Consider the following 57,281-nt stretch of genomic DNA (forward strand, 5'->3'; position numbering starts at 1 on the left):
GCGCCGCAGCAGATATCGCGATCGGTGACGATCCCCACTGGCTCTCCCATATCATTGACAACCGGTACGGACCCAACCGATTTCTCTGCCATGATTTGCGCTGCATCCCGAATGGTATCGGCGCGGCCGCAGCAGGCTGGGCTGCGGCTCATGATTTCTTGAACTTGCATCGCTGTTCTCCTTAGGTTTGGACACCAAACGTCTGATTTTTCGGCTGGTTCCGAAGACGGGGAGGGTCAGGAATTCTGCGATAAGATCAAAGACTAAATCTTTATCGATTATCGGCACGGGCAAGACCCTTGGGCTAAAAGTCGTGGCCGAAGGCGTCGAGACCAAGGCGCATGCCGATCTGCTGCGCCGGTTGGGTCGCGATTATCTCCAGGGTTATGCGTTTGCCAGGCCCATGTCGGCAGAGAGCCTGCAATCCTGGTTGCGGGAGAGAGACTGTCAGGGCAACCAAGACAAATTCTACAAGAAGACTTGAGAAAGTGGAGCACACTTCATGCAGATCATCAAACTGACGAGCGCTGTGGCATCGGCTCGCCCTACCGTCTACGTCAATGTCGACCATATCATCTCGTTTTCGGACCAGGCTGGCGGCTGTCAGCTTCGGGTCACGGGCGGCAACAACGTTGTCGCGGTCAAGGAAACCGCCGAGACCGTGGCCCGCCTAATCGAACACGCTGCGCGTAGCCAAACCGAATGATGAAGGGGTGTTTTGCGCTCCCAGCACATGGACATAGCTGGTTGCGATTGGAGAGCTTGCAGATCTCCTTATGCGCCGCCCCATCGCATTCGCCCGTGTTGCGGCGCGTTGCCGATCGGCAGGTTATTGAAGCCCCCTGCCCCTTCCCGCCAGGCTCGCAGGTGACCTTTGAGGGGCCGGTTGCGGTTAGTCTGGATTTGGAGAGCGGAGCCTAGATAGCCGACTGCTGGTTAGGATCATGCTGGAGAGTAGCGTCCGCCGGCGCAACTATCATCAGGTTGTCAGCGAGCGAATCGTAGGCCAGCGGCAAGTTGCTACAGCCGCCGATATAGGCGCATTTAAGCGCACGCCGATCCATGTAGACCACCTCGAACACTGACACCGCTCCCCGCGGTGCCGATGAAGAGCGCAATGGGAATCGAGCGCCATATGCCCCCGAACACGGTTGAACGGGCGCTATAGTTGAACGCGCAAAACGCTGGCGAGCCAATCGAGTGCTTTTTCAGAGATTGGCCGGTCCTCCCATTGCTCAAGCGAAACGGGGGTCGATTTCGCGAGATCTTGTTCGAATATCTGGATTTGCTCACGTGCGAAGTCAGCACCGAACAAATTTAGGTTCGCCTCGTCATTGAGGCGAAACGATCTCTCGTCAAAATTGGCAGAACCAACCGTTGTCCATCGGTCATCCACTATCATCATCTTCGCATGGTACATGGTTGGATCGAACTCGTAGATATTCACTCCAGCCCGCAGCAGATCCCCCCAGAAGTGCCGCGACGCGGACCGAACCACGTCTTTGTTTGTGTGTTTGCCGGGGACCATTATGTCTACCCTCACGCCTCTCTCCCGCGCAGCGAGGAGCTGTCTCAGTGCGATTTCATCTGGCACAAAGTATGCCGTGCCTATGCGGATGTTGTTCTGGGCGGCGGAAATCGCAGTCATGAGCATGAGATGCATAACGTTGCGTGCACCCGTCGTCGAATACACCAACTGGGCTAGTTGCCCATCGTCGCTGGTATCAAGTTCCGGGAAATAGGCCGGCCCCTGCAAAGTGTGTCCAGAAGCCTCCACCCAGTTAAAGACAAACGCCCCTTGCATAGCGGCAACTATCGGACCCTCGACGCGGTAGTGGAGCTCGCGAAACTCGTCCGGGTTTCGAGCATCTCCCAGCCATTTGTCGGCGATGCCGACACCGCCGATGAAGCCTATCCGGCCATCCACAACAAGCAGCTTTCGGTGGGTACGGGAATTCAGCCGATCTATGGTGTACCAGTGAACAGGCCGGAAGCGCTCGACGACAACACCTGCTGCCGTCATGAGCTCGATAAGCTCGGGACGCATCGGCACACTACCCTGCCAATCCAATAGGACATTGACCTCTACGCCCGCCGCCGCGCGCTCGGCCAGTGCCTCCGCGAAACGAGCACCGATGGCCCCGCTCCAATAGACGTAGGTTTCTAGATTGATTGACGCTTCCGCGTTGGCGATCGCGTCCAACATCGCTGGGAAGATCTCGGCGCCGTTCTGCAAGGTGAGGACCTCGTTGCCTGCAGAGTATTGACCCGAGTGAATGCCGAGCATGGAGCGCACAAAATCGGCGTTGCTCGTCGTGCTGAGCGTGGCGGGAACCGGCCCTGTCAGTTCATGGGGCTCGGGGGTTAAGATGACGACAAGAAGCGTTCCTATGGCCCCGATTACCGCGGCCAAGGTGATGGCGAAAGTGCGTTTGGAGAAGAGTGTCACACGGCCTCCGGTCGGTTTGCGCTGGCAAAGGGTCAGCGGCCGCAATGTGTCGTACCTAATTCGTCACGGCGCCCCGGAACCACACTAGACGGCCAGAGCTTACGGCAACCTTACACAACGTGTGATCTAAATATCATCGCGGAATCAGTTAGTTACAAGAAACCTCTCGTAGGGTCGCGCGTTCGTTGTCACGACAATGATTGGAGAGCGAACATGCCCATAGAACGAGAAACAATAGTGGAACGTCCTGCGAGGACCGACACGGTAGTCGTCGGTGGCGGGAGTCCGTTTGGCATAATCGGCGGCATAATCGCCGCCATCCTCGCAGTATTTTTGATCATCTGGCTGGTAAATGGCGGAATTTCCGGCAACGGCGGCTCCGTCAATGTCGATCTGCCTGAAGTCACAGTGACCGAATAGCCCTTCAACCCCGAATTACGAGCTGGTCTCCTGAGGGCTCAGCAAAGGAGATTATCATGAACAAGCTTTTTACCCAGACAACTGCCGCTGTACTGGTCACAACTGCCATGATGGGCGCGGCACTTGCGCAGACCGCGGCGGCAACCGCGACGACAGAGCTCAACATCCGCTCTGGTCCGGGACCGCAGTTCGAAGCGGTCGGCTTTATCGCCTCGGGGGATAGTGTGACGGTTGAAGGGTGCCTGGACGCCAGTAAATGGTGCCGTGTTTCGTATAACGGTGTTACCGGTTGGTCCTACTCAGACTATTTGACAGCTGACCGCTCCGGCGCCGTCGTAGTGATGACGGATAGCTATGCCGACGTCGGCATCGAGACCGTTACCTATACCGACAGCGGATCTGCAGCGGGCGGCGCTGTCACTGGGGCCGGGAGTGGCGCGATTGTGGGCGCTCTGGTCGGCGGCCCCATAGGCGCAGCCGTTGGCGCCACTGTGGGCGCCGCAACAGGCGCGACTGCAGGGGCTATCATTGATCCCCCCGAAACCGTCCGCACCTATGTTGCATCCAATCCTGTGGACACCGTCTATCTGGAAGGCGAAGTGGTTGTCGGCGCAACCGTCCCAGAGAGTGTGACCCTCAGCGTAGTGCCAGACTACGACTACCGATACGTGTACATTAACGGCCAGCGTGCACTGGTAGACCCGGGCACCCGGCAGATCGTATACGTCATCCGCTGAGAAGACTGTGGCCTGGCACTAGCTAAGTGGTGCCCTCGATATAGCCATGGTATGGCGGCGCCACCTTGACCTCAGTGGCGTCGCCCATCCGTAATTGGCGCATGTTCAGCTGCCCGTTTAGCCCCGGCCGTCTTAAAGTTTTAAGATCAGAGATATCAGCGCGGTTCGTAAGCTGAATGTCAGCTGAGATAGGATATGCTGGCTCCATGTTTGTGCGCGCCAACTTCCTCTTTTATGCGGTACTGGCATCGATCGTACCGAGTTTTGGCCAAGGACTGAGCGTGGACATTCCGCTCAAGCTCCAGGCGACCGAGGATGCGGTTGGGGCCGCTCCAACAAGCCCGGCCGTCCCCTTAAACCCTTCTCACGCGCCTTCGTCCGCCAGCGATCACGTCCCAAGTACTGGCAGGTCGCAGACAAAGGAAGAGCCTCACCCTGACGCAGCACCACAATCACGGCGCATTTTGTCGGCCGATGACGTGCTTGAGGCCCTTCGAAATCACAATGCTTTGCCGCTTGTAAGTTTTGCCCGGCGTGTCGAACAGCAGCAAGCCGGCCAGATCATCGATGCTGCTCTCCTCAAGATTGGCTCCGCTTTCGTGTATGAATTAAAGGTAATCGATGGCAATGGACAGGTGAACGTGTACCATTACAATGCCCGGACCGGCGCCTATATCGGGAGGCGATAATTGCGCATTCTCCTGGCTGAAGACGACGACCATGTCGCAGCGGCTCTCATAGCGACCTTGGAAAAATCAGGGTTCTACGTCGAGCATGAAAGCGATGGTGAGGCGGTTCTTTATCGTGGAGAGACAGAGGCCTTTGACGCGGTCCTGCTCGACCTAGGACTTCCGCAAATGGACGGACTTTCGGTATTGCGGCGTTGGAGACGGTCGGGACGCACAATGCCTGTGCTCATCCTGACGGCGCGCGGACAGTGGGAAGAACGGGTCGAAGGTATCGAAGCGGGCGCTGACGACTACGTGGTCAAGCCGTTCCACATCATGGAAGTCGTGGCGCGGCTCCGGGCACTCATTCGAAGAGCAGGCGGGCTGGCCTCATCTCGCACCAAACTGGGGCCGTACGAAGTAGATTTACGTTCACAGCAGATCTCTAAAGACGGTGTGCCATTGGATCTCACGCCACAGGAATATCGGCTCATCTCTTACCTGCTGCACAATCGCGGGCGCGTCTTATCTCAGCTTGAAATTACCGAGCATCTTTACCGTCAGGATTATGAACTGGGATCAAACGCTGTCGAAGTACTGGTCGCCAGGGTGCGCAAGCGGCTTGGACAGGACGTCATCACAACCCGGCGAGGCTTTGGCTACACATTAGGCGACGGGTTTTGAATTCCCGGTCCATTCGACTTCGGCTGCTGGGCCTGGCCACACTGTGGGTGGGCGTCTCACTGGCCGCCACGGCTGTTATACTCCACACCATATTCGTCGCGAGTGTTGAACGGGATATTGTAGAAGACCTTTCGGCAAATCTGAATCGCCTCATCGCCTTGATGGACGTGGAGCCGCCCGACATCAACTTCGCTGCCTCGCTGCCTGATCCTCGCTACGAAACGCCTTTAGGAGGGCGGTATTGGCAAGTTCAGGGAAATTGGCCGAATGGCTTGGCCCGTTCGCGATCCCTGTGGGACATGATCATACCGTTGGAAGGTCTCAATGATGGTCTGCATCATTTGGATGGTAGTTCAGAAGAGCACTTCATCTTTCTCGTCCGGACTATCTGGGTGAAAGATCAATCCATTCGAGTTGCCGTGGGAGAAGATCACACTGCGGTGCACTCAACGGGCGCTCAGTTTTCCGGCGGCGTGACGATCCTGCTTGCCTTGCTGGGCGCACTGATGCTCGCCTTCGGTTGGTTGTTGATACATTTTGGCCTCTTACCTCTTGATCGTCTTCGCAGCGCTATCGACGACATTCGGCAAGGTAGACGTAGCCGTCTCGAGCCACATCTGGCAGTTGAGGTCCAGCCCCTGGTCAACGAGATAAATGCGCTCCTGGGTGAGAGAGAAGAGACACTGGAGAAGGCACGGCAGCGGGCTTCCGATCTCGCGCACGGACTGAAAACGCCCTTGGCTGCTCTTCAGGGGGTCACCCATCAACTGCGAGAACAAGGCCAGAGCGCGGAGGCAGATGCAATTGACGATGTGGTTATGGAGGCTTCAAAGCACATCGACTATCATCTAAGGCTCTCGGTCCTTCGAGCCCGGCGGGGTAGTCAGCGCGAGAGTGTCTCCATCACGAACGCCGTGGTCAGAACAATAGCCGTTCTGAAAAAGACAGGAAGAGGAGAACACCTCTTCTGGATGGCCGAGCTTGTTGAGAATGTGCAGGTCAATGTCCACCGTCAGGATCTCCTGGAGCTTATTGGTGTAATCCTCGAAAACGCTGCAAAATGGGCAAAGGAGCGGGTTGTCGTCCGTGCCAGCTGTCAATCGGAATACGCGCATTTGCAGATTGCAGATGACGGTCCAGGGATAGACGACAGCTTGCTTGCTGAAATCGGACAGCGGGGGCGCCGTTTGGACGAAAGCAAGCCAGGTAGTGGGCTGGGACTCGCCATTGCCTCTGAAATCGTGGCCCAGAATGGGGGCCGGCTATCATTTGCTCGGGCGTCTGAAGGCGGGTTGGAGGTGCTGATTATCTTGCCTCTGGCACGCTAGACATATCCTGCCGGGCCCGCCTTGTATCTGACGATTGACCAGACTGCGGGAACAGCAGCAAGCAGCTTGCCGCGCTGCCGAAAACGAAAAAAAATCCAAAAAGCAGAAGCGATGTCATTTGCCGGACCCCATAAAGCCGAAATCATGCCTGCTCAGTCAATGGGTGCCCAGACAAGCAGTTCCTTTAAGTGGTTGAAAATTTGATTATTTTTTCTTGTCAGGGCACGTCAGCGTTTTGTCAGGTGTTGGGTCCTACAAGGATGCTCCTGAGAGATTCAATTCGATGAACTATCCCGACAGTCAAGGAGAACCCGTGGACCACCTAAAGTCACTGTTTGACCGTGCGCTCGATGCGGTGGTGGGCATGGATAGCTCTGGCGCTGTCATTGCCTGGAATACCGCGGCCCAAGAGATGTTTGGTTGGTCTGAGCGGGAAGCCTTAGGCGCCTTGATGGCGGACCTCATTGTCCCAAATCAGCATAGGCAAGCCCACGCGCAGGGTCTGGAGCACTACAATCGGACGGGCCACGGTCCGGTGCTGGAACAGAAAATTAGGATCACTGCGACCAGGCGCACCGGCGCCGAGTTTCCTGTCGAACTCTCAATTTTTGCGGTTCACGACCAAGGTCAACCCGCGGTCTTCTATGCCTTTATTCGCAGTCTGGAACTGGAGGCGGCATTCCATCGAAGTCAGGACCTACGGGCATCAGAGGCGACCTTGCTTCTGAACCTTGGGCTCAAACTCATCGATGATACCCCGTTCGATGATTTCGCCCGCTATGCGCTCGAACAGGTTTGCAAGTTGGCCGGGTTGGATGCCGCACACGTCTTCTTGAAACGCGCCGACATTAGCGCTGAGTCACTTGCATCTGCAGGCATATGGTACCTGCAAAACGAAAGGTATCGTCCTGTCGTGGACGTGACCTCAAGGATGACCTTCGGGCGCGGCGAGGGCTTGCCTGGTCTGGCCTGGCAATCGGGAGAGCTTCAGGTTCTCAGCGACATCGTTCGAAATCCCAAATTTCTACGCAGGCAGGTCTTTTCCGAGGTTGGGCTGACACGCGCGGTGTCATTGCCGGTCATTGAGGGCGGCGAGCTGCGCGCCGTTTTGGAGTTTTTCGGCACCAGTGCCTCGCGCCTCGACGACGAAATATTGCAAGTTCTCAAAACAGTGGGAAGCCAGGTCGGCGCGGCAATTCAGAAGAAGAGAGCAGCTGAAACCCGCCAGCTTCTGCATCGGGAAATGGTGCACCGCCTTGGTAACAGCCTGACCGTTCTATCTTCGATCTATCAGATATGCTCGCGACGGGCGGCCTCCAAGGATGAATTGGATCAATCGTTTCTCAGCCGCATTGCCGCGATGGGGCAGGCCAATCGCATGTCCATCCTCGAGGCAGAACAGGGCGTATTGCTTGATCGCGTCATTGTTGGAGCGCTTGGGGTGTTACCCGCGCAAGACGATATCCTGCTCGACGTTCCGCCGATGATGATCAGAAGCGAAGCCGTCATGCCATTGTCACTGGTGTTCAATGAACTCGCTACGAATGCACTGAAATACGGCAAGGCCGAGCTGGGCGTGCGGGTGTCGATCCAAGGGCGCGTTGTCCAAGACGAGTCCGAGCTTGAGATCGAATGGATCGAGCCGGACAATCGAGTGGTAGAGCCAAAGCCATTCAACGAAGGCTTCGGTAGCCGCCTGTTGCGGACGATGATTGCCGGCCGGTTGGGAGGACGTTACGAGAGATTTCTAGACGCGAACGGATTTCGTTTCGTCATGGTTTTGCCTCTCACGCAGGTCGCCGCGATGCATTGGGAGTCGCTGTAGTTAAGCTAGGGCCACCGACCGGCTGAACACTCCAGGGGTCTAGGCAACGTGTGCCCGATGAACTTTCCCGGCACTCTGACCGTTTTGATGCCAGCAGCACCTTGAGACCCCTTCATGCCCAAGCGCCCACCGAAGCTTTCTATTGTAGTTCCAGCTCCCGAAGCGCCTGCCCCCGTGAATGAATCTGCTGCGGACACTACTGGCCAGCCCTTTGAGACCACCGATCCAGCGAACCAAACTCCTCCGAGTACGAGCCAGGCAGCCGTGGTGCTTTTCCGCGCTGCGCTCCGGGACCTGCGACAGCTCTGGGTGAGCTTACAACCGCATTTCATAAGCGCGGATACAGCCGCGCGCAACGCGGTGACCTCCCTGATCGACAAGGACCATTCAATCCGGAGCGGCAAGGCGCCCGTGACGGCTGAAGGTCAAAATTCCGAACCGGATTCGGAACAGGATAATCCGGACGCCGTGGCCCGCTCCCGCTTGAGCCGGAAAAAGCTGGCGATCGGTGCTGCGGGGCTGTTGGTCACCTTCTTTGTCACCGTTGTTGGGATCATGATCTGGGCCTTGCACGATGTGCCGCTGGACCGGATTGCGGCGGGCCAAATGGGGAGCCAAGTTATTGTTCTTACAACGGTCGACGGCTCACCCCTCATCCAGCAAGGACCGTATCAGGAAATACCGGCTGGCTTGGATGAGTACCCTGATCATGTCGTGGAGGCGGTGATCGCGATCGAGGACCGGCGATTTTACGATCATTGGGGCGTAGACGTGTGGGGCATCGGCCGCGCATTGTCGCGCAACATCTTTGCCGGCGAGGTGCGGGAAGGTGGAAGCACCATCACCCAGCAACTGCTCAAGATCCTCTATCTCGAACCCGACCGAACCGTGCGGCGCAAGGTGCAGGAGGTCTTCCTCTCGTTGTGGCTCGAACGATCACAAAGCAAAGACGAGATCCTCGCTCTATACCTCAATAATATCTATCTTGGCGCCGGTGCCACCGGCATGCCGGCAGCAGCACGCGTCTACTTTGACAAGGGCGTCTCCGAACTGAGCTTGGCAGAAGGCGCCCTCTTGGCAGGGTTAATTGCCTCGCCCTCCGCGCTCAACCCACTCGAAAACCTGGAGGGCGCCCTTGACCGGACTGGGGTGGTCCTAAATGCCATGCAAGCCAGCGGCTATCTCAGCGAAGACGAACTGTTGGAGGCTCAGTTGCATTCCGCGCAATTGCGCCCCCGACGCCCAGACCTCGGCACGGGAACGTGGTTCGCTGACTGGGCGATGGCAGAGGCGCAGGACATAGCCGGGCAGTTTAGCGGCAGTGCTATAGTGACCACTACCTTGTCCCCGGAACTGCAGTCAGTGGCTGAGCAGTCTGTTGCCGCGATCCTTGCGGAACATGCCGCCGGTTCCGGGGCGTCTCAAGCAGCTATGGTTGTGTTGAGCCCCGAAGGCGGCGTTTTGGCGATGGTAGGCGGCGTGGACTACAACGAGAGTCAGTTCAACCGAGCCTTGGCGCCGCGCCAGCCTGGCTCGACGTTCAAGGTATTCCCCTACTATGCAGCCTTGAAGTTAGGCGCTCAGCCCGACACGCAATTAGACGACAGCCCGATCGAGATCGATGGTTGGTCACCAGAAAATATCGATGGCGAGTTTTCTGGCCGCGTCACCGTCGCCGAGTCGTTTGCCCGTTCGCTCAACGTTGCCACGGTGCGCATGGGCATGGAGATCGGTTTGCCTGCTGTAGTGGAGGCCGCACGCGAACTGGGAATAGATGCTCCGCTTCAGGAGACGCCCAGTATGCTGCTCGGCGCCTCGGAGCTGACCCTTCTCGATCTGACCGGTGCTTTCGCCTCGCTTCGAGCCGGTGCAGCGCCAATTCAGCCTTACGCGATCGAAACTTTTCAGGCGCCACGGGGACAGCCCTTCACCATCCGCTCGGGCTCCTCGGCCCTTACAGACCTCAGTCAGGTGCATACCAACATGTTGGGTCTTCTGCAGTTGGTCGTTGAGCGTGGCACCGGTCAGGCCGCCCGTATCGACAGGTTCGCGGCCGGCAAGACAGGCACCAGCCAAGACTATCGAGATGCCTGGTTCATTGGCTTCGACGAGAACTACACGGTTGGCGTCTGGGTCGGTAACGACAACAACTCTCCCATGGAAGAAGTGACCGGAGGAAAACTGCCCGCGCTGATTTGGCAGCATTTCATGACCAGTGCCGTGTCGGCTGAGGGGACTTCTGATGGATCGATAGTGCAGCCCTCGACTGGCGCATCGTCTTCAGCAGACGCGCCGCCACTATGCAACATTCAGGTTTGTTCCCAGAGCTACCGCTCCTTCCGAGCTTCTGATTGTACCTTCCAACCCTATTCCGGTCCGCGGCGCATCTGCGAGAAGTAGCGCACCTTGCCCGGGTGGCACGTTGCGGTTCGAGGCATTTGCCTTGTGTCAAGCAGATGGGACTATAATTAGGTCGCAAACCGGTGCTGAAGCCAAAGCGCGGACGCAAGAAGGCTGAGGCTGGGCAGCTCCTCACGCTATCTGTCCCGTGGATGCTGCCAATGTCGGCCGCATCGGTTGGCCAAGTGCTCTGGACGGGCGGTGGAGCGCATTTGTCGTGCGCTGCTGCAGTATAATATTCGGCAAGCCTACCGCGCGGCGAACTTGCACACAGCCGCGATGAGACTTTCAATGTTATAAGGTTTAGGCAGCCAGCCAACGGGTTCGGCTACCTGAGCACGGGCGACATTTTCGGGGTCCTGGTTGGCGGAGGTAAACAGTGAAGCCAGGCCAAAGCGACGCCTAATCTCGATCGCCGTGTCCACACCATCGCGCGACGAGGCAAGTCGGATATCCATCAGGACCAGATCCGGCCGTTCCCTCTCGGCGATGCTCAACGCCTGCTCGAATGTGGCTGCCACACCCACGACGTCGAACCCTTCGGCCAGCAGCGCCTCCTCGGCGGACAAGGCGATCAGGAATTCATCTTCGACTATGAGAATGCGTTTCGGAGCATTTGAACCGGACCGCGGGGTGGGAGCTTCTGGAGTCATGATGGCACTGTGATCTGGAATCTCGTGCCTTGCCCCTCCAAGGGTTCGATGGTCGCGCCGATCTGTCGCCGCATCCCCTCGACCAGCTTCATCCCCAGCCCGGAGCCTTTCGCTGCTTCAGTTGGAGTCTGTATCCCATATCCATCGTCAGCAATTTGCACGACGATCTCCTCGTCATGGCACACCAATGTGATGTAGATGCTGCCCTCCTCACCCTCGGGGAACGCATATTTGATGGCATTGGTGACCAGCTCGTTGACTATGAGACCTAGAGGCACCGCTCTGTCGAGATCGAGCATGCAATGATCGGCCTCGCAATGGAGCGTGATTGCGGTTCCGGACAGCAGCGATTTTCGGAATTTCTCCGCAAGCGCCTCAAGGTGGGCCCCGAAATCGATACGGCCCACCCCGCCCTCGGGGCCTAGCTGCACCTGCAGATCGCTGATCGCCTGCACACGCTCGATGGTGCTTTCCAGAGCCTGCCTAGAACCTGCATCTGTGAGGCGTGACAGCTGCAGCCGCATCATGCTGGAGATCATCTGCAGATTGTTTTTAACCCGATGGTTCAGTTCCTTCAGCAGCATCTTTTGGTGGTCGAGCGCTGCCTCCCGCTCTTCTTCCCTTCGCTTCCGGTCGGTTGCGTCGAAAAGCGCGCCGATCATCCACTCGGTGCCGTCGGCCAACTGCCTGTAGGAGCCCTGTGAGGCAATCCAACGGATCGCCCCGTCGGGCGCGAGGATCCGATATTCGAGCGGGATGGTTGCCTTTTGTTCTACTCCTGCGAGAAGGCTGTGCCGAATGCGATCAACGTCATCCGGGTGAATGGCCTTCAAGTAGTCTGCGACAGAACGCGTTGCGCTATCCTGAGGAAGGCCAAAGATCGGATTGGTTGCGCCTGAGCCAGTGATGGTCTGATCCTGGGGATCGAATTCCCAGGTACCGATGCCAGCGACCTCCATTCCCATGTGCAGCATTGTCGCCGCACGTTCGCGTTCTCCCTCGCGCCGATGCTGATCCGTCACGTCGAGGATGACACCATCCCAGATCAGGGAGCCGTCGGGACCAGGATGCGGACGAGACAGCGACCTAACCCAGGTCACCTCGCCATTATCGCCTAGAACGCGCCCTTCGAGGTCCAGTGGCGACAGAGAGTCTGCCGCCTTCCTGAACCTGTCCATCATCGCAGGGAGATCCTCGAAGTGAATCAGCCTGGAGACATCCTCCATTGTCCGCATTTCTGCGATCCGCTCCGGCGCAATGTGAAATACGGACCCGTCGACGCCGCTGAAATAGGGATACTCTACTCGTCCGTCTGGATAGGTGATCCGACGGAAGATTATGCCCGGAAAATTTGCTGCTATATCGCTGAGGCGCTGTTCGCTTTCCCGCAGAGCTTCTTCGGTTCTTCGCTGTTCCGTCATATCGAAATTGACACCGATCATCCGCAGCGGCCGGCCTACGCTGTCACGGACGACGCGTCCACGGCCCTGGATCCAGCGTATACCGTCTTGGGGATGAATGATCCGAAACTCGATCGTCAACTGGTCCGCATGCTCGACGAACTCACTTGTTTCCCGATCTGCCCGCTCACGATCTTCGGGATGCAGTCGTTCCAGCCAGGCGGGATAAATATTCTCAGGGGCGGTCTCTGGATCGATCCCATATAGCCGGAACATTTCAGCCGACCAGGAGATCGCGTTCCCGCCGACGTCCCAATCATAGGTTCCCACAGATGCCGCTTCCTGGGCAAGCGCGAGGCGCTCCTGGCTTCGCTGCAATGCAGCCTCGGCCTCCTTGCGTTCAGTAATGTCGACGCAGGCACCGATATATCCGTCGAAGGAACCGTCGCTGGCGATCCTAGGACGGCCGCTATCAAGCATCCAGCGCCATTCCCCGTCGTGACGGCGAAGGCGGTACTCCGCCTGGAATGGCGCGCGGGCCTTTAGCGCATCAGCATAGGCCTCCACGGCACCCAGGTCGTCAGGGTGAATCCCCGACATCCATCCACCACCGGTTTCCTGCTCAAGCGTCCGACCCGTGAACTCAAGCCAGGATCGGTTGAAATGGGTGCCGCTATAGTCAGCGTCTGACAGCCAGATGAGGACAGGTACATCGTCGAAGGTATTGATCATATCTGCCGCTATGTATCTGTCTGTTGCCAGGTGGGAATCGAGATGGTCGTATCGTTTCATGACTGCAACATATAGCGGGCATTATGGGAAGCGAGCCATGCAGGGATCCTGCCGTGTCGACACGATGCACGTCGTTTTCTGAACAAACTCGTAGGTTTCCGTGGGCCTCATGCCGGCGTTCCACACCATCGATTGGCTTGCGCGGTCCTCTGCATCCTGGCGGCCATCCTGGTCTTTCGCATGGCACGTTGTGGACGCTGGGCGCTATCGGCCTCGGCACCGGTCTTCTGCCATAGAACAGCCACCCTCATGGGCGAACGAAGCCGCGCCGAGGTGCCGCACCTCGTCTTTAGCGCGCATTAACCAGACCGGGGCAAACTTCGAACCATGCGGAAATGGCCAATCACATGGCTGACGGCGCTCGTCGCCCTGGTCTTTGCCTCGCTGCTCGCCACGCCGGTCGTGGCTGCGGCAGCGCATTCGCATGTCATTGGGGCCGTTGTCGAAGCCGTGGAATCGCACGGCCACGCCCATGGTGATGTCGGCGCGGATATCCACGACGCCACCGATCATGCCCATGACGTGCCCCATCATCCAAGTGCCCAGACAGTCGCCTTGGTCCATCTTTCGCCCGATTGGCCCGGCGGCGTGGTCTTGAGCATCAAGAGCTCGATCCGGTTCGGCACCGAGAGACCACCTAAAACCTTGCTGTGACCCGCCAGGGGCAAGCCCCTCACGTTCACATGCACGGACCAATTCTATGACCCCCAATCTCCCGCGGGCGATTTGGCCATTCAGGCCGATCGCAACCGCTCTCCTGGTGCTGGCGGCTACCCTCGCCTTGACCGGTCGCCGTTCAGGCGCATGGCGTCGACACGTCCGACGCCGGCTATATCGCCGAAATCACCGGCTGGAACCTGCTGCCCTATGTCTATCTGGGCGCCAAGCACATGATCACCGGCTATGACCACATCCTGTTCCTGCTCGGCGTCATCTTCTTCCTCTATCGGATGGAGCATATCGGCATCTACGTGTCGCTGTTCGCCATCGGGCATTCCACCACAATGCTGCTGGGCGTCTATTTCAACTGGGCCATCAGCTCCTATTTCATCGATGCCATCATCGGGCTTTCGGTGGTGTACAAGGCGCTGGACAATATCGGCGCCTTCCAGCGCTGGCTTGGCTTCCAGCCCAATACCAAGGCGGCGACCCTGATCTTCGGCCTGTTCCATGGCCTGGGTCTCGCGACCAAGGTGCTTGAATACGACATGTCGCCGGATGGACTCCTGCCAAACCTCATCGCTTTCAATGTCGGGGTCGAGATCGGGCAATTGCTGGCTTTGGCCGCCATCCTCATCGTCATGGGTTTCTGGCGGCGCACGCGCTCGTTCTGGAAGCTCGCCTATTCTGCCAACGTCGCCATGATGTGCGCCGGTTTCGTGCTGTTCGGATACCAGCTCGTCGGCCTCATGGTCGTGCCCTAAGGATCACTTCCCATGTACAATACCGACTTTCCCAGCAAAGCGGACCTGCCCACCACGGACCGCCTGATCCGCTCGACCGTCATCGCCGGGGTCAGTGCCCTGGCCATCCTCGTCACCGTCGTGCTGCCCTCCGAATACGGTATCGACCCCACCGGGTTCGGACGGCTGACAGGCCTGACCGCCATGGGGCAGATCAAAATGCAGCTCGCCGAAGAGGCAGCAGCTGGAGAAGCGTTGAGCGCAGCGGCTGCAGCCGGAACAGCCATTCCGAACCCAACGCCTGCACCAGCGACAGACACGCAGCAACTGGCGGCACGGGTCGATGCCCTCGAAAGCCTTATCCTGGAACTGCAGTCGACCCAACCAACAGTGGCAGTGCCGACTGAGGTCGCTCCCGCACCAGCCGAATTGGCCGCGGTTCCTACGCCCGTTGAAGCACCAGAACCCGTTGCCGCGCCGCTCTGGCGCGACGAGGTTACCTTCACCCTCACACCCATGGAGGGGACGGAATATAAGCTGGTCATGCAGGCTGGTGCCGTCGCCACCTATGAGTTCGTCGTCGATGGCGGCGTCATCAACTTCGATGCCCATGGTGAAGGCGAGGGACAGTCCTTGACCTATGAAAAAGGTCGCGGGTTGGCGAGTGACGCCGGTGAACTTATCCCGCCAGTCTCGGGGACGCATGGCTGGTTCTTCCGCAATCGCGGCAGTGACGACGTCGTGGTGACGCTGCGCACAGGCGGCGACTATCAGGAATTACGCAAGCTGATCTAAGGCCAATCTCTGAAGATCACGACATTGACCCATCCCCCCAGGGGGGATAGGCCTTGGTGCATGACCGAACACATCCACGCCTCGCACCCCGATATCGTCAGACGCCTTAAGCGAGCCGATGGGCATCTGAGATCAGTGATCGAGATGATCGAGACCGGCCGCCCCTGTGTCGATATCGCCCAGCAACTGCATGCGGTCGAAAAGGCCATCCAGCAGGCCAAGAAGACGCTGATCCACGATCATCTCGAGCACTGTCTCGATGACGCGATCACCCAGGACGGTTCCGTCGATCGTGCAGCGATTGACGGATTCCGTGAAATCACCCGCTACCTCTGAAGGTTCTCCCGATGCTGGCCGTGCTCGCCAATCGCACCTATCGACACCTGTTCCTGGCCCAGGTCATCGCCTTGATCGGCACGGGACTGGCCACGGTGGCGCTTGGCCTGCTGGCCTTTGATCTCGCGGGCGCCGATGCGGGCGCCGTGCTCGGAACGGCTCTCGCCATCAAGATGATTGCCTATGTGGGCGTGGCGCCCATCGCATCGGCCTTTGCCGAGCGCCTGCCCCGTCGGGCCATGCTGGTGGGGCTCGATCTTGTGCGGGCCGGGGTGGCGGTGCTGCTGCCCTTCGTCACCGAGATCTGGCAGGTCTATGTGTTGATCTTCGTGCTGCAATCGGCCTCCGCCGCCTTCACGCCGACCTTTCAAGCCACCATCCCCGACGTGCTCCCGGACGAAAAGAAATATACAAGAGCCTTGTCGCTTTCGCGCCTCGCCTATGACCTCGAAAGCGTGGCCAGTCCGCTGCTCGCCGCAGCGCTTCTGACGGTCATATCGTTCAACAGCCTCTTTGCCGGAACAGTCATCGGGTTTCTGGCCTCCGCGCTGCTGGTGATTTCGGTGGTCCTGCCCAGTCCGAAACCCGCTGCACCGCGCGGCATTTACGACCGCACCACCCGGGGTATGCGCATTTACCTCAAGACGCCGCGCCTGCGAGGACTTCTGGCGCTGACCTTTGCCGTTTCAGCCGCCGGGGCCATGGTCATCGTCAATACCGTCGTACTGGTGCAATCGTCCTTCGGGCTCGACCAGCAGGCCACCGCCATTGCCCTAGCCGCCTTTGGCGGCGGCTCAATGGTGGCTGCGCTGGCCCTGCCAAAACTGCTGGATCGGTTCGCCGACCGGCCCATCATGCTGGTTGGGGCGGGCCTGCTTGTCGGTACTATGCTGGCGGGCAGTCTCGTCGGCGGCCATGGCGCACTCCTGGCGCTGTGGTTCGTCATCGGCATCGGCTATGCGGCTACCCAGACGCCGACCGGGCGCCTGATCCGCCGCTCATCCCATCCCGAAGATCGCCCGGCCCTGTTCGCCGCCCAGTTTGCGCTCTCCCATGCCACATGGCTCCTCAGCTATCCGCTGGCCGGCTGGCTTGGGGCGACAGCAGGCATGCAGTTTACGTTCATCGCCATGGCCGCAATTGCGACCTTTGGCTTCGTCGCGGCGACGCGGCTCTGGCCGCAGGGTGACCCGGTCGAGATCGAGCACAGCCATGATGACCTGCCCGAAGGTCACCCGCATCTGGCCGGACATGGCCATCGCCATATCCATGCCTTTGTCATCGACGCCGAGCACGCCAGCTGGCCGGGTCGATGACCGATATCCTGGCCTGGCTGGTTGCGCTGCAGGGCGATATCCAGCGGTCCGTTGCCGATCAGATAAGCGCGTTCTCGGCGAGCGGTGACTGGCTTGCCCTGCTTGGAGCAATGCCACTCGCTATTGTGTTCGGCATGGCCCATGCCCTGACGCCGGGACACAACAAGCTGGTTCTCGCAACCTTCGTCCTGGGAGAGCGGCTCGGTCTGCTCAAGGCCCTCGCGACCTCGATGCTGCTCAGCGCCACCCATATCGGCAGCGCCGTCGCCATCGGCTTCGGGGCCAACTGGCTGGTGTCGCGCACTATCACCCAGGCAGGCCGGGCGCCCCTCCTAGAAACAACCAGCCAGGTCTTGCTCGCCGCAATTGCGGTCTGGATGGTCGGGCGCGCCATCTGGCCCGCGCGATCGCATGAGCATCCCGGTCTTTTTGCCGTGGCCGCTGGTTTGGTGCCCTGTCCATTGACACTGTTCACAGTGGTGATGGCGACCTCAATGGGATCTCCGGAGGCCGGCGCGATATTTGCCCTGGCGATGCTGGTGGGGGTGGGGAGCGTGCTGTCGCTGGTCGGCTTGGCCGCGCATGTTGGCGCCGCCAGAATGAGCGGAGTCGTTGGGCGTTTCGAGCTTGCCGGCCGGGTGATACTCGGCCTTGGCGGCACCGTGCTGTTAATGCTGGTTATCACTCCGCATATTCAACGCCTGCTTGAGTAGCGAAGGCGTATCCGTGCGGACGGTATCGACGCGATTGTCCCGCCAGACACCGAACAGAACGAGTGTGTGCGGCGCAGGTTGATGGCCACGATTGATCGTTCCAGTCCTCCCGCCGACTGATTCCGTTTTTATGGCAGATCACCTCCAGCTACTTCTTTCCGTTGCCGCCTGGGTTGCCGTTGCCACCGGCATTGCTGTTTCCGTTGCCGCCAGTGCTGCCCTTACCGTTGCCACCGGCATTGCCGCTACCGTTGCCGCCAGCGCTGCCGTTACCGTCGCCACCGGCATTGCCGCTACCGTTGCCGCCTGTGTTGCCGTTATTGTTGCCACCGGCATTACCGTTTCCGCCGGCATTACCCTTGCCGTTCCCACGGGAATCGCGATCGGGTTTGCCGTTGACTGCGTTCCCGTCAGCGTTGCGAATGACAGGCAACGTAGCGCCGCCGGTTGCGGCAACCTCAAAGCGACCGGAAGGATCCACGGTGGTGGATTGCCCGGGGGTGATCTCGACATAGGTGCCGGTATTCGGGTCCTCCACGCTCACCTGACCGCGATCGACCGATACACGGGCCCCAGCGCTCGTGCTTCTCACGACAAACTCCGTGCCCTTGACCACCGCAGCCAAATAGGGCGTGAGAATGCCGAAGTGCTTCACGTCCCGTTTTTCCGCCTCTACGGCGATTTGGCCGTAGTGCTGATGAACGTTTGTGAATTTCTCGCCATTCCGATCAATAATCTGGATCATCGAGTGACCAGAGACGTCTATGGCTTCTGCTCCCCGGGTAAGCGTCACCCGACCGTTTCCCAAAGTCTTGATGTAGCTATCGTCCGAGACGACGTCTCCTCGCTGGAGGGGGGCCCATTCTTTTTCCTGAAGAACGAGCACCGAGCCGCGAAGTCGCTCAGCGACCCAGTCATCCGCGTAAGCGACGGTGTTTGCAAAGCAATGGAAAAGGATGGGAAGTGCTATAGCCATTAGGCGATCATGGTGTTTCAAGTTTTATACGGCAGCCGCCGCCCCCTCATACTTTGCCGACGAGGGTGACCTGCTGGTCGTTAATCAAGGGTTGCGATCATGGGGGCCGCTTGCATCTGCGCAGCCTGATGGTTTCCGGGCTTTTCGTCAGAAAACCGCAGTTTTAACAAAATATGGCTCATGGCAGCTGCGATTCCGTGGATCACCTTCTCAGCGCTGACTCGGACATACGCGGCTTGCGCAGGGCTCCCTGCCGCTCGCCCGCGAGATCTGTCGCTCGTGTTCAAGCAGATGCAATCTTCATTATTTCGGTACGGTAAGTTTACGTGTTGCTGATATCGATTGGGCGCTCACACTGGAGTTGTCTCGTATGTGCCGCCTTCCCATTATCGCGCTTGCTATCAGCTGCCTGTCCGCGCCTGCTCTTGCGCAGGAAGAACTGATCACTGACGAATGCGCCCCGACCACGCTCTTTCAAGCCTTTGGCCTTGAAGACGTTGAGGGCTGCGAACCCGATGGCAGTCTTGGTGATGAAGTCGTCGGCGACGAGGACGCGGTCAGCGCCAACCCGGTGGCCGCCGCTGCCAAATTGCCGGGCAACAATCGTGAAGCCGCACTGGCGCATGCGAACGAGAAAAGCAACGGCGCAGTGGAAGCTGCTCACGAACGGCGCAACGATAATGAGGGCCGCGGCAATTTCGGCAGTGACAATGCTGGTGGACAAGGCGGCGGGCGCCGCTAATTCCAACTAGATATCGGACCGACGACCGGGTTCCTTCGTTCCGCCACGACCTTTTCAGATCGGTCACCGAGCTCCGGCGCCAGTTGGCTTGCTGTGGCTAGCCCCTTGCGAAGAACCTGCGACTCCCGCAATGAAAGCTCCGCTCAGGTCTGTGTTGCCTGAAAGCAGGAGAATACCATGTTAGATACGCCTAACCTTCGTTGGAAGGTCGAGGGCCTAGCCCTCATTGCTGCCTTTACCCTGACCGTACCGCTGGCCAACTGGATGATCGGCAATGTTGGAACTGTCTGCGTTCCGGATGGCCCTTGTCTTGTGCCAGTGGCGCCCGGCCTCCTGGCGCCCAGCGGTGTGCTGGTGGCCGGCCTTGCATTTGTCCTCCGGGATTTTGTGCAACAGCGTCTTGGCGCAATCTGGGCCATCGCCGCCATCGTCGCCGGTGCGGCCATCTCAGCCACGATAGCGCCGCCCGCCCTGGTTATTGCGTCGGCCGCAGCATTTCTTGTGTCCGAACTGGCAGACATGGCGGTTTTCACGCCCTTGCGGCGTCGCGGCTTGCTTCTCGCCGTGTTCGCCTCGAGCATCGTCGGGCTCTTTGTGGATACGCTGATCTTTCTGCAACTTGCATTTGGGAACACTGACTTGATGTGGGGTCAGGTTGTAGGCAAAAGCTGGATGGTGGTACTGGCGTTGCCGCTGCTTCATCTGTTGCAGACACGCCGCACGTCGGCGGCTCCCATTGAGGGAGCACAGGCATGAGCGAGCAACATCTTGGCCTGAGCCAGCTTGGGCGCGACATTTCGGCACCCACTGACCCCACGACGGCCGTGTTGGAACGCGTGCCCAATCCCCACGAGGATACCGATTACCTGACCCGTTTCACCGCGCCTGAATTCACATCAATTTGCCCAGTCACCGGCCAGCCGGACTTTGCCCATCTGGTAATCGACTACGTTCCAGATAGGTGGCTGGTAGAGTCAAAATCCCTCAAGCTCTATTTGACGGCTTTCCGCAATCACGGGGCCTTCCATGAAGATTGCACAGTCGGGATCGGGCGACGTTTGGTGGGTCTGCTCGAGCCGCGCTGGCTCAGAATTGCCGGCTACTGGTATCCGCGCGGCGGCATCCCGATTGACGTCTTCTGGCAGACCGGGGCGCCGCCGAGCCATCTCTGGCTACCAGACACTGGCGTCCCCAGCTATCGCGGCCGTGGGTAGGTTCTGTCTGTTAGTGCGCCAACCAAGGCGAGCGTGCAACTGAACTCGAAAATTGACTCGCAGGGCAGTCTCACAACTTGAGGCTGCCCTGCGGGGTTGGGCAATATTACCAGACCCCACCGTCGTCCACCGGCTCCTCAACCGGTTCTTCGATGGGCTCCGACACGGACCCGCCGCCGGCGTTGCCCACCTTGCGATCATTTCCCTGGTTTCCGTCAAAGCCGGAAATGCCGCTGCCATTGGTGTGGCTTTGGCCCGGGCCTGCCTTGTCAATCAAATCCACAGGAGCAGGCACGTCGCCTGAACCAATGGCCAGTGCGGGGCTGGCGATCGCAATCGCCGCGACGACCGACAGCGCGGAAGACAGAAGAAGAGACTTTTTCATAAACACCCTCATTGGATTTCGGCTCGACTGGGCCGGTCTCGCAGTGTCTGGTTAGACTCACGTACGGTTCCTATTCGAACTGAATCGCTATTGAGATAACTTGCATGCACATGCTCGGGATAAGGGCACGTTGATGCGCCTTCTTGATCTGTTGCCGCCCTTGCTCTAAGTCAGATTGAAGCAGGCTGCCTGCTAGTGTTCTCAGGGCGGGGTGAAATTCCCCACCGGCGGTAATTGTGTCTTTGTGCACATCAGCCCGCGAGCGCCCATCCTTCGGGGTGGGGTCAGCAGACCCGGTGTAATTCCGGGGCCGACGGTATAGTCCGGATGGAAGAGAACCGATGATCGTAGACGCGCGCTTTCCGTTCACCGGACAGCGCGTGCTTGTCGTCATTTGCCCTGGAACGCGTCTTTGGTGACGACGGGACGGGCATGGACGAGAGCGCAGGTTACCCCAATCCAGATCTTCCGCCGCGGCCGATCCTGCGCGCCTTTGCGCGTGCGCTGGATTTGGCGCGGGCCCATGAGGGCGCGACGGCGCCGAATCCGCCGGTCGGTTGCGTGCTGCTCGACGCAAATGGGCAGGAACTGGCTACCGGCGCACATCGGCGGGCAGGCATGCCTCATGCCGAGGCTGACGCCATCAACAAGGCTCGCGCCGCCGGTCTTGCCGACAAAATCGACAGTGTCGTGGTGACGCTCGAACCCTGCAACCACCACGGCCGCACGCCACCCTGCGCAGAAGCCATTCTGGGCACCGGCGCACGCCTGGCCTGGATGGCCTGCCGTGACCCCAATCCCGAAGTCACGGGCGGCGGCGCCGAACGCCTGCGCGCAGCGGGGCTCGATGTGCACTTCTTGTCCGATCTGCACCACCACCCCGAGGCCGCTGTGCTGCTTGGAGAAGCCAACCGGCTGCTCGCGCCATTCGCAAAGCGCAGCCAAACCGGTCTGCCCTTCATCACCATCAAGCAGGCCATTTCCGCATCGGGAAGCATGGTACCGGTTGCCGGGCGCAAGACCTTTACCAGCGCTGCATCGCTGGAACTGGCCCATCGACTGCGGCGTCGAGCCGATGCCATCCTGACAGGCTCGGGGACAGTGCTCGCCGACAACCCCCTCTTTACCGTGCGGCGCGTGCCAGACCATTCGGAAAAGCAACGCATGCTGGTGATTCTGGACGGGCGTCGGCGGGTCACCGAGACCTATTTGGATGCCGCCCGACAGCGCGGATTTGCCCTGCACCTGGCCGATGACGTGCACCACGCCTTGGAAGCGATTGGCGCGGCGGGCGGCATGGAGGTGCTGGTCGAAGCTGGTCCATCCCTGACCACTCATCTGCTCACAACCGGCTTCTGGGACGAGCACCTGCTGATCGAGCAGGCCGCCAATCCCGACGGGACCGACCGGGTGACCGTTCGGCGCAACCTGGCTTCCCAAGCTTATTCACACGGAAAGGAAAAAGATGTTCTCGGGCATCATTGAAAAACGCGCACGCGTCTCTCTGGCCGAGCCCAATGGCGGCTCGCTGGAGATCGAACTTGAGAGCGGATGGGCGGACCTGTCGCTGGGCGAGAGCATTGCAGTCAATGGCGTGTGCCTGACAGTCACCCAATTCGATGGCGCCGGCCGCGCCCGTTTCTTCATCAGCCCCGAAACGCTGGCGCGCACCAATCTGGGTGGCCTGGCCGTCGGCCAATACGCCAATCTGGAGCGCGCGGTAACGCTCGACACGCGGCTTTCCGGCCATCTGGTGCAGGGTCATGTCGACGGACTGGCGCGGCTGGTGGAGCGGGTTGAGGCCGATGGCGCCTACAGGCATGTCTTCGTGCTGCCCGTCGCCCTTGGACGCTATTGCGTCGAAAAAGGCTCCATCGCCCTCGATGGCATCAGCCTCACCATCAATGACCTAGACCAGCGGGATGGGGGCGTTGCCGTGCTGGTGACCATCATCCCCCACACCTGGGAGCACACCAATCTCAACACCCTCGCCATTGGCGACGATCTCAATGTCGAGGTCGACGTCATGGCCAAATATGTGGAGCGCCTATGTCTGCCGTATCTCAAGCCCTGATCCAATTGCGCAATGGCGGCATGGTGATCCTGGTCGATGACGAGGATCGCGAAAACGAAGGCGATCTGGTTATTGCCGCTGAGTATGCGACTCCTGAGGCAATCAACTTCATGGCTCGGCATGGTCGTGGCCTGATCTGCCTGGCGCTCACCGGCGAACAGGTCGACCAGCTTGGTCTGCCCCCGATGGTGGCCAATAACCGGGCCCGCCGCTCGACCGCCTTCACCGTCTCCATCGAGGCCGTCGAGGGGATCACAACGGGCATATCGGCACATGACCGGGCCAGAACGGTTGCGGTTGCCGCCGATCCCGAGGTGCGGCCCGCCGATATCGCCTCGCCGGGGCATGTCTTTCCGCTGCGGGCCGCCGACAATGGCGTCCTGGCGCGCGATGGCCATACCGAAGGTGCGATCGACCTCATGCGGTTGGCCGGACTGCGGCCCGCCGGCGTGATCTGCGAGGTCATGCGGGACGACGGGCAGATGGCGCGGCGGCCCGAACTCGAGGTCTTTGCTCGGGAGCACAATCTTCCCATCCTCACCATAAGGGACATCATTGCCCATCGCCTCGCCAACGAGACTTTGGTGGACGAGGTGGCGCGGTCCGAATTGCCCACCGAACACTCGCCGATCCCGCTGGAGGTGCGCGCCTTCCGCAGCCGGTTGGACGGCACCGAGCATCTGGCACTGATCCGCAATCCCCTGGGGCGCACGCCGTTGGTGCGCATTCACTCGGAATGCCTGACCGGTGATGCACTGGGTTCGCTCAGATGCGATTGCGGGCCGCAATTGCAGGAGGCCCTGCGCCAGATCGCCACCGGTGAGGGCGGTGCCTTGATCTATCTACGCGGACAGGAAGGCCGGGGCATCGGCCTTGGCAACAAGATCCGCGCCTATGCCCTGCAGGACCAGGGGCACGACACGGTGGAAGCCAATACAGCCCTTGGGTTTGCACCCGATGCCCGCGACTATGGCATTGCCGGGCAGATTCTGGGCGCGCTCGGAATCGAACGCCTGCGGCTTCTGTCGAACAATCCGGACAAGGTCATGTCGCTCGAACAGTTCGGCATCGATGTCGCCGAGCGCGTGCCGCTCGAAATCCCGGCCAATCCCTACAACTGGCGCTATCTCGCGACCAAGCGGGACAAGTTCGGCCACACCTTCACCCATCAGGAACATGAGAACCAGAATGTCTGAAATCACACATCGCCTTGCCCTTGTCGTCAGCCAGTTCAATTCCGAAGTCACCCACGGCCTGCGCGATGGTGCACTGGCCTATCTCGCCGAAAACGGCGTTTCGATTGCGCCGGACCACGTCTATTCGGCGCCTGGCGCCTTCGAAATTCCACTTATCGCCAAGCGGTTGGCGCAATCCGGCTTCGACGGCGTGATTTGCCTCGGCTGCGTCATCAAGGGTGATACGGCCCATTTCGAATATATCAGCGAGGCAACTGCCCATGGCTTGATGCAGGCCGGACTTGAGACCGGCAAACCCATCACCTTTGGTATTTTGACCACCTATACGGACGAACAGGCCATCCTGCGCAGCCGCAAGGACGAGCACAACAAGGGCCGGGAAGCCGCTGCGGCGTGTCTGGAGGCTCTCCATACGATTGCGACCATCGCTCGCTAGGCGGTCTCCCATGTTCGCCAGTAGTGCGTGCGGTGAAAACCACCAGTTCGCTGGCGGGCGTTGTCCCATGCCCGATCAATTGCGGGAACCTCCGGCCCTGGAATTTTTAAGCAGGCGGTTCGTCAGCAGCTTCGCAGGATTGAAGCCATCCGTTAGGCCCGTCAGTGATACAGGGACCGGCATGCCCAAGGACGTCATCGAGCCTGCCTTCGATCCATTCTTCACCACGAAACCGTTGGGCCAGGGTACCGGTCTCGGGCTGTCAACGGTGCATGGTTTTGCCGGGCAGTCCGGGGGCACCGTTCGAATCTACTCGGAGCCCAACCAAGGTACAACGGTTTGCATTTACCTGCCTCGCCTCACGGGAGACGGGACACGAGAGGAGATAGAGAACGCGGTGGTCGAAGCCAGCCGGAATAAGGCTGGAAGGTGCAATCCGAGGCTCGCAAGGAGCGATAGCATCGAGAACATTCCTGAAATGTTGCATTGCGGTGTAGCCTCCGTCGCAAGCGGCGCGCCAGTGGTCTGCTGCATGACCGACGGTTCCGAGGTGCCGCCGATAGTTACGGTGCTCGTCATGAAGCGGCACCACATCAGGGCTGGCAATTCTCCTCCTGTCACTCCCTGCATCGGAGAACTGTCGTCGTTGCATACGCAGCCCCCAGGTTCGCCGGGCGTTAACCGTCGCGCTAAAGCGGAAAGCAAAGGGTCTGGCCGATCATGTCTCTCAGCCAAGCATGTGCGGCATCGGGCCCGTGGCGGCTGTGCCAGTATAGCATTACGTCCACTGGTGGCGGCGGAAAAGGAAGTTCGTAGATATCGAGATCGAGCAGCGGGGCAACACGCTCGGCGAAATGTATCGGCAGGTTGCCGATCAGGCCAGCCTCCGCGACCGCCAGGGCCACAGCGTGAAAATGCGGCACTGTCACTGCGATTGCTCGAGAAAGACCCTGCTGTTTGAGCGCATGGTCCACCGTGCCGGTCAAAGAACCATCCATCGACATCAGAACATGTGGCAGCATGCAGAACAGGTCTTCCGGAATGCGCTCCCCGGGCCGCAGACCAGAGTGCGCGACGACTGGATGATCTCGCCGCACGATGGACACCATGCGCGAGCGGAACAGCCGGTGGCTCGCCACCCAATCGGGCATCTCGGACTTCGAGTCCACCGCCACGTCTACTGCCCCGTCCGAGAGGAGACGCGCGACCGCCGAACTGGGGTAATCCAGCATCTGTATCGTTATGCCCGGGGCGCTCTCGCGCACGGCGCGGGCCAGGCCCGGCATCAGCAAGGTCGAGAAATAGTCCGAGCCGAGGATTCGGAAAGCCCGCCGTGCCGTGGCCGGCTCGAAGCTTGCGATGCGGCCCAACGCCTCTTCAATCCCGCGCAACGCAGCGCGGATCGGTTCTGCCAGCTGTTCGGCGCGCGCCGTCGGGACCATTCGGTTGCCCTCACGCACAAATAGCACGTCTCCCGTGATGTGCCGCAGCCGCCCCAACGCCGAGCTCACGGCAGGCTGACTGAGGCCCACCCTGTCCCCGGCGCGCGTCGTGTTCAACTCGAGCATCATCGCGTCGAACACCCGCAGTAGGTTCAAGTCGACGGCCGCCCAATTCATGGCACCAATAACCGAGATACCATCATTCAATTTCCTCGTGACGGGGCCTCATTTTACAAAGCTCCCGTTCTCCGGGCAACGAGGCACGGAGACATCCTCAAACATCGGCATAGCTCCTCCGGCCCAACAGTCACGCCGGCCGGCTCGCTATTGCCTCAACCTGTGGGATCAGGAGAAGACAATGAACAGAAAAACCAGGAATGCGCTCGCCACGGCGGTATTCGCGGCTCTCGTCACCCCCACCGCGGCAGCCGAACAGCCGGCGCTGGCCGAGGGCGAGCCAAGTCTGGCTGCGGTGCGTGCGGCGACCGAGCGGTTTCGCGACGTGAAGGTGGCCTTGGCCGAAGGCTACATAACCGACCCCGGCAATGTTTGCGAAGAGGCCGGAATGATTGGCCGTCCCGCGAGCGAAGGCGCAATGGGAATCCACTACTTCCGCCCCGACCTACTGGACATCACGGCGGCGCCGAACCCCCGAGTGGACGGCGTCGGCACCCATACCGATTTTACCAACCCCGGCGTGCTCATCTACGAGCCGCAGGCGGACGGCACCCTCGAGCTTGTGGCAGTCGAGAATCTGGTCTTCAAGACCGCGTGGGAAGCAGCCGGCAACACCGAGCCACCCACCTACTACGGTCTGCCCTATGACCTGATGCAGGACGATCTGTCCACGGAACTGGACGAAGGCCATATGTTCGCGCCGCACTACGACCGGCATGTCTGGGTTCACCGGACAAACCCAAACGGTGTCTTCGCGCAGTTCAACCCGGAAGCGACCTGCCAATACCATTCCGCCGTCGCCCACGGCCACGGCGGCTGAAACGAACGGCGTCCGACTGCGGGCGCCGGCTCCCTAACACCACAGAAATCACAGGAGAACAGCGATGTACGACGTCGCAATCGTCGGCGCCCGCTGCGCCGGGTCCGCTCTCGCGCTCATGTTGGCTCGTGCGGGCGTACGGGTACTTCTCATCGACCGCACCACCTTTCCCAGCGACACCATGTCCGGTCATTTCATCCAGCCCGCCGGGGTTTCCTGCCTGCGGCGGCTCGGTCTCTATGATGACCTGCGCGGGCTTGGCTTTCCGCCGCAGGAGACGATGACCGTCGACTTCGGCGGGGCCGTGGTGAGCGGTCGCCCCGCACCGATGCCGGACGGAACCGACATCGGCTTCGCGCCGCGCCGCTTCCGCTTCGATCCCATGCTCGCTGATGCCGCCGTTGCGGCGGGCGCCGAACTTCGTGAAGGTACTGGCTATGATGCGCCATTGGTGGAGGACGGGCGGGTCGTGGGGTTGCGCTGCATGCGGAACGGTCGGGCAGAGACTGTTCGCACCCGGCTGCTAGTTGGCGCAGACGGCAAACGTTCGCGCGTCGCCAGGACGGTCGGCGCCGGGGCCTATGACGTCCACCCGGCACAAACCTGCGCCTATTACGCGTATTGGGAAGGGGCCGATGTGCCTTCGGGCCGGATGTTCGTACGCGACGGTCTGTTCGCGGTCGCCGTCCCATGCGGCGACGGGATCACCTTCCTTGCCGTTCAGTGGCCGCACGATCGCTTTGCCGAGATCCGACAGAATATTGAGGCCGCGACACTTGCTGCTATCAACGCGATCCCTTGGCTAACCGATCGGTTCGCTGGCGCGCGGCGGGTGGAACGCTTCATTGGCACCGGCGATCTCGACACGTTTTTCCGCACCGCCTCCGGTCCTGGCTGGGCGCTGGTGGGCGACAGCGGCAACCATAAGGACCCGGTGAGCGCGCAGGGGATGACCGATGCGCTTCTCGATGCCGAACTGCTGGCTGAAGCCGTTGTGACCGGCCTTGGCGGGGCGCGGGATTTCGATGGTTCTCTGGCAGAATTCGGACCCCGGCGCGATGCTCGTTCCCGCCCGATGCACGACGTAACGAGGGGCCTTGCTCGCCTGATGCCGCCACCGCCGGAGGGCTTGGCCGGGATTGCTGCGATGGCTGCCGACCCGATAGCCGCGAGTCGCTTCTTGGGGGCAATGGCCGGGAGCGTGCCCGTTGGCGAGATTTTCGGCCAGCCGGAGCAGGAGCCGGCCGTGGCCTGACGTCAGGTCACCAGAACAGGTGGCGGCGCCCTTGCCGGCGCTGCCGCACCACGTCCTATAGTTCGTCGCCCCAGGCGTTGCGCTGCGGCGTCTATAGCTTCCCGAAAGGCGCGTGCAATCACGTCCGAGGATATGTTGATGGGGTCGCATCCCCTTTCAGTGCTTACTAACGAAGGACGAGTTGTTCGTTGCATCCAGATTGAACGCGCCATGTGGTCTTCGGTTCAGCGCCACACTCAAAGGCAACGGAGGCGTCCGGTGAGACGTTTCTTGTAGATCGGTCATCGTCCAGCGGACGTCGATGACTTCGTCTCTCCAACAAGGAGGTTTCTTATGCCCCTACTTTTGAAAGCCGTCGTAATAAATTGCAGTCTCAAGCCGCAGCCGGGGAAATCGCATACCGGAGCGCTTTTGCAGGCGGTCGAGAAAATCATGAGCAAGAACGAGGTCGAGGTAACCCACATTCACGCTGCCGCACGGCAAATCGCATTTGGGATCTACCCAGACATGACCGAGCACGGCGCCAAGGTGGATGATTGGCCTGATATCTGGAAGCACATAGATGCCGCCGACATTCTGGTCATCGGCACGCCGATCTGGCTAGGCGAGGAGAGTTCGATATGTCGAATGGTGATCGAGCGCCTGTACGCTATGTCGGGCAAGCTCAACGACAAGGGGCAGAGTATTTTCTACGGAAAAGTCGGCGGGGCTGTGATCACCGGCAACGAGGACGGAATTAAGCACTGCGCCATGACCATCCACTACGCCATGAGCCATGTGGGCATTACCATTCCGCCTCAGGCAGACTGTGGCTGGATCGGTGAAGCCGGTCCCGGGCCGTCGTACGGTGATGACATTGATGGCGAGCCAGCCGGGTTTAACAATGAGTTCACCCAGCGCAATACGACGATCATGACTTGGAATTTGATGCATCTGGCGCGCATGCTGAAATCAGTTGGTGGATACCCCAACGAAGGCAATGATCGTAACGCCTGGAAGGCGGGCCAGCGCTTCGACTACGAGAACCCTGAATATCGCGCCTGAGGTAGGGAACTCATTGCGATCGCCTATGCGGACACCCGCCTCTGCTTCGGTCATATCGAACTACGCTGCGCCCGATGCGCGTGTCGTCGCGGCGCTGCAAGAAGCATTTCTGAAAATGCCGGTTGCCCAGATCACCTACTTTGACGGAGATAGAAGAAAGAGCAAACGCGTAATCGAGCCGCAATATCTGCCACCTACCCGGTCTCGTACGTGCTGGCAAACAATCCGAGACGCGGGACCATCCGCACGTTTCACTGCGATCGTTTGCAGCTTGTGCAGCCACACGGACACGTTCAATCGGCGCGGGGCACGCGATGGATCGGGCAACAGCATCTGTAACGAAAGCGGGTCGGGCCGAGACAAACTGGTACGGACTTTCTTGACGGTGGGAGATGCACATGTCAGCGCGACGAGGTTTGGTTATTGCAGCTTTGTCACTGATTTTAGTTGGCTCCAACTCTGCCACGGTAGCGGGCCAAGTCGAATCTTGGGCTCGGGAGGGTTGGAAGACCGACTTCTCCCGGACCCTTGTCGATTTTGATGAGGTCATGTCAGGCGGGCCGCCGCGCGACGGTATCCCTCCGATCGATGACCCCATATTTATTTCAGCACATGATGTGACGGGCATCGACGGTCGCGAGCCGGTCATCCAGTTCCCACTAGAAGGCGACAGCCGCGCCTATCCTCTACGAGTGCTGACTTGGCATGAGATCGTCAACGACGAGATTGACGGACAGCCTGTGGCGGTCACCTATTGCCCGCTTTGCAATGCGGCGATTGTCTTTGACCGGCGAGCAGATGGAAAAACCTTGTCCTTTGGCACGACGGGAAAGCTGCGGCACTCCGACCTGATCATGTATGATCGATCAACCGAAAGCTGGTGGCAGCAATTTTCCGGAGAGGCCATCATCGGCGAGCTTGTCGGCACCGAGCTGAGTATGTTGCCCTCGCGGATTGTGTCCTTTGAGGACTTCCTAAGCGCCCACCCTGACGGACCGGTTCTCGTGCCTAATGACCCTTCGGCCAGGCCCTATGGCAGCAATCCCTATCAAAGCTATGACACTGCCCAGCGGCCCTTCCTGTTCCGCGGCGAGCTGCCCCCAGATATTCCGGCGATGGCACATGTGGTGGTGGTCGAAACTGATAGCGAGCCGATCATTGTCAGCCTCAATCGCCTTCGGCAATCGCCGCTGAAACTTCGGGGTTACAGTCTCTCATACGAAACGGGCGTCGCGTCTGCGCTCGATACCGCCACGATCAGTGATGGCCGGGACATTGGCTCGGTACGCGTGACACGGGATGGCAAGGACGTCGTTCACAACCTGACCTTTGCATTCGTCGCCCATGTGTTCCATCCAGGTGTGGCGATCATTGATGCTGACACGAATTAGGGGCGCGAGCTAGCCATCCTCCCGCAAGCGATCAGCGGGCCTTGCGGACATGGCGGACCAGGTCGTGGCAGCGCCCGTCGCGGTCGTGACAATAATGATGCCAGCGGCCAACATGCCCAATTGCAGCGGCTGAACGGCAAAGCCGATCTCGAGTAGGAAGGTTGAAGCAGCCCAGGCGGCGGTGAGAGCGATGAGGCTTGCCAGGATCGCTGCGATGGCGCCGAGGAGGGCGTATTCAATCAGAAACGCCACGATCACGAGGCCGCGCCGGGCACCCAGCACCTTCATGACCACGGCATCGGCCTCGCGTTGCTGACGACCGACACTGAGCGCGCCGGCCAGCACCAGTACGCCGGCAATGACAGCGGTGCCACTGACGAGGGCTATGGCGCTGATCAACCCGTCGAACACGGACTGCAAGCGGGCCAGCGCGTCCCCCACAGGCACGAAGGTCAGCTGTGGCAGGGTTGCGATCAGACCCGCTTCTATTGCAAATGCCGCGCCGGGCGACGCCTTGATTGTACCGAAATAGGATTGCGGTGCGCTCTCGATCAGGCCTGGTGAGACGATGATACGGAAATTGAAGTCCGGGCTGCGCCAGTCGATGGTGCGGAAGCTGGCAATGGTCATGGTCAGCGGCCGCCCGGCGATCGAGAGGGTGATCGTATCACCCAGTTCAAGGTTTAGCGCGTCCTGCATTTCGGTGCTTAGAGAGACCTGCGGGTCACCAGCATAATCCTCCGTCCACCAGTCGCCATCCTCGATCACGGTGCCTGGCGGGACCGTTGCCGACCAGGTCAGGGCTGTATCGCCGCGGAACATATCGGCGACTTCGCGAGGCGCGTCGTCACTTGAGGGCGCCGGATCCCCGTTCAGGTCAGTGATGACGCCCCGCAGCATGGGAATTGTCGTCAGCGCCTCGATCTGCGGCGTCTGAGCGACGAAGGCCTCGAGTGCGGTGAGTTCGTCCCGATCCATGTCCAGCAGCACGAAATCGGGCGCCTCGGCGCTCACCTCGGTGGCGATCTGGTCATTGATGTTGGACTGGGTGGTGACGATAAGCAGGAGCAGGGAAAGCCCCATACCCATCGACACAAGAACGGTCGTGGTCGGTGCGCCGGGGCGAACGATTGCCGAGATTGCCTGACGCAGCAGACGCTGACGTGGCACCGGCACTCGGCTCAGGAAGCGCCGCAGCAATGCGGCCGCAGCGCGCAGCAAGGCGAAAGCGACCAGCGTTCCGGCAAAGTAGATGGCCACCAATCGGAGATCGTTGGCGATCAGCAGGGTCAGGCCGAACAGGAAAACGAACCCGACGAGGAGCGGCGCAACGAAACCGAGCTTAAGCATGGCCCGCCAGGCAAGACCCTCCATCGCGCTACTCGATCCGGCCCGGAACAGCAAAGCAGGCCGGACGGCGCGCGCCTGCAGCAAGGGCCCCCATGAAAAGAACAGTGCGGTAACCAGACCAATGGCCCCGGCGACAAGCATGGATCGGAAGTCCAGTACCGGCGGCAGGTCGATGCCGATGAGGACTGAGAGCAAAGGGAGCAGCGCCAACGTCGCCCCGGCGACGATCACCATACCGATGCCAATGGCGATGAGCGAGAGCAGAGCAATCTGCACCAAGAAATGGAACAGTATACGCCCGCGCTTTGCCCCGAGCGAACGCATCGTTGCGATGGCCCCCTGGCGCTCGCCGACATAGGCAGCCACCGCATTGGCCGCGCCCAGGCCGCCGACCACCATGGATGAAAGGGCAACCAGCAGCATGAAATTGCCGAACACGCCAATGAACCGCGCAATGGTAGCCGTCGCCTGGCGCGGCGAGCGGATCTGCCAGTCCTTGTCCGGAAACGCTTCTTCCAGCGCGATCTGCGCGGCCTCGAAATCGCCATCTGCCAGCAAGACCTTGTAGCGGAACTGGCTGAGCACCCCTGCCTCGCGTAGCCCGGCTGGTGCCAGTGCCGCGCTTGAAATCAGCGCTGGAGCACCGAGCTGAAAACCAGCCGTCGCCTGATCGGGCAGCGCCGCGATGATGCCGCGCAATTCGATCTCAAGAACGCCGATGCGGACAGTCTCGCCGACCTGCACGTCAAGGCGCAGCGCCGCTTGCTGCGCGAGCAACACACCGAAAGTACCGTCCCGTTCAGCGAGCAGGTTGGCCAGGCTGCCAACCTGCGCGCCGGCGGCTAGGCCGACCTCTCCGACGAGAGGATAGGCGTCGGTCACGGCCCGAAGCGAGAGGAACGCGCTCTTGCCATTGGCCGTGGCTTGGGAATTGAGCTCGACTTCCCGGCTGACACGCCCGAGCGCGTCGAGCGCGGCAACCACCTGGTCATCCACATCACTGCGCTGGGACCGCAGTTCGAGGTCGCCCCCCAAGATGAGCCTAGCGTCCCGTTCAATGGCGGCCTCAACGCTGCTGCGCACTGCACTGACGGTGCCGATGGCAGCGACACCCAGGGCGAGGCAGGCAATCAGGATGACAAACCGCCGGGCGCTGCCGCGCAGGTCGATCAATGCGACGCGCAACCAGCCTTGCAGGCGCCTCATGCGACGGCCGCTTCCAGCTCGCGCAGTTCCCCATGGTCCATGCGCATGCGGCGATCAGCCCGCATGGCCAGGCCACTGTCATGGGTGATCAGCATCACCGCCATGTTATTGCGCCGCGCCAGGCTGAACAGGAGGTCGATGGCCGAGGCGGCCGTTTCCTGGTCCAGATTTCCGGTTGGTTCATCCGCGAGCAGCAGCTTTGGCCGGGTGACAATGGCGCGCGCCAGACCCACCCGCTGCTGCTCGCCCCCCGAAAGAGCGCTGGGTAGGTGGGTTTCGCGCTCGGCCAGCCCCACCTCGGCCAGCGCCGCCCGGGCACGCGCCCGGATTTCGGCAACCGGCAGATCATCAAAGGCAATCTCGAGCGCCAAGGCGACATTCTCGAGCGCCGTCATCGAAGGAATGAGGTGGAAATTCTGAAACAGGATGCCGATGTTCTGCCGGCGCATATCGGCGAGTTGATCCTCGTCCAGACCCGCAAGATTGGTCTCGCCGATGGCCACGACCCCGTCGCTGGCTTTTTCAAGGCCGCCCAATACCATCAGCAGGCTGGTCTTGCCGCTGCCAGACGGCCCCACAACCGAGACCACCTCACCCGGATTTATCGCAAACGTGATGGCTTTGAGGATATGAAGCGCGCTGCCGCCCGACTTAAGGTGCAGGTTCATGTCCTGGGTGCGGACGATGGTATCGATCATGGGGACGGGGCCAAGAATTGGTCGGAGTGGATACGGTGGCAGCGTTAATCAAGATAAGATGGTGGCAGCGCACGATGGGCGCAATGGCCCTGATCGGCACGATTGCGGCATTGGCCCAGCCGGCGCTGGCTGAGGAGCCCACGATCCTGCTGTATGGCGACTCTCTTCTGGCCGGCCTGGGGTTGTCCGCCGATGAAAGCTTTATGGGCCAGTTGCAGGCGGCCATGGATGAGCGAGGGCTTGCGGCTAATCTGGTGAATGCCAGCGTCTCCGGCGATACCACGGCCGATGGACTTGCCCGGCTGGACTGGACATTGGCCGATCCGCCCGACGCGGTCATCCTGGGGCTCGGTGCCAACGATATGTTGCAGGGCCTCCCACCGGCCGAGGCCCGCTCGAACCTTGAGGTGATCATGGCGCGCCTCGATGCGCTCGACGTACCAGTGCTTCTTCTGGGCATGATGGCCAATCGCGGGCTGGGAGCGGACTATGTCGATGCGTTCGACGCCACCTACCCCGAGCTAGCCCAGGAACACGACGCCTTGCTCTACCCGTTCTTCCTTGAGGGCGTGGCGCTGGATCCAGCGCTCAACCAGCCCGATTTGCGCCATCCCAACGCTGAGGGTGTCGCGGTGATCGTGGCCGGCGTCATGCCGCTCGTGGAAGCGCTGATTCAGCAGATAGAACCCTGACGCTTCACGGTAAGACCCTTTGTACCAGCCCAACCCAGGTTTTCGGCAGACGCCCGAACAGCTTGGGCTTGAAATAGGCGCTGGCAGCGCGCTTGGAAATCTCGGCCAGGGTGGGATAGGGCGCAATCATGGACGCAACGTCCGCGAGCTTGACCTTACCGGAAATCACCAGTCCCCAGACACTGATCATTTCGCCTGCATGAGGCGCTACCATTGTAGCTCCGAGCACTTTTCCCCTTTTCGTCAGGATCAGCTTGATGAAACCTTCCGTTCGGCGTTCCGCCTGTGCCCGGTCGTTGTCGTCCATGTGCTCTACAATCACGGTGACCTCGCCATGCGCCTTGCGCACCTCGGCCTCGGTCAGTCCAACATGAGCCACTTCTGGGTCGAGATAGGTGACCCAGGGCAAGGCCGAATAGTCCACCTTGGCCGGCAGGCCGAACATAGCGTTGCGGATGAAGATGCCGGCGTGGTAGCCGGCGATGTGGGTGAATTGCGGCCCACCGGCCACATCGCCGAGCGCGAAGACGCGGGAATTAGACGTCCGCAACCGGCCATCCACCTCGATCCCCTTCGGACCGAATTTTACCCCGGCAAGCTCCAGCCCCATATCCTCGACATTGGCCTTGCGGCCTGCAGCGACCAGCACATGGCTTGCGGTTATTTCGTACCGATTCATTGCCGTTTCGATTGTCGCGCTGACGCCAGCTTCGCTTCTCTTGGGGTCGATCAGCTTGGCCTGTTCATGAAGCACGATGCCTTCATCGCGCAGGACGCCCCGGATCAGTTCGACAGCCTCCGGTTCGTCGCGCGGCAGGATACCCGCCACATCGACGATGGTGACCTCCGACCCCAGGCGTCTGAATGCCTGCGCCATCTCCAGCCCGATGGGCCCGCCACCAACGACCAGCAAATGATCGGGGCGCTCGATGAGGTCGAAGATGGTCTCGTTGGTCAGCGGATCGAGCTCGCGCAATCCCGGCACCGGCGGGACAACTGCCCTGGAGCCGGTGGCAACCACGAAACGGCGTGCCGTGATGCGGTGGCGGCCAGCGACTAGTTCGGTCGGGCTGGTGAAGCGAGCCATCTCCTTGATGACCTTGATGCCCATGCCCTCAAAGCGCTCGACACTGTCGTGGGGCGCGATGGCGCCGATCACGCCGTGGATATGGTGATGGACCGCCTCGAAGTCGATTTTGGGCGCTATGGCGTCGCCGACGCCGAGCGCCATCGCACAGGTAAAGACATGCGCGGCATGCGCCGCCGCAATCAGCGACTTGGAGGGAACACAGCCTGTGTTAAGGCAATCCCCGCCCATGGCGCCCCGCTCGATAAGCACCACCTTTGCGCCAAGCTGCGCCGCGCCCGCAGCAGCACTCAGGCCGGCCGAGCCGCCCCCAATAACGCAGACATCGCACGAGAGACTTTCGGGGGGCAATTTAGCATGCATGGAATTGGCTCGCGTAGCGCTTGGTTTCATCTTGGTCTGACGAGGCGATCAGGCGTTACGGCCCGCCAATTTCTTTCGAATGAAACCCGTGAGCGGCGCGATGGCTGCAAGAAGGGCCAGCCCAAGCAGCCCCAATGTAAGTCCGGGTGTGATGAGATCGCCCACACCAACGGGTCGATCGAGCGCTGCTGCATCGGCGAGTATCGTTTCCAGGTTCTGGCCGATCGAGGCATAGACCAACGCGCCGGGCAGAATGCCCACGAGCGTTGCGGCGACATAAGTGGTGAGCGGAACCTTGAACAGGGCAGGCACGATGTTAACGACGGCAAAGGGCAGAACGGGCGCGAGCCGCAACGCCAGAAGATAGCTGAAGGCATTGTCCTCAAACCCCTTTGCGACCTTGCCGGCAAATCCGTCCGCGCGCGAGCGCAGGCCTTCCCCGAAGGCTGTCTGGGCGGCCCAGAACAGCATCGTCGCGCCAATGGAGCCCCCTGTGGCCGCCAGCAGACCGCCAACCCAGATGCCATAAAGAAAGCCGCCCGCCAGGGTGAGCAGCCAGGTTGCGGGAAAGGCCACTGCCACCGCAATCGCGTAGACGAGCACATAGGCCAGAGCGGCCAACCAGCCATGGTCTGCGGCAAACGATTTGAGAGTCGTGCGGATCTCGGCCAGATAGTCGAGGGTCAGATATCGGTGCCAGCCCAGCAAGAGGCCGGTGAGCAGCAACACCAGGATCATAGCCAAGGGCGCGAAACGCAGCAGCGACTTGCTCGCCTGGGACGAAGGTTCAGGGTGCCGCATGTCAGCGTCTCCGGAACGGCAGCAGGAGGGACCATCCGAGCCGCGTGGGCGCGGTGTCACGATAATCCGCCAGCCCGATATCCATGTGCCGATGTCCTTTGGCTGGCTGATCGGTATAGGTGGCAAATATCCGATCCCAGATGGCAAGATTGAAGCCATAATTGCTGTCGGCCTCGCGGCGGTCAGTGGAGTGGTGGACGCGGTGCATGTCCGGTGTCACCACCAGCAGGCGCACAAAGCGATCTATTCGTGCCGGCAGGTTGACATTGGCGTGATTGAACATGGCGGCACCGTTGAGCACCACTTCGAAGATCAGTACCGACCAGGCAGGTGCACCGAGCGCCACCACAATGGCCGCCTTCCACACCATGGACAGCACGATTTCCAGCGGGTGGAAGCGCAATGCCGTGGTGAGGTCGAAGCCGGTGTCGGCATGATGCATACGATGAATACGCCACAGGATCGGGATTTTGTGGCTCAACAGGTGCTCGAGCCAGACCGCGAAATCCAGCACGATGATAGAGATCAGTGCCGCCAGCCAGAGCGGAACGTCGAACTGGTTGAAAATCCCGAATCCCTGGCTTTCCGCCCAGAGGGCAGTGCCTACGGCAGCCGCAGGAAACAGGACGCGCAGACTCACGGACGAGATCACCAGGATGCCCACATTGGTCAGCCAGCGCCGAGTCTTGAGCGCGGCGAGCATTTCGGGGCGTTCAAGCCTTGGATGGGTCAGTTCGATGACGGCGAGCAGTCCAAAGATCAGGACAAAGGACCCGAAACGAATGATGGGTTCGGGCAGAAAGAGTATGTCGATCATGTCGGTTAGGGCCTTTGCATATGCAGCTTGGTCTCGTGACCCGCCTGACTGTTACGCACGCTCGTCCCTGATGGGCGGTTCGGCGCGCGGTTTTGTGAACAGTCCGCGCCGCATAAGGCCGGTCATCAGCGATGGCGCCGCAAGGCCCAGAAGCCCTGCCATTGCTTGTGCCGCGGTTCCGTACACGGTTCCAGGGCGGTGCCGCCGGCGGAGTACGCGTCTGGCCAGATCGGACGGGGATTGCCGCTTCCGGCCTTTGCTGCCGGGAGGCGCATAACGTCTGGCGTGCTCGGTATCGAGAGGGCCCGGCAGAACCATGAGTACAGGTACGCGCCAGTTTTGTGCAGGGACGACGCGAAGGATTCGAGGCCCTGTTCGGTGGCGGTGTAGACTGCAGCGCCCGGATAGCCCAGCCGGTTGGACAGCGAGCCGACAAATCAGGCTTGCGTCCTTGGCGCCCATTGCGCTGGACATGAGCAGACGGGTCAGTTCCATCGGAGCCAGCAGATCGACGGCGATGACCCTACCCAACTTCCCTGGTCAATTTCCTCAAATGCCCACACCGCGCTGATGCCCGCGTTGAGAACGACGACCTCGAAAGGTTGACCAGAGCTGAGGTTCGCAAGCAGTTCACGCAGGGCCGAGACGTCAGACAGATCGGCCTGAGGTGATGGAGACCAGGCGTTTCGTCTTCTGGCTCATCGCGATCAATGCTGAACACGTCAAAGCCTGCTGCCAACAATTCGGCGACAAAGGCGGCACCAAGCCACGCAGATCCGCCGGTCCAGAGCCCGTCCGGTCATCGACGTCCAACCAGCGTGAGTGGCGAGATGGTCATGCTGGGGCGTCCGCCGGTTTCCAGATTGCGGTCTAGAAATTTGGCCACCCAGTCCGCATCCATGAGCAGCCAGTCGATCTTGCGGGCATCATAGCCTGCGGGCGCATGCGATCGGCCCACTCGGACGCAAGGGAACGGACCAGCCCGGCCAGAGCGCCCTTGCTGACGCTATAAACCGGCATGCCTGCGGAGCCCTTGTCTGCAACAGAACCAATCAGGGCAACACGACCAGAGTTACGCGCAAGCGCAGGATAGGGACCGTGCATCAGCCGGACCACCGCGCTGAAATTGATGGCCATGGTTCGAGCGAGCGCTGTTTGCTCCTCGCGCTCCATCGCACGGTAGAAACCTGCCCAGGATGATGCGATCGGCGGAACTTGCAAGATCGATCAAAGGTTCGACCGGGGCAGACAGATCCAGCCGATGATAGGCGGTATCTGGAAAATCCGAGGGCAAGTCCGAGGAAGCGCGCTGCCCGGTAGCGGTGACGTCATGGCCCTGGTCTGTCAGCAATTGCACAATGCTCAGGCCAATGCCGGAGCTGGCCCCGGTTACGAAGTAACGTCGGCGACCAAGCTGCTGCACCTATGGTTTGCCCGCGGCATTGCGAAAGACCTCGATGACGCGAGGGTCAGGTTCGATGCTATCTTGCCCGGTCTGAGCTGATCTCAGGAGCGCCACCGTCTTCGCGAGCTGGTCGACATAGGCGCGGCAATGCTTGCACATGAGCAGGTGCATCTTCACGCCCACCCGCTGGCGCAAGGTCAGCGTGCCTTCGAGGTAGTCGGTCGCGGTCTCGCTGAGTTCGCGGCAACTAAGCATGGTCTGGTCTCCAGGGCGCAAATGGTGGCACCCAATCGTGATCGTTTATGTAGGTGAGTAGTCCCTAGGCGCCAACTGTTACGCTCGGCCTCAGGAGTTTCCCATCAGCTCTTCGAGAGCCGCCCTGATACGGGAGCGCCCACGGTGCAGCAGAATGCGATGGTTGGCCTCGCTGACCTCAAGAATCGAGCAGGTTTCCTCAGGCGACAGACCTTCGAGATCGCGAAGCGTCACTACGGCGCGCTGATTGGGTGGCAGTGTTTCGAGAACGGACATGGCATGGGCCAATAATTGCTTGCCCCCTACGATGCGTTCCGGGTTGATTTCCGACCATCTCCCAGGCGGGGACAGCCAGGAGCCGTCGCCCAGGAACCTATCCGGATCGACCGCTGGGTCATTGTAGCCCATATCCGAGAAAGACACCGAGCGGCCGTTGCGCTTGACCTTGGTGCGGGCGATGTTAGCCAGCACGGCAAACGTCCAGCTCTTGAGGGATGATCGTTCCTCGAATTTGGCGATCCCGGAAATGAGGGCCATCCAGGTATCCTGCACGGCCTCTTCCGCCGCCGAGGGATCGCGCAGAAATGTGCGGGCAAAGGCGAGCATGGACTTCTGCTGCTCGGCCACCAATTGGCGAAACGCCTTCTCGTCACCACGCTTCAGCGCCTGGATCAAAGCGCGCTCGTCGCGCCTGGAGTTCGCCACTCGCAAAACCATACAAGGCTCCAAATCCCCAGCAGCGTGACTAGCAGTCTTTTCTCGGATTCCCTCCCCATTCGCATCATTGTGACCGAAAGTTACAGTCGCCGCCGATGTGAATGTAACGAAGGCGGCAGCCGGCAGACTTATGAGCATCGGGGTGGTCGATGGCCAGGTTCAATGAACACGAGTTCGGAAAGGAGCTGGATATGTCCAAAGTTCTCAAAGGTCTGATTGCGGGCTTTGTCGCAACGCTGGTGCTTTCGGCGCTTATGGTGATGAAACAAGCGGTCGGCCTCATGCCCGAGTTGGATGTCGCTACCATGCTGACATCGATGCTTTCCCTTCCCTCCGTAGCGTTTGGCTGGCTCATGCACTTCATGATCGGAACGCTTGCCTGGGGTATCGGTTATGCCCTGCTGCGGCCCTACGTGCCGGGTGGTGCCATCTGGTCCGGCGTCCTTTTTGGCACCGCTGCCTGGCTGATGATGATGATCGCCGTCATGCCCATGGCCGGCACAGGTCTGTTTGGGATCAATATGGGCATCATGGCGCCGATCATGACCTTCATGCTTCATGCCATCTTCGGCGCCGTACTTGGCGCAGTCTATCAGGCCCTTGCCGGATCAGCTTCGCGGCACTCGGTGGCCCAGACTTCCATTTCTCGTTGACCTTCAGGATAGCCATGTTGCCGCCTCCAACGACCATCTTCCCTCGACAGCCTGTTCCCTCATTGATCTTGCCGCTTGCCGGCGGGGGAGAATTCGACCTGTCCGGCATGCAGGCCGAAAGCTTTCATCTGCTTGTCTATTATCGAGGGCGACATTGCCCGGTGTGCAAGACCCAGCTTGGTGCATTGCAGGCTCAGGCGGGCGCATTTGCCGAGCGCGGGGTCACGGTGACGGCGATATCGTGCGACACGAAAGATCGTGCAGAATCTGCGGTAGCGGACTGGAACCTGCCCGGCCTCCGCATCGCCTACGATCTGACGCCAGAACAAGCGAGACAATGGGGCCTGTTCATAACGGCGACGCGCGGCAAAACTTCATTGGGGCTCGATGAGCCCGCTCTATTCTCGGAGCCGGGGCTGTTCCTGATCAGGCCAGACCTGACGCTTTTCTTTTCCTCGGTCCAGACCATGCCGTTTGTTCGTCCTCGGGCGGAAGACATGCTGGCTGCCATCGACTACATCAAAAAGAATGATTACCCGCTCCGCGGCGACGTCATCTAGGACGAAACCGCAAAGGCGAACAGATGCTCGACAGCTACATCATTCCGACACAAGAACGACTCCTGCGCCCTCTGGCGGCATGGCTTTTGGCGCACGGTGCCACCGCGAACCGAATAACACTCGTCGGGTTTGTCATTGGACTTGGAGCTGTTCCGGCTATTGCAGGCGGTCAGTTTATGCTCGGCCTGGTGCTCATCGCGCTAAACCGCATCTTCGACGGGCTTGATGGGGCAGTGGCACGACTGGCCGGTCCGACTGACCGCGGCGCCTTCCTCGACATTGCGCTCGACTTCTTTTTTTACGCCGCCATTCCATTTGCCTTTGTCCTGGCCGACCCCGCAGGGAACGGACTGGCCGGATCGCTGCTGCTGTTATCTTTCGTGGGGACGGGATCAAGCTTTCTGGCGTTTGCCGTGATTGCTCAGCGCCGGGGCCTGAACTCGCTGAAAATGCCGAAGAAGGGTCTCTACTATCTTGGTGGCATCACCGAGGGCGCTGAAACCATTGCCTTGTTCATTCTGATCTGCCTTTTCCCCGAGCTCTTTGCCATCATAGCTACCGTGTTTGCTGCCCTTGCTTTCGTGACCACGCTGGCCCGTTGGTGGTGGGGCTGGAAGGCCTTTGCAGAGTGAGAGCCGTCGATGATGGAGCGACTGGTCGAGCAGGCGCTGTCCGAGTTGGCGCCGCTTCTATCCGGGCGGCCAGAATTTAAGACTGCCTTCAACATCGACCCGGCCCATTTCGTGCAGCAAGGGTTTCTCGACGCACTTGATCAAATAGTCGCTCAGGCCGGATGGCCCAATACCCGCATCGTTCTCGAGCAACCGAGCGCAACGCCTTTCCTGACATGAAGCAGGCGGTCGCAGTGACCGGAGAGGCCAGCAAGCGCGGATACCGCATTTCGCTGGACGACACCAGCGCTGGCCATAACGGGCTGGGACACATTCAAGACCTCAACCCGGACATCATCAAGATAGACAAGAAGTTTGTTGACGTCGCTGGCCCGGTTGAAGCTGCTGACGCAATAATCGAGGTGGTGGTGAAACTTGGGCAGCGCATGGGCGCGGTGATCGTCGCCGAGGGCATTGAGACGGAAGACCAACGGGCAACATTGGCAATCGCCGGCGTCACCCAGGGCCAAGGTTACCTCATATCCAGACCGGTGCCCCTAGGCGGGTTCCATACCATGATCCGCGACCACGAACTTGTCGCGCAACCTGCCGCCAGCGATCCGCAAATGGCTTAGCGTTCGCGGCCCATACGAGTTTTTCAGAGCGGTCGTTGACCAACATTATATCATCGTCATTGTCAGCTTTGGCCGTAGGTCCACCCAAAACCAGTCAGGCTACTACCGGCCCCTACTCTGCCCTTAATCACACCGGTCTGACGGCCGCCTAGCTGGATCAATCGTCCGCGACACAGGCTCGTCCTTCCTTGTCGGCAATTCGGCACATTTCCGTCTGATACATAGCCTCTTCACGTCACGCGGATGTTCCAACAATAGCGCAATGTTGTCATCCCATTGGCGCCCGCTTGGCTATCACACACTACGCACCTCCGATGCAGGAAAAGCAGCGCCCATCTGCGGCAAGTATCTGACAATAATCGCATTTTCATGACATTGCCGAAGGTGAGCGGATTAGCCGCCCGTCTGCTCCTTGCTGAGAGTTCTTTGGAACCGATTATGGGCGGCAATGGCTCATTTGGGGCCGTGTACCGACAGTCCGCTTTGGAGCCTGAAACCCTGCAATGCGGACATGGGCGGATTACTCCTCCCGGAAGGCCCTGGAGATCTGATCGGTGAAGGGCTTCATGAAATAGGCCATGGCCAGTTGCTCCTCGGTAGTGACAAAAACTTCAACGGGCATGCCGGGGACCAGCTGGAAGTTTGCCGCATCATCACTGACTTCAACGTCAGCGGTATAGAATGGCTGGCCGCTGGCGTGATCGATTTGTGCAGCTGCTGCCACCCGGGTCACGACGCCATCGACTTCCGGCGTGACACGCTGGTTGAAAGCTGAAAAGCGGAGGCTGACCTCCTTGCCTACTATGACCTGATCGATATCGGTGACAGCAACGCGGAATTCGATAGTCAGAAGGGCGTCGTCGGGCACAATTGTCAGCAATCGTTCGGCCGGCGAAATTACACCGCCCAACGTGGATACGTTCAGTTCGTTCACTACCCCTGAGGTGGGCGCCAGGATCTCGACGCGGGCCAGCCTCGCAGCAGCCGCGTTAAGCCGTTCGCGCAACTCGGCAAGTTGTGCGTCGACGGCACGCAACTCGCGTTGGGCAACGGTGCGACGGTCGCTGTCCATGCCCATGATCCGCAATTGCAGTTCGCTGATCCGCGATTGCGCCCGCGCGATGGCAGCACTGACCTCGCCCATCTGCCCTTCCAACCGGGCCATGTCACGCTCGGCGACAGTGAGGCGGGAGGTTTCCACCAGTTGACCCGAGGCCAGTTCACGCAATCGAGTGCGCTCTTCGCTTGCCAGTTCAAGCTCACTGGCTGTGGCCGTCTGCTGAGCCTCCAGCCCGACAATCTCTTGTTGTAGCTGGCTTAGTTGCAACTGCATTTGATCGAGTTGCGTGTTTCGAAATGCCAGGTTGCTGTCAAAAAGCTGGGTCTCTTCGTCAACTGCGATTTGGCTATTTGTGGTCTGCTCTCGAAAACTGGCCGGAACATCAAGTCCGATCAGGTCGTCCCGTTCCGCGAGAAGGCGGAAACGGCGAGCTTCGAGCTCGATTATCTGACCCGAGAGGATACTGTGCTCAGATCGGGCTTGGGTAGCATCGAGGCGCAGCAGCACCTGGCCGGCGACAACCCTTTCGCCCACCTTCACGCGAATCTCGCGCACCACCCCCCCATCGACATGCTGGACGACTTTGAGATCTTCATCGATCTGAACGGTCCCCTGCCCAATAACAGCCCCGGAAAGCCGGGCCGTAGAGGCCCAGCCCCCAAGTCCGCCCACGAGGGCGATAGCAAACAGGGTCCCCCAGATCACGCGTCCCCTCATGGAGAACTGTGCAGGATCGCGCCCCTTACGGTCCAGTCCGGATAAAGGCGAATGCAACACGCCCGCGGCGTCAATGCTTGTCATGATGGATATTCCTCAACCGTTCACTTCTCAGGCCAGATTGTCGGGCGGGGTCAACATGACGCCCTGAATGTTTATGGCCAGGTCGTAGATGCTGTCACCGTTCAGATCAGCGACGATGAAGGTCCAGTGCTCATCATCGATCAGTTCGTGCGAAACCTGCAGGGGAATGTCAGACAGCAGCCAATCATCCTTGTCATCGCCGTAAATAGCCTCGAACATGTCCCGCTCGACATCTCGGGCTGCGCGATCCAGATCGTAGTCCCGTACTCGAACACGATCGCCGACAACGAAGTCCAAGATTTTGTGAACCACATTCTCGCTTACGCTGGGGGTGCTGTCGGTTACCTCGAAAATGAAGGTATCCCTGCCTTTGCCGCCGGACAGCACCGTGGCCTTCCCGCCAAGAATGAACATGTCATTGCCGTCACCGCCCGTGATCTCTTCGATCTCCGAGAACTGGTCCGTGCCAAGTTCGTCGCTGAAACTGGTTCCTCCCACGGCGTCGATGACCATGTCTTTTCGGGCGGCGGACAGGTCGAGCCTGTCATATCCGTCGCCTCCGTCCATCGTGTCGTCTCCCGCAGATGCTACGAGGACATCATCGCCCTCGTCGCCGAAAACAGCATCCTGCCCCCCGCCGTCGACCAGCACATCATTGCCGGTACCGCCCTTGAGCGTGTCATCGCCCTCGCCCCCCTCGAGCAGGTCGTCGTCGGCACCGCCTTCGAGCAGATCGTGGCCGGCGCCACCAATCAATCGATCAATACCTTCCCCGCCGTAGATGGTGTCGTTGCCCTCGCCGCCGTCTAGATGATCCTTGCCAGCGCCGCCTTCGATGTAATCATCCCCAGCTTCACCAAAGATCGTGTCCGTGCCTGCTTCGCCGAAAAGGCGATCGTTGCCTTCGCCACCTTTGATGAGGTCGTTGCCCCCGCCTCCGAAAATGATGTCGTTGCCAAGACCGCCCAAAAGCACGTCGTCGCCGTCGCCGCCATGAATGTGGTCGTCGCCGCTGCCGCCATCAACATGGTCATTGCCCTCGAGGGCATCGATCAGGTCATCACCACCCATGCCGAAGATATCGTCGTCGTAAGGGGAGCCGACGATGAGATCGTCATCATCACCCAGAGCCATAACTTTACGCACGATCTCCAGGGTGGCTTCCTGGGCCACCCAGGCCTCTGAATCTGAGATGCGATAGCTTATCAGGACGGGGCCGACCATGCCGGGCTTGGTCTCGAGCAGCCAGCCATCCGCCGTGACCACCAGGTTGGCACCCTTGATCACCACGTTTTCAACGCTAAGGGTATCGCCGTCCGGGTCCGAAGCGCCCCGCAAAAGATAAACAAGGGCAATCAGAACGATCTGTCCTGCAAACACGTCATTGAGCCGCACCGGCCCCATGACTGTTGGTGCCCGGTTCCCGGCCCCAGAGCCGCCGCCGCTATTGCCGCCGTCATTGCCGCCATCGTCGTCATCAGTGCCGTCATCAGGACCGGAGCCGTCAGGCTGGCCGGCGCCACCGCCGCCGCCTTGCCCGAAGTCCGCAGGACTGCTGGTAGGCGGCGTGCTGGACCCGATGGATGAACCGGGCTGACTTCCGGAATTGTCGTTTACTGGAAACTGCAGGAGCGCCGTCGGCGAGAAGGGATGGCCCCTGGTGGCAAGGATTGTCGGCTCGACAAAATAAAAGCGCGGATACTCCGGCACCACGAAGGAGGCGGGCCATGCATTCCCCGGTTCGAGACCTAGGCCCCGCCGGCCTCCCTCGCCCTCAATGCTTCCCGTCTCCGTGTCATCGATCCCTGCGACCGCGAGGTCATCAGTTTCCTGAGGAGCATTGACGGCTTCGCCTTCTGCCCCCTCAGCGCGGTCCGTTTCAGGCAAACGCGCCTGTGCTGCCGTGATCGAACGAATATAGGCAGCAATGCCAACGACCATGAGCGCCAAGTAGGCTGGAAGGCGCGTCAGGCGCTCGGCCGTGTTGAACTCGAAACGCTTGGCGCCCTTAAGTTCGGATTCGTCGTTCTGCGCGGATTTGACCTCAATCAACATGACACATCACTCCGCTGCCCGCACCGGCTGCAGGTTCGGCTTGCTTCGTTCGGGCGCCTGCTGTGCCCCCAGGACCTGCGCCTTGGTGCCAAATGCTGTTAGTTTGCCCGCCTGTACAACGGCGACGAGATCCATCTGCTCAAGTACGCTGGGGCGATGGGCGACAACGATGACAATGCCACCCCGCTTCTTGATGCCAGCAATCGCTTTGTTCAGGGCCTGCTCGCCCTCGGTGTCCAGAAAGGCGTTAGGCTCATCAAGAACCACCACAAATGGATCGTCGTAGAGCGCGCGAGCCAGTCCAATGCGCTGGCGCTGTCCGGCTGACAGGGCTGTCCCCTGGGACCCGAGCGGAGTATCGTAGCCATCAGGCAGGCGCACGATCAGCTCATGAACGCCCGCTGCCATTGCGGCGGCTACCACACCCTTACCGTCGCGCTTGGGCGCGAAGCGCGAGATGTTCTCCACAATGGTGCCGTCCATCAGCGCCACTTCCTGGGAAAGGTAGCCCACATAGCGCCCCAGGACCTCTTCCTTCCACTGCAGCAGGTCGGCATTGTCCAGGCGCACCGAGCCGCGCAACACCGGCCATATGCCGGTCAAGGCACGAATCAGTGTCGTCTTGCCACCCCCGCTCGGGCCAATAATGGCCAAGCCCTGTCCGGCCTTGACCTCCAGGCTCACTTCGGAAAGCAGGACCTGGCCTGAGGACGGAGCTGCTACAGTGATCTTCTCAACCCGCAGTGACTCTTTGGGGGCCGGCAGATCAATGCGCTCGGGCAGATCTGCCAGGGCCACCATGGTTTCACGCAGGCGCTTGTATGCCTGACGGGCCGTCACCATGCCCTTCCAGTTGCCGATGGCCATGTCGATAGGGGCCAGCGCTCGGGAGGCCGCGACTGAGACAGCGATAATGGCCCCCGCTGACATCTGGCCATGGATGGTGAAATAGGCACCCAAGCCCAGAAGGCCCGACTGCAGGAGCATCCGGAGCACACGTGAGATGGCGCTGAAAGTGCCTGTAATGTCGGTCACCTGCGTCTGCAGGACCAAGTGTTCAGAATTGGCCTTGGTATAACGATGGACGGCACGATCCTGAATGCCCATGGCCTTGATGATATCGGAGTTGCGAGCGTTGGAATCGGCGATCGCGCTACGAGCTATGTTCGCTTGGTGGACGGCATTGGCGAGCTGGCGGGACTTGAGTTCTGTCCAGACAGTCAAAAGGGTCAGCAATACTGCCCCGCCCAGGGTTACAGCACCCAGCACAGGATGCAGGAAATACACGAAGAGAATATAGAGCGGCACCCAGGGCAGATCGAACAGAGCTACTGGCCCCTGACTTCCCATGAAGGTGCGCAGAGTGTCCACGTCTCGACCGCGTTCCAATGCCTCGGCCGAGGAGAAGCCAAAACGAGGCATGTCAACGCTGACGCGATGAGCAATCGGGGAGAGAATACGATCGATCTTCGCCCCAATGCGCACGAGCAGTTGAGATCGTATGATGTCGAAAACGCCTTGAAAGAGATAAAGTCCTAACGCCAGGACCGAAAGCGCCGCCAGTGTCGGCACAGATCCGCTCGTGAGCGCCCGGTCGTAAATCTGCAGCATGTAGAACGAGCCGGTGAGCGCGAGCACGTTGATGATGCCCGAGATCCAGAACAGAAAGACTCCAATTCCCTTGAACTCTCGCTTGAGCATCGCGTCATTGCGGCGCTCTGCGAGAGCCTTACCAGACGTTGGCTTGGCCATTTTTCGACCCCTTCAAATGCAAGAAACCCGACCGGCGGGACGCCGGTCGGGCAAGGACATCTAGAGATTGAAGTCTGAGGATGTCAGGTTGTGATTGCCGGTTATCGAGATGCGGAAGTCCGCATCACCCCCATCGACGTTGCCGGTCACCACGGTGTATTCGCCGTCCTCCCGCACTTCGTGGCTTAGCGCGATCTGACCAGCAGATGGAGCGCCGTTTACCAGCGAGAAGGAGGTCCCCCCGGCTAGCATGCCGGACAGGTCTATCTTGTCGCCTGCCTCGAAGTTGAGAATGGTGTCGCCGTCGGCGGCGGCGGCGCTACCGAACACGAACACGTCCTCCCCAGCACCGCCATCTATGATGTTTACCGCGTTGCTGGCGGTAATGGTGTCATTACCGGAGCCGGTCGTAACATTCTCTACACCATAGAGCGTATCAGTGCCCGATTGGCTGCCAGTCACATAGCCCCTACCACCTATGCCTGTACCCAGGTTCACGTGGACCGCTTGGGTCATTGAGCCGAGATCGAGCGTATCGATGCCCGCCCCGCCATCAATCAGATCGTCCCCGTCATTGATGCGGCCGATGAATTTGTCGTCGCCGGAGCCGCCGTACAGTTCGTCATCGCCGGCACCGCCGTCGATCATGTCATTGCCAGCGTCGCCAGAAATCCAATCATCGCCGGCCTCGCCATAGAGCATGTCGTTGCCGTCGCCGCCCAGGACGTCGTCATCACCTGCGCCGCTCCAGACGACATCGTTGCCTGCGCCAGCGTCGGCGAAGTCGTCGCCATCACCAAGCCTGATGATATCTGCACCGGCTCCGGCAATGACGAAATCGACCCCGCTCATCCCGAAGATCAGGTCCGGCCCCGATGTTCCCATGAGGACACCACCAGCGGGCGTCCCGATCACGGGAGCGACTGGACCTGAACCGTCAGTGCCGCTGTCATCTTCTCCACTACTCCCGTCGCCCTCATCGTCTTCGTCTTCGTCTTCGAAGTCTTCCTCGAGGTCGTCATCATCCTGACCGGCGGCATCGTCATCGTCATCGTCGTCATCGTCATCGTCATCGTCGTCGTGGCCATCCTGGCCAGCGGTGTCGTCGTCTGCATCCAGACTATTGAAGATGTGGTCGTCATCGTCGTCCGGTGCATTCGAGCCATCAAGATCAAAGACATTGTCCGGCAGTCCCGTCAGCCCGGTGTTGCGGGCGATGATGCCGGCAAATGTGACGCTGCTCTCCCCACGGAACAGCGAGTCATCGAAGATTTCCAGGTAGTAGAGACGGTCGCCGTGTTGCAGGCGGTTAAGCTGCTCGAGGAAAATGTAGCCGAAGGTCGAGCCGAGTTGGCCAGCCACAGGCTTTTCAAGCAGACCTCCGACCCACAAATCCATGGAGTCGAACCCATCGGGATAGGCTTGCTGGAGCTTGGCAAGCATCACGCTGGAGATGCCATTGCGCAGAGCAAAGTCCGCCCAGCCGGTATAGGGCTTCAAGGCACTAAGGTGCGTCTGCTCGTACAGTTGCGAGCGCACTACATTGAACGGCGCAACGCCCATGTCCCGGCCGCGGAAGATATTGAGTGCGGCCAGATCGAGCGGCCGACCCACGAGCTGGTTGCGCAGTGCGTTGACCACATCCTCGTCAATCGCTTGATGCTGCACCTGGATCGCGCCTGCCAGCAGGTTGCTTACGCCCAGATTGACCACCTGTGCCGGGCTGAGGAAGGCCTGAACCAGGGAGACCTCCTGGAGCGCACCGTTCTCATCGACGTAACTTACGGTCTCGTTGAGCATGGAATGGCCGAAGCGGTACGCCGCCTGGGCAAACTCTACCGAAATCGAAGCGTCGATGGTCGGGTCGTATCCCTCGAAACCGTGCTCATTGTCGTCGCTGTCGCCAAACCCGCCGGCCATTGCCGTGGTGAACTCGGTGAACACCACGCGCTGGTATTCTGCGATGTTCCGAATACGAGCCGCTTCGAAGTATTCCTGTTCGGTCCACTCGTTGTTGGTGCGGGCCTTCAGTTCGTCGACCCAGAAATTGTGATTTCGGTGCCAGATCGTGTGGATCGAGGTCAGCATCACGTTCTCATTGGCCCGGCCGTCGCCGGCCACGAAGTAGTGGCCGATCTGGTCGAGATCGAGATACCGGGTCTCCGTGCCATCGGGGAGCGTCACAAACTTCGGAATGAAGTCGATCAGGAGCGGCTGCCCGGATCCCTGATAGTTGGAAATATCGTCCGAAGTCAGTTCGCCTCCATCGGTCATCACCCGGAAGTTGTCGCGGATATGGGCCACGGTGGGCAGCAACGCATAGCCAGTGGCGTCGATGTCGCCGGACAGCATATAGGCAGTCTGGACCGGGTTGCCGTTCTCTCCGACCTCCCACCGCCGCAGAACGTCGGTAACGGCGTCGTGCGAACCATAGGCCTGGTTCTGGTCAACATAGGGTGAGGCGTGGTTGACGTATTCGGCCGGAATTTCATCGCCGTTGTCAGGGATGCCATCGGGGTCGATACCTGTACCGGGCACGATGTTGGACCTGGGGGCCATGACTGGGGTCACCCCGACATCGCCGATATACACAGAGCCAGGCTGGCCCTTCGCCACGAAGTCGAGGCCGTGGTCAAAATACTGGCCGAAGAAGGTCAGCAGGCTGGTGCCGCCAAAGGCATTGACGATGCTTTCCTCGATGCCATCCCCATCATTGTCCTGGTTGGACAGGATGTTGGAGATTTCGCGCGGGGTGAGCGCCGTCTGCCGGATCCCGGTAGCGCCATCGGTGAAGTAAGAGTCAGTCAGGCGAATGAACCGATGATCGGCCGCTCCCCAGGTCGGGTTGTCGACATTGTTGCCATAGCCGGACGAGTGCCTGTCGAAGGCTGGGTCTCGCACCATGTCGAGCAAGTCCTCGATATCCTCGTCGTCCAGCAGGTTGCCACTGTTGCCAGGGCCGTTCTGGAACTGGGGGGGCACCGAGCCGGTGAACATCACCGAATGTGTGCCGTTCGAATAGGTCTGGGTGCCGTTGCCATTGTCGACAAGGGTGTAGTCCGCGACATCTTCGCCCGGTGCAAGTTCGATAACGTCCTGCGGCCGAACTGTGCCGACAATGGTGTCGTTACCGCCATTGGAACGGAAGACTATGCGGTGCGCTGAGGTCAGGGCCGAGAAATCGACGGTGTCATCTGCCGCACTGCCGTTGACGGTAATGGTCGAGAAGTTAAGGCTCGTTCCGAGGAAGTTGCCGATCACCAGGACTGTGTCACCGCCGGTCGCGCCGCCATTTGGTACGCCGTTGCCGTCATTGGCTGACACCTCCAGCGTGTTGACCACAATCTCCTCGATATTGTCGAGCTCGGCGATAATGGACGCATTATTGGTGCCGTTCCTGGTGATGACTATTTCCGTAGCAGCGGCCAAGCCAGTCATGCCGGCCAGAACTGCTTCAGCCCTGGTGTAGATGCGGAAGGTCTCGGCGCCGTCGTTGCCTGTTAAGACAAAGGTATCGTTGCCTGCGCCGCCATCGACACGATCACGGCCATCAAAAGTTCGCCAGATGATGGTGTCGTTGTCATCGCCTCCATTGACCGTGTCGTTGCCGGTCCCTCCGGTCAAAATGTCATCGCCGGAGCCCCCGTTAAGAGTATCGGCGCCACCATTGCCGTTGAGGATATCATTGCCGGCGGCACCATTGAGGACGTCAGAGAGAAAGGACCCATTTGCAATGTCGTCTCCGGCGGTGCCATTGAAGGGGCTCGGGGCAATTGGGCCGCGCGCCCAGTTGGCCCCCACAGGCGCCGTGGCGTCAGAGACCAGTGTTTCCGGATTTCCCCCTCCGTCTGTAAAGCTGACCGCAACCCTCACTTGCATTCCTGCAAAGGCATTGGCAGCATTGCCCAAAGGACCGAGATCGACATCGGTGGGCGTAAAGCTGGGGCTGTTGCCACCGAGAAGAGCCGGCACGTTTGCCCAGATGACCCCATCGACAGATACTTGCCACTGAAAGCTGAGCGGGCCCACGCCATTCGCATCGGTGATTGAGGACACATCAACGGTGAGCGGCTGACCTTCGGTCGGCGTTAGATCACTGATGACCGGCGCACCCTGTGCGGGCTGGTTGATAAGATCCGCCAGCACAATGGTCTGGTCCCGGAATTGCAGCCGCTCGATATTGCGAAGAGTGTCCACCCCATCCGAGATCAGCTGACGACCGGTCACCGGATCAATATCGGCGGTAACATTCACATGTGCGACCGTGACCGAACCATCCGCGTTCAGGGTGACCGTATAGTTTTCCGTGCCGTCATCGGCGAGGAAGTTGTCGTTGAAAACAGCGGTGTCGACGTCCTCGACGGCACCGTCATCCGCAATGATTTCGCGTACGATGTGCATTTGGCTGGGCACGATCGTCCTTGAAACCAGCAGTTCGAACAGCGACTTGCCGATCCAGGCCGGTTCAACCGCATCAACAGCGGTGAACACATGCTTGAGCGTGTAGATAGTCGAGATCTCGTTGGCAGCTGTGTTCTCAGCGCCCGGATCGGTCAGGCGGATCCGTACGTTGAGGCGAGCATTGCCGTCGATGAAGTCGTCGCCTCCATTGCCCTGAAGGATGTCGCTCCCGCCACCGCCAAGCAAGATATTGCCACCGGTGAAGGCTGTTATGTCTTCACTGGTCCCTACCGGGACACCGGACACCAGGTCGCCCAAGAGCTCGCGAAGACCTTCGATGCGATCCAGACCAGCCTGGCTTAGCTCGTCCTTGAAGAACAGGGTTTCAGTGTTGTTGACCGTGGGTATGGCTGGGGGAGTGCCAGCAACGCGATCATCACCGCGCAGAGTGTCGTTCCCGTCGCCGCCCGAGAGTGCCTCGACCTTGTCAAAACGGTTTCGCAGGATATCGGCTTCTTCGGTGGTGAAGATGCGGATGCGCATGTCGGCATTGGCACCGAAAGTGGCGCCTTGGTAGCTGACCCAGTCAAAGCCGAACATACCTTCATTGCGCATGACGCTCTCGCCCTGCACCATGATGTCGTCGCCCGACTCGGCGTCGAAGTCGTGCTCGTCCGAGCCGGCGAACATCACGTCATGACCAAGAATTGTCGAGTTGAAGAATAGTTCGGAGTTATCACCCGCGGTGGTGTCGAACCCCCCGCCAGCTTCTATCCAGTCGTCCCCTTCATTGCCGAGCAAGAAGTCCGCACCATCCCCGCCGAGGATGAAGTCATCGCCTTCACCGCCGAACACTTCGGTGTCGTCCTTACCGGCGAAGACAACATCTTTGCCTTCGCCGCCCATCAGGACGTCGAGTCCGTTGGAGCTGGCGATAACGTCGTCGCCGGCATCGCCCTTGATGAAGTCGCCCTCGTCTCCCTCATCGAGGATGATGTCGTCGCCCGCCCCGCCCATGATGAGGTCGACACCTTGGCCACCCTCGATATAGTCGTTGCCGGCATCGCCCCAGATCGCATCGTCACCGAGATCGCCGATCAACACATCATTCGCTGAGGTGCCGCCCAGGACGACATGCTCGCCGCCAATGTAGCGGAGATAGTTGTCATAGTAGGCTTGGAAGGCGGCGGGCAGAGTCCGGCCAACCTGGGTGAAGCCTAGACCGGCCAAAACGTCATCGATGTCGTTGGGGTCCTTGCCATCTAAGCCACCATTATAGTCCTGCTGGTAGTTCTGGTTGACCTCCAGCACCAGGTCATACTTCGCGAACGAGTCGATACCGATGTGATGACGGATCACGTCATCGGCGGTGCCGCGAATGCCGTCCGGACCGGGTTCGGTCAGGTCGGTGTTGGCCATAATCATTTTGGAGAAGGCGTTGTTCTCCAGTGCGTCCAGGAAGTTCAAGCCCTGCGTGCGTGTCAGGTAGTAGAACCGATCTGCATCCTGCAGTGCCTCCATTTGCGCTTCGAACACTGCGGTGAATGTCGAACCAAGCATACCGCCGAACAGCAGGATCTTCTCGGCAAGGCCGCCAATCCACAGGTCGACGTCATTTAGGCCGCCCAGATTGCCGGAAAAGCTGCCCGTGCCGTTAATGAAGGAGTTGCGGTCTGCAATGTCGGTTGGGTTGCCGGCGGCATCCACACCGAACACCAACTCCATTGCAACTTCCCGCTTCTCTGCAAGAGTGTCCGCCGCCAAAAGCAGGCTATGAGTGCCATAGGCCGCCACGAAGTTCACGACGGAGAGCGGGTTTTTCAGACCCACCGCAAAGTCTGCCCAGTTGTTATAGGGCCGCAGGAAGCTTTGCCCGGTCGCGGCATAAAGCTGTTCGCGTGCCTGGTTTAAGGTCGGCATTCCGGTGTCTCGACCGCGAGCAATGTTGATTGCCGCGAGGTCGAGTGGCAGTCCAAGCAGGTTATTGCGCAAGGCATCGACGACAAACTCGTCAATCGCATTGCCGCGCACATTCGTCAGCCCCCGGACAACCGCGCCCGCCGCTGCTTCACTGGATATGCCACCATCGTTGTCATACTGCACCGGGTTGAGGAACGCCGCGATCAAGCCGTTATCGACGGTATTGAGAAAGGCGGTGTCGACCGTCCCGAGCGGATCATAAAACGCGCGCGGTAGGCTGTCGGTCAGCATCGAGTGGCCAAACCGGTAAACCACATTCGCAAATTCAGCGAAAATGGCCGGATTGATGTCGGTGACGGAGTTGAAAACGAAGGGGTCAATCGCTGGCTGAATCTTGCGACCAAATTCTTCAAACACCAGATGCTGATACTGCATCTCGGTAGCAAAGCGGGCCGCCTGGAAGATGCGTTCGCCATCCCATGCAAGCGTTAGCCCGTCGAGAAATGCGTGCTTGTCGACGGCCGCTTCCAGAGAGGCATGCAAGCTGGCCAGTTCGCCGGCGGTAAGGTCGGTCACCAACCAGTCGTTAACAAAAGCAAGATCGCCTTCTTCAAGGATTTTCAGCTTCTGGATAACGGTCTGACGATTATGTTCGGAGTGGAAAACATGGTGGACCGCGGTCAGGCCAAAGTTTTCGTTGCCGCGTCCGTCGCCAGTGATGAAATGACGATCGAGCAGTTCGTTGTCGTATTCAGTGCGAACGCCAAAAGCGTTGAGAGCCTGAGCATTCCCGGTGTCCCCATCCGTGTCTGCTGAAGTCCAGACGCTGTTGAGGGTGGCAGGGTTACGGTCAGGGTCCACGAACACCGGCACGGCATCGTGTGCTATGTCATCCAGGAACGCGTTGGAGATCTTCACGGCGACGCCCCACGTTGCTACGGGCGTCGTGAGGTTCCCCTCAATCGTCGTATCGTCGGCAGTATTGGGGATACCATCCAGGCCGATATTGGTCACAATCAGGGGCAATCCGTTCGGACCCCGGACGAATTCGCCATATGCGTCCGTGCGAAGCAATGGAACAGCGTGCACATCGCGGTCGTCCAGCTCTATCCCGAGCAAGCTCCGGGCTTGTTCCTTGATGTCGCCCCAGGTTGCCAGCCCACCCTGTTGGCCCTCAAGAAGCCGTCCCGTCGAGACAGGACCATTTGGGCCCATCACATATTCGCGCAGGAACACCTGATGCGAAGCGTGTGACGTATAGGTCTGGTTTTGGTCCACATGCGGTGTAGTGACGTTTTTCTGCGTCGGGACACCGTTTTCATCAAGAACCGTCGTGGCTCTGGTCAGCGCCATGAAGCGCAGTTGCGTCGGCAGGTCGTCGGCGGTACCAAGGATGCCATCAGCACCGAGCACCAGCGGATCATCGTTCTGGAGCGGGACATAGATGGTGCCATTGCCGCCCTTGCTGATCAGATCCAGTCCATGATCAAAGAACTGGCCAAAAAATGTCATCCAGGCGTTGAAGGGCGCGGAGATGCCTTCATCGGGCGCCACGTTGGGAATGATGAGTCCGTTGGTTTCATCGAGAATGCCCATGTCATGGGCCATCGCGAGGAATGCTCCATTCGGATCAGCTGAGGCAGTCTGGGCACTCGCAAGCGCTTTCTCAGCAGTAGTGAGGGCGGCACCGGCAACCTGGATTGCATCCCAGGTAGTCGAGTCCAGCGGATCATAACCTGCCATCGCGGCCTGAAAATTCGTTTCGGCTACGGCCAGGTCCTGTTCCAACGCGGTCAGGTCCGCGCCACCGGCACCGCGTACGCTCAGCAATGCCGCGAGGTCGGCATAAGGGTCTTCCGAACCGGCGAAAACCAACGCAGCAAATATTGCAGCGGGGTTATTGATGCTCATGTCGGCGATGAGATTGGATATAATGCGAGGATCCGCATCGGCCACATTGCCGGTATTTCCGCCATTGGCAGCGCCGGGGACCCCGTTGAGGACGCTATAATCGGTATTTGTGACTAAGCCTCCGGGCCCGAAATTCATCGTGTCGCCATCGGCATCGTTCATGTAGTTCGGGGACAGGAAGCGAGGCATTGGCTGGTCGGAAGCGCCCCAGAGTTCCCGGCCTGCGACCAGATTGTTGTAGCTCCCGTCAACCGTCCGAATGCCAAAAGGGGTCTTGGTGTCCGGAATGGCCCGCGGCCAACCCGCGTCACCCGTGAAGACTCCATTTACATCGTAGAAGACGCCATCCGTAATCACCTCGCCGGAGGCAGGATCGATCCTGATCTCGGTCAGCGCGGCCCCATTTGCATGTGCCTCACCAATCTTGATCTGCTTGAGAATGAATTGCAGGTCATTGAGG

51 protein-coding genes, 4 pseudogenes and 1 riboswitch (1 of these 56 running past the window's edge) are annotated in these 57,281 nt (G+C 60.0%); of the genes and pseudogenes, 32 read left to right on the forward strand and 23 right to left on the reverse strand.

Annotated features, from left to right (window positions below; translation table 11 throughout):
• On the reverse strand, positions 1-170 hold a 170-nt coding region (locus tag GGR20_RS19215), incomplete at its 3' end, for a CBS domain-containing protein (protein WP_183310080.1).
• A gap of 17 nt (positions 171-187) precedes the next feature.
• Here GGR20_RS19215 and GGR20_RS04610 point away from each other — a divergent pair.
• Both GGR20_RS04610 and GGR20_RS04615 read left to right on the forward strand, forming a co-directional pair.
• Complete coding sequence (locus GGR20_RS04610) at positions 188-484, forward strand: EAL domain-containing protein (protein ID WP_183310081.1); 297 nt, start codon at positions 188-190, stop codon at positions 482-484.
• Positions 485-502: 18 nt separating this feature from the next.
• Positions 503-706 carry a hypothetical protein gene (locus GGR20_RS04615; RefSeq protein WP_183310082.1) on the forward strand — a complete coding sequence of 68 codons (204 nt, stop codon included), beginning with the start codon at positions 503-505 and terminating at the stop codon, positions 704-706.
• A 211-nt stretch (positions 707-917) separates the two neighbouring features.
• Here the strand turns inward: GGR20_RS04615 and GGR20_RS18630 are convergent.
• Positions 918-1,134: pseudogene (locus GGR20_RS18630) on the reverse strand (hypothetical protein); the annotation flags it as partial.
• 28 nt (positions 1,135-1,162) lie between these two features.
• Positions 1,163-2,449, reverse strand: coding sequence for a phospholipase D-like domain-containing protein (locus tag GGR20_RS04620; protein ID WP_183310083.1), 1,287 nt, complete (start codon positions 2,447-2,449; stop codon positions 1,163-1,165).
• A 213-nt stretch (positions 2,450-2,662) separates the two neighbouring features.
• On the opposite strand from GGR20_RS04620, the gene GGR20_RS04625 reads away from it, so the two are divergent.
• From GGR20_RS04625 to GGR20_RS04655, 7 genes are all read left to right on the forward strand, one after another.
• Entirely contained in the window at positions 2,663-2,869 is a 207-nt protein-coding gene (locus GGR20_RS04625; protein WP_183310084.1) for a hypothetical protein, read from the forward strand.
• Between the two features lie 56 nt (positions 2,870-2,925).
• Positions 2,926-3,606 carry a DUF1236 domain-containing protein gene (locus GGR20_RS04630; RefSeq protein ID WP_183310085.1) on the forward strand — a complete coding sequence of 227 codons (681 nt, stop codon included), beginning with the start codon at positions 2,926-2,928 and terminating at the stop codon, positions 3,604-3,606.
• 206 nt (positions 3,607-3,812) lie between these two features.
• Complete coding sequence (locus GGR20_RS04635; protein ID WP_183310086.1) at positions 3,813-4,295, forward strand: PepSY domain-containing protein; 483 nt, start codon at positions 3,813-3,815, stop codon at positions 4,293-4,295.
• Entirely contained in the window at positions 4,296-4,958 is a 663-nt protein-coding gene (locus GGR20_RS04640; protein ID WP_183310087.1) for a response regulator transcription factor, read from the forward strand.
• Entirely contained in the window at positions 4,955-6,286 is a 1,332-nt protein-coding gene (locus GGR20_RS04645; protein WP_183310088.1) for a sensor histidine kinase, read from the forward strand. The genes GGR20_RS04640 and GGR20_RS04645 overlap by 4 nt, the downstream gene beginning before the upstream one ends.
• A 283-nt stretch (positions 6,287-6,569) precedes the next feature.
• The gene (locus GGR20_RS04650; RefSeq protein WP_183310089.1) at positions 6,570-8,111 is read left to right on the forward strand and encodes a PAS domain S-box protein; all 1,542 of its coding nucleotides are present in this window, start codon (positions 6,570-6,572) and stop codon (positions 8,109-8,111) included.
• A 114-nt stretch (positions 8,112-8,225) separates the two neighbouring features.
• Entirely contained in the window at positions 8,226-10,511 is a 2,286-nt protein-coding gene (locus GGR20_RS04655; RefSeq protein WP_183310461.1) for a PBP1A family penicillin-binding protein, read from the forward strand.
• A gap of 248 nt (positions 10,512-10,759) precedes the next feature.
• Here GGR20_RS04655 and GGR20_RS04660 read toward each other — a convergent pair whose 3' ends face one another.
• Positions 10,760-11,164 (reverse strand): response regulator, encoded by a 405-nt coding sequence (locus GGR20_RS04660; protein WP_183310090.1) that lies wholly within the window; start codon positions 11,162-11,164, stop codon positions 10,760-10,762.
• Positions 11,161-13,356 carry a sensor histidine kinase gene (locus GGR20_RS04665; RefSeq protein WP_183310091.1) on the reverse strand — a complete coding sequence of 732 codons (2,196 nt, stop codon included), beginning with the start codon at positions 13,354-13,356 and terminating at the stop codon, positions 11,161-11,163. Before GGR20_RS04665 ends, GGR20_RS04660 begins: the two co-directional genes overlap by 4 nt.
• A 327-nt stretch (positions 13,357-13,683) precedes the next feature.
• Here GGR20_RS04665 and GGR20_RS04670 point away from each other — a divergent pair, with 327 nt between their 5' ends.
• The 6 genes from GGR20_RS04670 (at position 13,684) to GGR20_RS04695 (ending at position 17,919) form a co-directional block, all read left to right on the forward strand.
• The gene (locus tag GGR20_RS04670) at positions 13,684-14,010 is read left to right on the forward strand and encodes a hypothetical protein (RefSeq protein WP_183310092.1); all 327 of its coding nucleotides are present in this window, start codon (positions 13,684-13,686) and stop codon (positions 14,008-14,010) included.
• 179 nt (positions 14,011-14,189) lie between these two features.
• Entirely contained in the window at positions 14,190-14,780 is a 591-nt protein-coding gene (locus tag GGR20_RS04675) for a HupE/UreJ family protein (RefSeq protein WP_183310462.1), read from the forward strand.
• A 12-nt stretch (positions 14,781-14,792) separates the two neighbouring features.
• Positions 14,793-15,554 (forward strand): hypothetical protein, encoded by a 762-nt coding sequence (locus GGR20_RS04680; protein WP_183310093.1) that lies wholly within the window; start codon positions 14,793-14,795, stop codon positions 15,552-15,554.
• Between the two features lie 60 nt (positions 15,555-15,614).
• Positions 15,615-15,890 carry a metal-sensing transcriptional repressor gene (locus GGR20_RS04685; RefSeq protein WP_183310094.1) on the forward strand — a complete coding sequence of 92 codons (276 nt, stop codon included), beginning with the start codon at positions 15,615-15,617 and terminating at the stop codon, positions 15,888-15,890.
• An 11-nt stretch (positions 15,891-15,901) separates the two neighbouring features.
• On the forward strand, positions 15,902-17,206 hold the full coding sequence (locus tag GGR20_RS04690) for an MFS transporter (RefSeq protein ID WP_183310095.1): 1,305 nt from the start codon (positions 15,902-15,904) through the stop codon (positions 17,204-17,206).
• Positions 17,203-17,919, forward strand: coding sequence for a HoxN/HupN/NixA family nickel/cobalt transporter (locus GGR20_RS04695; RefSeq protein WP_183310096.1), 717 nt, complete (start codon positions 17,203-17,205; stop codon positions 17,917-17,919). The genes GGR20_RS04690 and GGR20_RS04695 overlap by 4 nt, the downstream gene beginning before the upstream one ends.
• A gap of 148 nt (positions 17,920-18,067) precedes the next feature.
• Here GGR20_RS04695 and GGR20_RS04700 read toward each other — a convergent pair whose 3' ends face one another.
• Entirely contained in the window at positions 18,068-18,895 is an 828-nt protein-coding gene (locus tag GGR20_RS04700; RefSeq protein ID WP_183310097.1) for a FecR domain-containing protein, read from the reverse strand.
• Between the two features lie 322 nt (positions 18,896-19,217).
• Positions 19,218-19,619 carry a hypothetical protein gene (locus GGR20_RS04705; RefSeq protein WP_183310098.1) on the reverse strand — a complete coding sequence of 134 codons (402 nt, stop codon included), beginning with the start codon at positions 19,617-19,619 and terminating at the stop codon, positions 19,218-19,220.
• A gap of 195 nt (positions 19,620-19,814) precedes the next feature.
• On the opposite strand from GGR20_RS04705, the gene GGR20_RS04710 reads away from it, so the two are divergent.
• Both GGR20_RS04710 and queF read left to right on the forward strand, forming a co-directional pair.
• Positions 19,815-20,393, forward strand: coding sequence for a VUT family protein (locus tag GGR20_RS04710; RefSeq protein ID WP_157291741.1), 579 nt, complete (start codon positions 19,815-19,817; stop codon positions 20,391-20,393).
• On the forward strand, positions 20,390-20,851 hold the full coding sequence (gene queF / locus GGR20_RS04715; protein ID WP_183310100.1) for a preQ(1) synthase: 462 nt from the start codon (positions 20,390-20,392) through the stop codon (positions 20,849-20,851). Before GGR20_RS04710 ends, queF begins: the two co-directional genes overlap by 4 nt.
• A gap of 106 nt (positions 20,852-20,957) precedes the next feature.
• Here queF and GGR20_RS04720 read toward each other — a convergent pair whose 3' ends face one another.
• Positions 20,958-21,236 carry a hypothetical protein gene (locus GGR20_RS04720; RefSeq protein ID WP_183310101.1) on the reverse strand — a complete coding sequence of 93 codons (279 nt, stop codon included), beginning with the start codon at positions 21,234-21,236 and terminating at the stop codon, positions 20,958-20,960.
• Positions 21,237-21,429: 193 nt separating this feature from the next.
• Positions 21,430-21,579: riboswitch (FMN riboswitch) on the forward strand.
• A 41-nt stretch (positions 21,580-21,620) separates the two neighbouring features.
• Between GGR20_RS04720 and ribD the strand changes: the two genes are divergently transcribed.
• From ribD to GGR20_RS04745, 5 genes and pseudogenes are all read left to right on the forward strand, one after another.
• Positions 21,621-22,721: a bifunctional diaminohydroxyphosphoribosylaminopyrimidine deaminase/5-amino-6-(5-phosphoribosylamino)uracil reductase RibD gene (gene ribD / locus GGR20_RS04725; protein ID WP_210283083.1), complete on the forward strand. Its 1,101-nt coding sequence runs from the start codon at positions 21,621-21,623 to the stop codon at positions 22,719-22,721.
• A complete protein-coding gene (locus GGR20_RS04730; RefSeq protein WP_183310102.1) occupies positions 22,702-23,310 on the forward strand; it encodes a riboflavin synthase in 609 nt (202 codons plus the stop codon). Before ribD ends, GGR20_RS04730 begins: the two co-directional genes overlap by 20 nt.
• Positions 23,286-24,506 carry a 3,4-dihydroxy-2-butanone-4-phosphate synthase gene (gene ribB, locus GGR20_RS04735; RefSeq protein WP_183310103.1) on the forward strand — a complete coding sequence of 407 codons (1,221 nt, stop codon included), beginning with the start codon at positions 23,286-23,288 and terminating at the stop codon, positions 24,504-24,506. Before GGR20_RS04730 ends, ribB begins: the two co-directional genes overlap by 25 nt.
• Complete coding sequence (ribH, locus tag GGR20_RS04740; RefSeq protein WP_183310104.1) at positions 24,499-24,942, forward strand: 6,7-dimethyl-8-ribityllumazine synthase; 444 nt, start codon at positions 24,499-24,501, stop codon at positions 24,940-24,942. Before ribB ends, ribH begins: the two co-directional genes overlap by 8 nt.
• 160 nt (positions 24,943-25,102) lie before the next feature.
• Positions 25,103-25,339: pseudogene (locus GGR20_RS04745) on the forward strand (ATP-binding protein); the annotation flags it as partial.
• On the opposite strand, the pseudogene GGR20_RS19320 reads toward GGR20_RS04745, so the two are convergent.
• Both GGR20_RS19320 and GGR20_RS04755 read right to left on the reverse strand, forming a co-directional pair.
• Positions 25,302-25,440: pseudogene (locus GGR20_RS19320) on the reverse strand (BA14K family protein); the annotation flags it as partial. The pseudogenes GGR20_RS04745 and GGR20_RS19320 sit on opposite strands and share 38 nt — an antisense overlap.
• Before the next feature lie 191 nt (positions 25,441-25,631).
• A complete protein-coding gene (locus GGR20_RS04755; RefSeq protein WP_210283084.1) occupies positions 25,632-26,591 on the reverse strand; it encodes a LysR family transcriptional regulator in 960 nt (319 codons plus the stop codon).
• Positions 26,592-26,742: 151 nt separating this feature from the next.
• On the opposite strand from GGR20_RS04755, the gene GGR20_RS04760 reads away from it, so the two are divergent.
• The 4 genes from GGR20_RS04760 to GGR20_RS04775 all read left to right on the forward strand — a co-directional run bounded on the left by GGR20_RS04760 (position 26,743) and on the right by GGR20_RS04775 (position 31,071).
• Positions 26,743-27,381: a hypothetical protein gene (locus tag GGR20_RS04760; protein ID WP_210283085.1), complete on the forward strand. Its 639-nt coding sequence runs from the start codon at positions 26,743-26,745 to the stop codon at positions 27,379-27,381.
• Between the two features lie 64 nt (positions 27,382-27,445).
• Positions 27,446-28,636, forward strand: a complete 1,191-nt coding sequence (locus GGR20_RS04765; protein ID WP_183310107.1) for an FAD-dependent oxidoreductase — start codon at positions 27,446-27,448, stop codon at positions 28,634-28,636.
• 333 nt (positions 28,637-28,969) lie between these two features.
• Positions 28,970-29,680 (forward strand): flavodoxin family protein, encoded by a 711-nt coding sequence (locus GGR20_RS04770; protein ID WP_183310108.1) that lies wholly within the window; start codon positions 28,970-28,972, stop codon positions 29,678-29,680.
• Positions 29,681-30,078: 398 nt separating this feature from the next.
• Positions 30,079-31,071 carry a DUF3179 domain-containing protein gene (locus GGR20_RS04775; RefSeq protein WP_246349450.1) on the forward strand — a complete coding sequence of 331 codons (993 nt, stop codon included), beginning with the start codon at positions 30,079-30,081 and terminating at the stop codon, positions 31,069-31,071.
• 9 nt (positions 31,072-31,080) lie between these two features.
• Here the strand turns inward: GGR20_RS04775 and GGR20_RS04780 are convergent, their stop codons facing one another.
• The gene (locus GGR20_RS04780) at positions 31,081-33,627 is read right to left on the reverse strand and encodes an ABC transporter permease (RefSeq protein WP_183310111.1); all 2,547 of its coding nucleotides are present in this window, start codon (positions 33,625-33,627) and stop codon (positions 31,081-31,083) included.
• Positions 33,624-34,325, reverse strand: a complete 702-nt coding sequence (locus tag GGR20_RS04785; protein WP_183310112.1) for an ABC transporter ATP-binding protein — start codon at positions 34,323-34,325, stop codon at positions 33,624-33,626. The genes GGR20_RS04780 and GGR20_RS04785 overlap by 4 nt, the downstream gene beginning before the upstream one ends.
• A 35-nt stretch (positions 34,326-34,360) precedes the next feature.
• Here GGR20_RS04785 and GGR20_RS04790 point away from each other — a divergent pair, with 35 nt between their 5' ends.
• Positions 34,361-35,017: a GDSL-type esterase/lipase family protein gene (locus GGR20_RS04790; protein WP_253560094.1), complete on the forward strand. Its 657-nt coding sequence runs from the start codon at positions 34,361-34,363 to the stop codon at positions 35,015-35,017.
• Between the two features lie 4 nt (positions 35,018-35,021).
• On the opposite strand, the gene GGR20_RS04795 is transcribed toward GGR20_RS04790, so the two are convergent.
• The 7 genes and pseudogenes from GGR20_RS04795 to GGR20_RS04820 form a co-directional block, all read right to left on the reverse strand.
• Positions 35,022-36,467: a dihydrolipoyl dehydrogenase family protein gene (locus tag GGR20_RS04795; RefSeq protein WP_183310113.1), complete on the reverse strand. Its 1,446-nt coding sequence runs from the start codon at positions 36,465-36,467 to the stop codon at positions 35,022-35,024.
• Positions 36,468-36,515: 48 nt separating this feature from the next.
• Entirely contained in the window at positions 36,516-37,268 is a 753-nt protein-coding gene (locus GGR20_RS04800) for a TVP38/TMEM64 family protein (RefSeq protein ID WP_183310114.1), read from the reverse strand.
• Between the two features lies 1 nt (position 37,269).
• Positions 37,270-38,085, reverse strand: coding sequence for a sterol desaturase family protein (locus tag GGR20_RS04805; RefSeq protein ID WP_210283086.1), 816 nt, complete (start codon positions 38,083-38,085; stop codon positions 37,270-37,272).
• Between the two features lie 799 nt (positions 38,086-38,884).
• On the reverse strand, positions 38,885-39,043 hold the full coding sequence (locus GGR20_RS18635) for a hypothetical protein (RefSeq protein ID WP_246349451.1): 159 nt from the start codon (positions 39,041-39,043) through the stop codon (positions 38,885-38,887).
• A 35-nt stretch (positions 39,044-39,078) separates the two neighbouring features.
• Positions 39,079-39,258, reverse strand: a pseudogene (locus GGR20_RS19220) (SDR family NAD(P)-dependent oxidoreductase); the annotation flags it as partial.
• A gap of 250 nt (positions 39,259-39,508) precedes the next feature.
• A complete protein-coding gene (locus GGR20_RS04815) occupies positions 39,509-39,745 on the reverse strand; it encodes an anti-sigma factor family protein (protein ID WP_183310116.1) in 237 nt (78 codons plus the stop codon).
• 90 nt (positions 39,746-39,835) lie between these two features.
• On the reverse strand, positions 39,836-40,462 hold the full coding sequence (locus GGR20_RS04820; protein ID WP_183310117.1) for an RNA polymerase sigma factor: 627 nt from the start codon (positions 40,460-40,462) through the stop codon (positions 39,836-39,838).
• 191 nt (positions 40,463-40,653) lie between these two features.
• Between GGR20_RS04820 and GGR20_RS04825 the strand changes: the two genes are divergently transcribed.
• The 5 genes from GGR20_RS04825 to GGR20_RS04845 are packed head-to-tail and all read left to right on the forward strand — an operon-like array spanning position 40,654 to position 42,921.
• Positions 40,654-41,115 (forward strand): DUF6789 family protein, encoded by a 462-nt coding sequence (locus GGR20_RS04825; protein WP_183310118.1) that lies wholly within the window; start codon positions 40,654-40,656, stop codon positions 41,113-41,115.
• Between the two features lie 14 nt (positions 41,116-41,129).
• The gene (locus GGR20_RS04830) at positions 41,130-41,675 is read left to right on the forward strand and encodes a peroxiredoxin-like family protein (protein ID WP_183310120.1); all 546 of its coding nucleotides are present in this window, start codon (positions 41,130-41,132) and stop codon (positions 41,673-41,675) included.
• Between the two features lie 23 nt (positions 41,676-41,698).
• Positions 41,699-42,307, forward strand: a complete 609-nt coding sequence (locus tag GGR20_RS04835; protein ID WP_183310121.1) for a CDP-alcohol phosphatidyltransferase family protein — start codon at positions 41,699-41,701, stop codon at positions 42,305-42,307.
• A gap of 9 nt (positions 42,308-42,316) precedes the next feature.
• Positions 42,317-42,526 (forward strand): EAL domain-containing protein, encoded by a 210-nt coding sequence (locus tag GGR20_RS04840; protein WP_183310123.1) that lies wholly within the window; start codon positions 42,317-42,319, stop codon positions 42,524-42,526.
• Positions 42,523-42,921: an EAL domain-containing protein gene (locus GGR20_RS04845; protein WP_183310124.1), complete on the forward strand. Its 399-nt coding sequence runs from the start codon at positions 42,523-42,525 to the stop codon at positions 42,919-42,921. Before GGR20_RS04840 ends, GGR20_RS04845 begins: the two co-directional genes overlap by 4 nt.
• 520 nt (positions 42,922-43,441) lie before the next feature.
• On the opposite strand, the gene GGR20_RS04850 is transcribed toward GGR20_RS04845, so the two are convergent.
• The 4 genes in view from GGR20_RS04850 to GGR20_RS04865 are tightly spaced (at most 60 nt apart) and all read right to left on the reverse strand, a layout consistent with a single transcriptional unit that may run on beyond the window.
• A complete protein-coding gene (locus GGR20_RS04850; protein WP_183310125.1) occupies positions 43,442-44,782 on the reverse strand; it encodes an HlyD family type I secretion periplasmic adaptor subunit in 1,341 nt (446 codons plus the stop codon).
• Between the two features lie 27 nt (positions 44,783-44,809).
• Positions 44,810-46,837: a cadherin-like domain-containing protein gene (locus GGR20_RS04855; protein ID WP_183310126.1), complete on the reverse strand. Its 2,028-nt coding sequence runs from the start codon at positions 46,835-46,837 to the stop codon at positions 44,810-44,812.
• Positions 46,838-46,843: 6 nt separating this feature from the next.
• Positions 46,844-48,589: a type I secretion system permease/ATPase gene (locus GGR20_RS04860; RefSeq protein WP_183310127.1), complete on the reverse strand. Its 1,746-nt coding sequence runs from the start codon at positions 48,587-48,589 to the stop codon at positions 46,844-46,846.
• A gap of 60 nt (positions 48,590-48,649) precedes the next feature.
• A protein-coding gene (locus GGR20_RS04865) for a peroxidase family protein (protein WP_183310128.1) crosses the window boundary here: on the reverse strand, positions 48,650-57,281 show its 3' portion. 17 nt of this gene lie beyond the right edge of the window; 8,632 of the gene's 8,649 nt are visible here — the last part of the coding sequence; the start codon falls outside the window, past its right edge; its stop codon occupies positions 48,650-48,652.

Origin of the sequence: Devosia subaequoris (genome assembly GCF_014197055.1) — a bacterium.
Taxonomy (GTDB): domain Bacteria; phylum Pseudomonadota; class Alphaproteobacteria; order Rhizobiales; family Devosiaceae; genus Devosia; species Devosia subaequoris.

What these genes read in the sequence shown, in the direction of transcription:
- GGR20_RS04615 (WP_183310082.1), top strand. Translation starts at nt 503, where the DNA reads ATGCAGATCATCAAACTGACGAGCGCTGTGGCATCGGCTCGCCCTACC.
- GGR20_RS04625 (WP_183310084.1), top strand. Translation starts at nt 2,663, where the DNA reads ATGCCCATAGAACGAGAAACAATAGTGGAACGTCCTGCGAGGACCGAC.
- GGR20_RS04630 (WP_183310085.1), top strand. Translation starts at nt 2,926, where the DNA reads ATGAACAAGCTTTTTACCCAGACAACTGCCGCTGTACTGGTCACAACT.
- GGR20_RS04635 (WP_183310086.1), top strand. Translation starts at nt 3,813, where the DNA reads ATGTTTGTGCGCGCCAACTTCCTCTTTTATGCGGTACTGGCATCGATC.
- GGR20_RS04650 (WP_183310089.1), top strand. Translation starts at nt 6,570, where the DNA reads ATGAACTATCCCGACAGTCAAGGAGAACCCGTGGACCACCTAAAGTCA.
- GGR20_RS04655 (WP_183310461.1), top strand. Translation starts at nt 8,226, where the DNA reads ATGCCCAAGCGCCCACCGAAGCTTTCTATTGTAGTTCCAGCTCCCGAA.
- GGR20_RS04660 (WP_183310090.1), bottom strand. Translation starts at nt 11,164, where the DNA reads ATGACTCCAGAAGCTCCCACCCCGCGGTCCGGTTCAAATGCTCCGAAA.
- GGR20_RS04665 (WP_183310091.1), bottom strand. Translation starts at nt 13,356, where the DNA reads ATGAAACGATACGACCATCTCGATTCCCACCTGGCAACAGACAGATAC.
- GGR20_RS04670 (WP_183310092.1), top strand. Translation starts at nt 13,684, where the DNA reads ATGCGGAAATGGCCAATCACATGGCTGACGGCGCTCGTCGCCCTGGTC.
- GGR20_RS04680 (WP_183310093.1), top strand. Translation starts at nt 14,793, where the DNA reads ATGTACAATACCGACTTTCCCAGCAAAGCGGACCTGCCCACCACGGAC.
- GGR20_RS04685 (WP_183310094.1), top strand. Translation starts at nt 15,615, where the DNA reads ATGACCGAACACATCCACGCCTCGCACCCCGATATCGTCAGACGCCTT.
- GGR20_RS04690 (WP_183310095.1), top strand. Translation starts at nt 15,902, where the DNA reads ATGCTGGCCGTGCTCGCCAATCGCACCTATCGACACCTGTTCCTGGCC.
- GGR20_RS04695 (WP_183310096.1), top strand. Translation starts at nt 17,203, where the DNA reads ATGACCGATATCCTGGCCTGGCTGGTTGCGCTGCAGGGCGATATCCAG.
- GGR20_RS04700 (WP_183310097.1), bottom strand. Translation starts at nt 18,895, where the DNA reads ATGGCTATAGCACTTCCCATCCTTTTCCATTGCTTTGCAAACACCGTC.
- GGR20_RS04710 (WP_157291741.1), top strand. Translation starts at nt 19,815, where the DNA reads ATGTTAGATACGCCTAACCTTCGTTGGAAGGTCGAGGGCCTAGCCCTC.
- queF (WP_183310100.1), top strand. Translation starts at nt 20,390, where the DNA reads ATGAGCGAGCAACATCTTGGCCTGAGCCAGCTTGGGCGCGACATTTCG.
- GGR20_RS04720 (WP_183310101.1), bottom strand. Translation starts at nt 21,236, where the DNA reads ATGAAAAAGTCTCTTCTTCTGTCTTCCGCGCTGTCGGTCGTCGCGGCG.
- GGR20_RS04730 (WP_183310102.1), top strand. Translation starts at nt 22,702, where the DNA reads ATGTTCTCGGGCATCATTGAAAAACGCGCACGCGTCTCTCTGGCCGAG.
- ribB (WP_183310103.1), top strand. Translation starts at nt 23,286, where the DNA reads ATGTCTGCCGTATCTCAAGCCCTGATCCAATTGCGCAATGGCGGCATG.
- ribH (WP_183310104.1), top strand. Translation starts at nt 24,499, where the DNA reads ATGTCTGAAATCACACATCGCCTTGCCCTTGTCGTCAGCCAGTTCAAT.
- GGR20_RS04760 (WP_210283085.1), top strand. Translation starts at nt 26,743, where the DNA reads ATGAACAGAAAAACCAGGAATGCGCTCGCCACGGCGGTATTCGCGGCT.
- GGR20_RS04765 (WP_183310107.1), top strand. Translation starts at nt 27,446, where the DNA reads ATGTACGACGTCGCAATCGTCGGCGCCCGCTGCGCCGGGTCCGCTCTC.
- GGR20_RS04770 (WP_183310108.1), top strand. Translation starts at nt 28,970, where the DNA reads ATGCCCCTACTTTTGAAAGCCGTCGTAATAAATTGCAGTCTCAAGCCG.
- GGR20_RS04775 (WP_246349450.1), top strand. Translation starts at nt 30,079, where the DNA reads ATGTCAGCGCGACGAGGTTTGGTTATTGCAGCTTTGTCACTGATTTTA.
- GGR20_RS04780 (WP_183310111.1), bottom strand. Translation starts at nt 33,627, where the DNA reads ATGAGGCGCCTGCAAGGCTGGTTGCGCGTCGCATTGATCGACCTGCGC.
- GGR20_RS04785 (WP_183310112.1), bottom strand. Translation starts at nt 34,325, where the DNA reads ATGATCGATACCATCGTCCGCACCCAGGACATGAACCTGCACCTTAAG.
- GGR20_RS04795 (WP_183310113.1), bottom strand. Translation starts at nt 36,467, where the DNA reads ATGCATGCTAAATTGCCCCCCGAAAGTCTCTCGTGCGATGTCTGCGTT.
- GGR20_RS04800 (WP_183310114.1), bottom strand. Translation starts at nt 37,268, where the DNA reads ATGCGGCACCCTGAACCTTCGTCCCAGGCGAGCAAGTCGCTGCTGCGT.
- GGR20_RS04805 (WP_210283086.1), bottom strand. Translation starts at nt 38,085, where the DNA reads ATGATCGACATACTCTTTCTGCCCGAACCCATCATTCGTTTCGGGTCC.
- GGR20_RS04815 (WP_183310116.1), bottom strand. Translation starts at nt 39,745, where the DNA reads ATGCTTAGTTGCCGCGAACTCAGCGAGACCGCGACCGACTACCTCGAA.
- GGR20_RS04820 (WP_183310117.1), bottom strand. Translation starts at nt 40,462, where the DNA reads ATGGTTTTGCGAGTGGCGAACTCCAGGCGCGACGAGCGCGCTTTGATC.
- GGR20_RS04825 (WP_183310118.1), top strand. Translation starts at nt 40,654, where the DNA reads ATGTCCAAAGTTCTCAAAGGTCTGATTGCGGGCTTTGTCGCAACGCTG.
- GGR20_RS04830 (WP_183310120.1), top strand. Translation starts at nt 41,130, where the DNA reads ATGTTGCCGCCTCCAACGACCATCTTCCCTCGACAGCCTGTTCCCTCA.
- GGR20_RS04835 (WP_183310121.1), top strand. Translation starts at nt 41,699, where the DNA reads ATGCTCGACAGCTACATCATTCCGACACAAGAACGACTCCTGCGCCCT.
- GGR20_RS04840 (WP_183310123.1), top strand. Translation starts at nt 42,317, where the DNA reads ATGATGGAGCGACTGGTCGAGCAGGCGCTGTCCGAGTTGGCGCCGCTT.
- GGR20_RS04845 (WP_183310124.1), top strand. Translation starts at nt 42,523, where the DNA reads ATGAAGCAGGCGGTCGCAGTGACCGGAGAGGCCAGCAAGCGCGGATAC.
- GGR20_RS04850 (WP_183310125.1), bottom strand. Translation starts at nt 44,782, where the DNA reads ATGACAAGCATTGACGCCGCGGGCGTGTTGCATTCGCCTTTATCCGGA.
- GGR20_RS04855 (WP_183310126.1), bottom strand. Translation starts at nt 46,837, where the DNA reads ATGTTGATTGAGGTCAAATCCGCGCAGAACGACGAATCCGAACTTAAG.
- GGR20_RS04860 (WP_183310127.1), bottom strand. Translation starts at nt 48,589, where the DNA reads ATGGCCAAGCCAACGTCTGGTAAGGCTCTCGCAGAGCGCCGCAATGAC.